This window comes from Enterococcus sp. NPDC086594 (genome assembly GCF_044746145.1).
GTDB classification, from domain to species: Bacteria; Bacillota; Bacilli; order Lactobacillales; family Enterococcaceae; genus Enterococcus_D; species Enterococcus_D entomosocium.
Genome location: NZ_JBIVBP010000009.1, coordinates 57672 through 114865, shown reverse-complemented (window position 1 = coordinate 114865; position 57194 = coordinate 57672). Strand labels below are relative to the sequence as shown.

Annotated in this window: 58 protein-coding genes and 1 riboswitch (2 of these 59 cut by a window edge); of the genes, 13 read left to right on the top strand and 45 right to left on the bottom strand. The window is 45.1% G+C overall.

Annotated elements, in window-relative coordinates; genetic code table 11:
• The 11 genes from dusB to pth all read right to left on the bottom strand — a co-directional run.
• Window positions 1–937 carry the 5' portion of a tRNA dihydrouridine synthase DusB gene (gene dusB, locus ACIPK1_RS13205; RefSeq protein ID WP_005233357.1) on the bottom strand. The gene continues 77 nt to the left of window position 1, outside the view, so the window shows 937 of its 1014 coding nt (coding positions 1–937); it begins with the start codon at window positions 935–937; its stop codon lies beyond the left edge, outside the window.
• Window positions 938–1819 (bottom strand): Hsp33 family molecular chaperone HslO, encoded by an 882-nt coding sequence (gene hslO / locus ACIPK1_RS13200; RefSeq protein ID WP_005233356.1) that lies wholly within the window; start codon window positions 1817–1819, stop codon window positions 938–940.
• Window positions 1820–1961: 142 nt separating this feature from the next.
• Window positions 1962–4070 carry an ATP-dependent zinc metalloprotease FtsH gene (gene ftsH, locus ACIPK1_RS13195; protein ID WP_005233354.1) on the bottom strand — a complete coding sequence of 703 codons (2109 nt, stop codon included), beginning with the start codon at window positions 4068–4070 and terminating at the stop codon, window positions 1962–1964.
• A 73-nt stretch (window positions 4071–4143) separates the two neighbouring features.
• Window positions 4144–4689 carry a hypoxanthine phosphoribosyltransferase gene (gene hpt / locus ACIPK1_RS13190; RefSeq protein ID WP_005230750.1) on the bottom strand — a complete coding sequence of 182 codons (546 nt, stop codon included), beginning with the start codon at window positions 4687–4689 and terminating at the stop codon, window positions 4144–4146.
• 19 nt (window positions 4690–4708) lie between these two features.
• Window positions 4709–6109 (bottom strand): tRNA lysidine(34) synthetase TilS, encoded by a 1401-nt coding sequence (gene tilS, locus ACIPK1_RS13185; protein ID WP_301405439.1) that lies wholly within the window; start codon window positions 6107–6109, stop codon window positions 4709–4711.
• Window positions 6110–6209: 100 nt separating this feature from the next.
• Window positions 6210–6653 carry a S1 domain-containing RNA-binding protein gene (locus ACIPK1_RS13180; protein ID WP_005233352.1) on the bottom strand — a complete coding sequence of 148 codons (444 nt, stop codon included), beginning with the start codon at window positions 6651–6653 and terminating at the stop codon, window positions 6210–6212.
• A 74-nt stretch (window positions 6654–6727) separates the two neighbouring features.
• A complete protein-coding gene (locus tag ACIPK1_RS13175; RefSeq protein WP_005233351.1) occupies window positions 6728–7174 on the bottom strand; it encodes a septum formation initiator family protein in 447 nt (148 codons plus the stop codon).
• A gap of 83 nt (window positions 7175–7257) precedes the next feature.
• Entirely contained in the window at window positions 7258–7524 is a 267-nt protein-coding gene (locus ACIPK1_RS13170; RefSeq protein WP_005230745.1) for an RNA-binding S4 domain-containing protein, read from the bottom strand.
• Complete coding sequence (locus ACIPK1_RS13165) at window positions 7511–9142, bottom strand: polysaccharide biosynthesis protein (RefSeq protein WP_301389083.1); 1632 nt, start codon at window positions 9140–9142, stop codon at window positions 7511–7513. Before ACIPK1_RS13165 ends, ACIPK1_RS13170 begins: the two co-directional genes overlap by 14 nt.
• A gap of 15 nt (window positions 9143–9157) precedes the next feature.
• Window positions 9158–12676, bottom strand: a complete 3519-nt coding sequence (gene mfd / locus ACIPK1_RS13160) for a transcription-repair coupling factor (RefSeq protein ID WP_301389085.1) — start codon at window positions 12674–12676, stop codon at window positions 9158–9160.
• A gap of 11 nt (window positions 12677–12687) precedes the next feature.
• Window positions 12688–13248, bottom strand: a complete 561-nt coding sequence (pth, locus tag ACIPK1_RS13155) for an aminoacyl-tRNA hydrolase (protein ID WP_008380153.1) — start codon at window positions 13246–13248, stop codon at window positions 12688–12690.
• A 355-nt stretch (window positions 13249–13603) separates the two neighbouring features.
• On the opposite strand from pth, the gene ACIPK1_RS13150 reads away from it, so the two are divergent.
• The 3 genes from ACIPK1_RS13150 (at window position 13604) to ACIPK1_RS13140 (ending at window position 16706) form a co-directional block, all read left to right on the top strand.
• Window positions 13604–14587, top strand: a complete 984-nt coding sequence (locus tag ACIPK1_RS13150; RefSeq protein WP_005230720.1) for an L-lactate dehydrogenase — start codon at window positions 13604–13606, stop codon at window positions 14585–14587.
• A 269-nt stretch (window positions 14588–14856) separates the two neighbouring features.
• Window positions 14857–16254 (top strand): L,D-transpeptidase family protein, encoded by a 1398-nt coding sequence (locus ACIPK1_RS13145; RefSeq protein WP_005233342.1) that lies wholly within the window; start codon window positions 14857–14859, stop codon window positions 16252–16254.
• Window positions 16255–16406: 152 nt separating this feature from the next.
• Window positions 16407–16706 carry a hypothetical protein gene (locus ACIPK1_RS13140; protein ID WP_005233340.1) on the top strand — a complete coding sequence of 100 codons (300 nt, stop codon included), beginning with the start codon at window positions 16407–16409 and terminating at the stop codon, window positions 16704–16706.
• Window positions 16707–16770: 64 nt separating this feature from the next.
• On the opposite strand, the gene ACIPK1_RS13135 is transcribed toward ACIPK1_RS13140, so the two are convergent.
• A complete protein-coding gene (locus tag ACIPK1_RS13135; RefSeq protein WP_005233339.1) occupies window positions 16771–17139 on the bottom strand; it encodes a helix-turn-helix domain-containing protein in 369 nt (122 codons plus the stop codon).
• 96 nt (window positions 17140–17235) lie between these two features.
• Here ACIPK1_RS13135 and ACIPK1_RS13130 point away from each other — a divergent pair, with 96 nt between their 5' ends.
• From ACIPK1_RS13130 to ACIPK1_RS13120, 3 genes are all read left to right on the top strand, one after another.
• Window positions 17236–18114, top strand: a complete 879-nt coding sequence (locus ACIPK1_RS13130) for an aldo/keto reductase (RefSeq protein WP_016611992.1) — start codon at window positions 17236–17238, stop codon at window positions 18112–18114.
• 39 nt (window positions 18115–18153) lie between these two features.
• Entirely contained in the window at window positions 18154–18636 is a 483-nt protein-coding gene (locus ACIPK1_RS13125) for a VOC family protein (RefSeq protein WP_005233337.1), read from the top strand.
• Window positions 18637–18797: 161 nt separating this feature from the next.
• Window positions 18798–19127: an SdpI family protein gene (locus tag ACIPK1_RS13120; RefSeq protein ID WP_016620326.1), complete on the top strand. Its 330-nt coding sequence runs from the start codon at window positions 18798–18800 to the stop codon at window positions 19125–19127.
• A gap of 33 nt (window positions 19128–19160) precedes the next feature.
• Here ACIPK1_RS13120 and ACIPK1_RS13115 read toward each other — a convergent pair whose 3' ends face one another.
• From ACIPK1_RS13115 to arcA, 8 genes are all read right to left on the bottom strand, one after another.
• Window positions 19161–19856, bottom strand: a complete 696-nt coding sequence (locus tag ACIPK1_RS13115) for a YoaK family protein (protein WP_016620325.1) — start codon at window positions 19854–19856, stop codon at window positions 19161–19163.
• Between the two features lie 62 nt (window positions 19857–19918).
• Window positions 19919–20434 (bottom strand): VanZ family protein, encoded by a 516-nt coding sequence (locus ACIPK1_RS13110; protein WP_005233334.1) that lies wholly within the window; start codon window positions 20432–20434, stop codon window positions 19919–19921.
• A gap of 214 nt (window positions 20435–20648) precedes the next feature.
• Window positions 20649–21155: an arginine repressor gene (locus tag ACIPK1_RS13105; protein WP_005233333.1), complete on the bottom strand. Its 507-nt coding sequence runs from the start codon at window positions 21153–21155 to the stop codon at window positions 20649–20651.
• A 77-nt stretch (window positions 21156–21232) separates the two neighbouring features.
• Window positions 21233–22684 carry a YfcC family protein gene (locus ACIPK1_RS13100; RefSeq protein WP_008380167.1) on the bottom strand — a complete coding sequence of 484 codons (1452 nt, stop codon included), beginning with the start codon at window positions 22682–22684 and terminating at the stop codon, window positions 21233–21235.
• Window positions 22685–22728: 44 nt separating this feature from the next.
• Complete coding sequence (locus ACIPK1_RS13095; protein WP_005233329.1) at window positions 22729–23418, bottom strand: Crp/Fnr family transcriptional regulator; 690 nt, start codon at window positions 23416–23418, stop codon at window positions 22729–22731.
• Window positions 23419–23460: 42 nt separating this feature from the next.
• On the bottom strand, window positions 23461–24396 hold the full coding sequence (arcC, locus tag ACIPK1_RS13090) for a carbamate kinase (RefSeq protein ID WP_016620322.1): 936 nt from the start codon (window positions 24394–24396) through the stop codon (window positions 23461–23463).
• A gap of 17 nt (window positions 24397–24413) precedes the next feature.
• Window positions 24414–25433, bottom strand: coding sequence for an ornithine carbamoyltransferase (argF, locus tag ACIPK1_RS13085; RefSeq protein WP_008380172.1), 1020 nt, complete (start codon window positions 25431–25433; stop codon window positions 24414–24416).
• Window positions 25434–25452: 19 nt separating this feature from the next.
• The gene (gene arcA, locus ACIPK1_RS13080) at window positions 25453–26676 is read right to left on the bottom strand and encodes an arginine deiminase (protein ID WP_061053384.1); all 1224 of its coding nucleotides are present in this window, start codon (window positions 26674–26676) and stop codon (window positions 25453–25455) included.
• Between the two features lie 391 nt (window positions 26677–27067).
• On the opposite strand from arcA, the gene ACIPK1_RS13075 reads away from it, so the two are divergent.
• Entirely contained in the window at window positions 27068–28873 is a 1806-nt protein-coding gene (locus ACIPK1_RS13075) for a M3 family oligoendopeptidase (protein ID WP_034872886.1), read from the top strand.
• Between the two features lie 47 nt (window positions 28874–28920).
• On the opposite strand, the gene ACIPK1_RS13070 is transcribed toward ACIPK1_RS13075, so the two are convergent.
• From ACIPK1_RS13070 to ACIPK1_RS13055, 4 genes are all read right to left on the bottom strand, one after another.
• Window positions 28921–29388, bottom strand: a complete 468-nt coding sequence (locus ACIPK1_RS13070; RefSeq protein ID WP_005233316.1) for a TspO/MBR family protein — start codon at window positions 29386–29388, stop codon at window positions 28921–28923.
• Window positions 29389–29529: 141 nt separating this feature from the next.
• Window positions 29530–30363 carry a glycosyltransferase family 8 protein gene (locus tag ACIPK1_RS13065; RefSeq protein ID WP_005233315.1) on the bottom strand — a complete coding sequence of 278 codons (834 nt, stop codon included), beginning with the start codon at window positions 30361–30363 and terminating at the stop codon, window positions 29530–29532.
• Between the two features lie 222 nt (window positions 30364–30585).
• Entirely contained in the window at window positions 30586–31107 is a 522-nt protein-coding gene (locus ACIPK1_RS13060) for an NADPH-dependent FMN reductase (RefSeq protein WP_005233313.1), read from the bottom strand.
• Between the two features lie 35 nt (window positions 31108–31142).
• On the bottom strand, window positions 31143–31748 hold the full coding sequence (locus tag ACIPK1_RS13055) for an NADPH-dependent FMN reductase (protein WP_005233311.1): 606 nt from the start codon (window positions 31746–31748) through the stop codon (window positions 31143–31145).
• Window positions 31749–31949: 201 nt separating this feature from the next.
• Between ACIPK1_RS13055 and ACIPK1_RS13050 the strand changes: the two genes are divergently transcribed.
• Both ACIPK1_RS13050 and ACIPK1_RS13045 read left to right on the top strand, forming a co-directional pair.
• Entirely contained in the window at window positions 31950–32795 is an 846-nt protein-coding gene (locus tag ACIPK1_RS13050) for a MarR family transcriptional regulator (protein WP_016612002.1), read from the top strand.
• A 59-nt stretch (window positions 32796–32854) separates the two neighbouring features.
• A complete protein-coding gene (locus ACIPK1_RS13045; RefSeq protein ID WP_008380198.1) occupies window positions 32855–34606 on the top strand; it encodes an ABC transporter ATP-binding protein in 1752 nt (583 codons plus the stop codon).
• Window positions 34607–34660: 54 nt separating this feature from the next.
• On the opposite strand, the gene ACIPK1_RS13040 is transcribed toward ACIPK1_RS13045, so the two are convergent.
• Complete coding sequence (locus ACIPK1_RS13040) at window positions 34661–35026, bottom strand: hypothetical protein (RefSeq protein WP_005233306.1); 366 nt, start codon at window positions 35024–35026, stop codon at window positions 34661–34663.
• Between the two features lie 163 nt (window positions 35027–35189).
• Here ACIPK1_RS13040 and ACIPK1_RS13035 point away from each other — a divergent pair, with 163 nt between their 5' ends.
• Window positions 35190–35522 (top strand): helix-turn-helix domain-containing protein, encoded by a 333-nt coding sequence (locus ACIPK1_RS13035; protein WP_005230670.1) that lies wholly within the window; start codon window positions 35190–35192, stop codon window positions 35520–35522.
• Window positions 35523–35527: 5 nt separating this feature from the next.
• A complete protein-coding gene (locus tag ACIPK1_RS13030) occupies window positions 35528–36004 on the top strand; it encodes an ImmA/IrrE family metallo-endopeptidase (RefSeq protein ID WP_034858679.1) in 477 nt (158 codons plus the stop codon).
• A 69-nt stretch (window positions 36005–36073) separates the two neighbouring features.
• On the opposite strand, the gene ACIPK1_RS13025 is transcribed toward ACIPK1_RS13030, so the two are convergent.
• From ACIPK1_RS13025 to ACIPK1_RS13005, 5 genes are all read right to left on the bottom strand, one after another.
• Window positions 36074–36886, bottom strand: a complete 813-nt coding sequence (locus tag ACIPK1_RS13025) for a metallophosphoesterase (protein ID WP_005233299.1) — start codon at window positions 36884–36886, stop codon at window positions 36074–36076.
• Between the two features lie 4 nt (window positions 36887–36890).
• The gene (phnE, locus tag ACIPK1_RS13020) at window positions 36891–37673 is read right to left on the bottom strand and encodes a phosphonate ABC transporter, permease protein PhnE (RefSeq protein WP_005230666.1); all 783 of its coding nucleotides are present in this window, start codon (window positions 37671–37673) and stop codon (window positions 36891–36893) included.
• Window positions 37670–38449, bottom strand: a complete 780-nt coding sequence (gene phnE / locus ACIPK1_RS13015) for a phosphonate ABC transporter, permease protein PhnE (RefSeq protein WP_008380208.1) — start codon at window positions 38447–38449, stop codon at window positions 37670–37672. Before phnE (ACIPK1_RS13015) ends, phnE (ACIPK1_RS13020) begins: the two co-directional genes overlap by 4 nt.
• Window positions 38421–39212, bottom strand: a complete 792-nt coding sequence (gene phnC, locus ACIPK1_RS13010; RefSeq protein WP_400451090.1) for a phosphonate ABC transporter ATP-binding protein — start codon at window positions 39210–39212, stop codon at window positions 38421–38423. The genes phnE (ACIPK1_RS13015) and phnC overlap by 29 nt, the downstream gene beginning before the upstream one ends.
• Window positions 39213–39372: 160 nt before the next feature.
• On the bottom strand, window positions 39373–40305 hold the full coding sequence (locus ACIPK1_RS13005) for a phosphate/phosphite/phosphonate ABC transporter substrate-binding protein (RefSeq protein ID WP_008380209.1): 933 nt from the start codon (window positions 40303–40305) through the stop codon (window positions 39373–39375).
• 196 nt (window positions 40306–40501) lie between these two features.
• On the opposite strand from ACIPK1_RS13005, the gene ACIPK1_RS13000 reads away from it, so the two are divergent.
• Window positions 40502–41173 (top strand): cyclic nucleotide-binding domain-containing protein, encoded by a 672-nt coding sequence (locus ACIPK1_RS13000; RefSeq protein ID WP_005233292.1) that lies wholly within the window; start codon window positions 40502–40504, stop codon window positions 41171–41173.
• A gap of 187 nt (window positions 41174–41360) precedes the next feature.
• On the opposite strand, the gene ACIPK1_RS12995 is transcribed toward ACIPK1_RS13000, so the two are convergent.
• The 7 genes from ACIPK1_RS12995 to ACIPK1_RS12965 all read right to left on the bottom strand — a co-directional run bounded on the left by ACIPK1_RS12995 (window position 41361) and on the right by ACIPK1_RS12965 (window position 49269).
• The gene (locus ACIPK1_RS12995) at window positions 41361–43232 is read right to left on the bottom strand and encodes a beta-glucoside-specific PTS transporter subunit IIABC (protein ID WP_008380211.1); all 1872 of its coding nucleotides are present in this window, start codon (window positions 43230–43232) and stop codon (window positions 41361–41363) included.
• A gap of 137 nt (window positions 43233–43369) precedes the next feature.
• Entirely contained in the window at window positions 43370–44212 is an 843-nt protein-coding gene (gene licT / locus ACIPK1_RS12990) for a BglG family transcription antiterminator LicT (protein WP_005233287.1), read from the bottom strand.
• A 278-nt stretch (window positions 44213–44490) separates the two neighbouring features.
• On the bottom strand, window positions 44491–45396 hold the full coding sequence (gene rarD / locus ACIPK1_RS12985) for an EamA family transporter RarD (RefSeq protein WP_301389106.1): 906 nt from the start codon (window positions 45394–45396) through the stop codon (window positions 44491–44493).
• Window positions 45397–45552: 156 nt separating this feature from the next.
• Window positions 45553–46989 carry an MDR family MFS transporter gene (locus tag ACIPK1_RS12980; protein WP_301389108.1) on the bottom strand — a complete coding sequence of 479 codons (1437 nt, stop codon included), beginning with the start codon at window positions 46987–46989 and terminating at the stop codon, window positions 45553–45555.
• On the bottom strand, window positions 46986–47426 hold the full coding sequence (locus tag ACIPK1_RS12975; protein WP_301389110.1) for a MarR family winged helix-turn-helix transcriptional regulator: 441 nt from the start codon (window positions 47424–47426) through the stop codon (window positions 46986–46988). Before ACIPK1_RS12975 ends, ACIPK1_RS12980 begins: the two co-directional genes overlap by 4 nt.
• A 149-nt stretch (window positions 47427–47575) precedes the next feature.
• A complete protein-coding gene (locus tag ACIPK1_RS12970; protein ID WP_005230648.1) occupies window positions 47576–48562 on the bottom strand; it encodes a tRNA-dihydrouridine synthase in 987 nt (328 codons plus the stop codon).
• A 146-nt stretch (window positions 48563–48708) separates the two neighbouring features.
• On the bottom strand, window positions 48709–49269 hold the full coding sequence (locus ACIPK1_RS12965) for a TIGR00730 family Rossman fold protein (RefSeq protein WP_008380221.1): 561 nt from the start codon (window positions 49267–49269) through the stop codon (window positions 48709–48711).
• An 86-nt stretch (window positions 49270–49355) separates the two neighbouring features.
• Between ACIPK1_RS12965 and ACIPK1_RS12960 the strand changes: the two genes are divergently transcribed.
• A complete protein-coding gene (locus ACIPK1_RS12960) occupies window positions 49356–49697 on the top strand; it encodes a MazG nucleotide pyrophosphohydrolase domain-containing protein (RefSeq protein ID WP_034872892.1) in 342 nt (113 codons plus the stop codon).
• Window positions 49698–49847: 150 nt separating this feature from the next.
• Here the strand turns inward: ACIPK1_RS12960 and ACIPK1_RS12955 are convergent, their stop codons facing one another.
• From ACIPK1_RS12955 to ACIPK1_RS12920, 8 genes are all read right to left on the bottom strand, one after another.
• Window positions 49848–50861: an ABC transporter substrate-binding protein gene (locus tag ACIPK1_RS12955; RefSeq protein WP_005233274.1), complete on the bottom strand. Its 1014-nt coding sequence runs from the start codon at window positions 50859–50861 to the stop codon at window positions 49848–49850.
• The gene (locus ACIPK1_RS12950) at window positions 50854–51636 is read right to left on the bottom strand and encodes an ABC transporter ATP-binding protein (RefSeq protein ID WP_005233273.1); all 783 of its coding nucleotides are present in this window, start codon (window positions 51634–51636) and stop codon (window positions 50854–50856) included. The genes ACIPK1_RS12955 and ACIPK1_RS12950 overlap by 8 nt, the downstream gene beginning before the upstream one ends.
• Window positions 51637–51640: 4 nt before the next feature.
• Window positions 51641–52714 carry an iron ABC transporter permease gene (locus ACIPK1_RS12945; RefSeq protein WP_005233272.1) on the bottom strand — a complete coding sequence of 358 codons (1074 nt, stop codon included), beginning with the start codon at window positions 52712–52714 and terminating at the stop codon, window positions 51641–51643.
• A gap of 468 nt (window positions 52715–53182) precedes the next feature.
• On the bottom strand, window positions 53183–53656 hold the full coding sequence (gene ribE / locus ACIPK1_RS12940; protein WP_005233264.1) for a 6,7-dimethyl-8-ribityllumazine synthase: 474 nt from the start codon (window positions 53654–53656) through the stop codon (window positions 53183–53185).
• 21 nt (window positions 53657–53677) lie between these two features.
• Window positions 53678–54889 (bottom strand): 3,4-dihydroxy-2-butanone-4-phosphate synthase, encoded by a 1212-nt coding sequence (gene ribB / locus ACIPK1_RS12935; RefSeq protein WP_400451085.1) that lies wholly within the window; start codon window positions 54887–54889, stop codon window positions 53678–53680.
• Window positions 54867–55454 carry a riboflavin synthase gene (locus ACIPK1_RS12930; protein WP_301389117.1) on the bottom strand — a complete coding sequence of 196 codons (588 nt, stop codon included), beginning with the start codon at window positions 55452–55454 and terminating at the stop codon, window positions 54867–54869. The genes ribB and ACIPK1_RS12930 overlap by 23 nt, the downstream gene beginning before the upstream one ends.
• Window positions 55439–56515 carry a bifunctional diaminohydroxyphosphoribosylaminopyrimidine deaminase/5-amino-6-(5-phosphoribosylamino)uracil reductase RibD gene (ribD, locus tag ACIPK1_RS12925; protein ID WP_086316647.1) on the bottom strand — a complete coding sequence of 359 codons (1077 nt, stop codon included), beginning with the start codon at window positions 56513–56515 and terminating at the stop codon, window positions 55439–55441. The genes ACIPK1_RS12930 and ribD overlap by 16 nt, the downstream gene beginning before the upstream one ends.
• A gap of 112 nt (window positions 56516–56627) precedes the next feature.
• A riboswitch (FMN riboswitch) is annotated at window positions 56628–56766 on the bottom strand.
• A gap of 194 nt (window positions 56767–56960) precedes the next feature.
• Window positions 56961–57194, bottom strand: the final stretch of a protein-coding gene (locus ACIPK1_RS12920) for an HAD-IC family P-type ATPase (RefSeq protein ID WP_086316648.1). The gene runs 2415 nt beyond the window's last position; the window shows 234 of its 2649 coding nt (coding positions 2416–2649); its start codon lies beyond the right edge, outside the window — the gene reads right to left on this strand; it ends in the stop codon at window positions 56961–56963.

Here is a 57194-nt window from a genome sequence, read left to right as displayed (position 1 = left end):
TATCTTCTGCTTGATTGATAGCTGCCTTCACTTTGGCTGCCCGTGAAATACCTTTTAAGTAGTACGCAGCATGTTGGCGGAATTCTCGCGAAGCGATTTTTTCCCCTTTTAGATCAGCCAACCGTTCTAAATGAAGTTTCGCTGTCGAAATTTTTTCTCGTGGTGTTGGTTCCGGCAATAACTCGCCTGTCTCCAAGTATTGCTTGGTGCGGTGGATCATCCACGGATTGCCTAAGGCTGCCCGTCCGATCATCACTGCATCAGCGCCGACTTCTTCCAACATTCGTTTCGCATCTTCAGGGGTTCTGACATCGCCGTTGCCCATAAAAGGAATGGTGATACTTTGCTTCACTTGTTTCAAAACGTCCCAATCAGCCGATCCTTCATACATCTGTACACGGGTTCTGCCATGCATACCGATTGCTGCGGCACCCGCTGCTTCCGCGGCTTGGGCATTCTCAACCGCAAAGACGTGTTGCTCATCCCAACCGATCCGCATTTTGACGGTAACGGGCTTGTCGATCGCACTGGAAACAGCATGGACCATTTCATAAACCTTGTCGGGATCTAAAAGCCACTTCGCACCAGCTTCTGCTTTGATGATTTTGTTTACAGGACACCCCATATTGATATCAATGATATCGGCAGTTGTGTTCTCTGCGACAAATTGCGCTGCTTCTACTAAGGATGCTTTATTCCCACCAAAAATCTGAATACTAAGAGGATGCTCGGTCTCGTCAATAAACAGCATCTCAAGGGTCTTCTTGTTACGCAGTTGAATCCCTCGATCACTGATCATCTCACAGACGACTAAACCCGCGCCAAATTCTTTGACTGTCACACGAAACGCAGAATTGGTGATCCCTGCCATTGGCGCAACGACGACGCGGTTAGGAATCTCAACCGAGCCGATCTGCCATGTCTGTCTATCTTTCACTTACGCTTCCGCCTCTTTCTTCAACGCCGCCAATTCCGTTTCATCAAAATGATACTTGTTGCCACAAAACGAGCAGACTGCCTCTGCCCCATGATCTTCATCGATCATTGCTTGGATCTCCTCAGCCCCTAAGGTGATGATCGCTGTCGCAAATTTTTCTTTCGTACAATCACAGTGGAACTGGACGGGCATTTTTTCTAGTACTTCGATCGTCGTGTCTGGTAACAATGTCGCTAAGACCTCTTCTGGTGATTGGCCTTCATCGATCAAGGTTGACACTCGAGGCAATTCTCCCAAACGTTTTTCGATGGCATCAATGATCTCTTCACTGGCACCAGGCATGATCTGTAGCATAAATCCACCGGCTGCCCGAATCGAATCATCGGTTTCTACTAATACACTCAGACCAACAGCAGAAGGAATCTGTTCTGACACTGCTAAATAATAAGTAAAGTCTTCCCCAAGTTCCCCAGAGACGATCGGTGTTTGTCCAGAGAAAGGTTCTTTTAGCCCTAAGTCTTTGATTACGGTAAAAATTCCTTGGTCTCCCACTGCGCCCCGAACATCCAATTTTCCTTGAGGATTCAATGGCAGACTGATCTGTGGATTTTTTATGTATCCTTTTACGTCCCCACGGCCATTGCTGTCTACGACGATTGCCCCAGCAGGACCATTTCCTTGAATTTTGACGGTCAATTTGTCTTCCCCTTTTAAGGTACTGCCTAATAACAAACTTCCCACCATCGCTCGCCCTAAAGCAGCAGATGCCGTATTCCATGTTTCATGGCGTCGTTGTGCTTCGGCGATCGTCTCTGTTGCCGATACGGCGTATGCTCGGACGAAGCCGTCATATGCGAGTGCTTTTACTAAATAATCCTTCATCTTGATTCTCCTTTTTATTCATTAATGAATCATACTAGGAAGCGCCGCTTTTTTCAACTGAATGTGTTTGAATTTAAGAAAAGTCTTCTTAAATAGAAACAAAAAGGCGCCGAGTTTCCTCGGCGCCTTGATACGTCTTGTTTTAGGCGTTATCATCTTTGTTTTCTTGATCAGTCGGTTGGCTTTCGCTATTGCGGCGAACGTCTTCCAATTGTTGATCAAAATCGTTTGATGATGCATCTTCGCTGTGTTTTTCTGCAGCTTGCTTCTCTGCATCTTTTTCTTCCAGCGCACGTTTCGCTTCTTCAAACGTTTGGGCTTTTTCACTAGGATACTCAGAGCTTTCAGTCCCTGCAGGCATTTTGCCTTCTTCAAACAAGGATTTGATTGCTTTAGCATCCAATGTTTCATGTTCAAGTAGTTTTTCAGCGATCAATTTGTGTTGGGCACGATGTTCTTCAATGATTTCATGGGCTTTTTGATGGGCATCCATTAAAATCTTGCGAACTTCTTGATCAATTTCAAAGGCAACTTGTTCAGAGTATGCTTTTGTTTGACCGTAATCGCGACCGACAAAGACTTGATGGTTTCCTTCATATTGAACTGGACCTAATTTATCGCTCATTCCATATTCTGTCACCATGCTTCTTGCAAGCGCAGTTGCTTGTTCAAAGTCATTGGAAGCCCCCGTTGATTGCACACCGAAGATGATTTCTTCAGCCGTACGTCCACCTAGCAAGCCAACGATTTGTTCAAACATATCTTCTTTAGTCATCAAGAATTGATCTTCTTTCGGCAAGGCGATCATGTACCCACCAGCTCGCCCCCGAGGAATGATGGTTACTTTGTGTACCACACGGGCACGACTCAAGACTAAACCAACAATGGTATGTCCTGCTTCATGGTAAGCAACCATTTCACGTTCGCGTTTGTTGATGACACGGTCTTTCTTCGCAGGACCAGCGATCACGCGGTCTTCTGCTTCATCGATATCTGAAGCATCGATTTTTTTCTTGTTACGACGAGCAGCAACTAAGGCGGCTTCGTTCAAGACGTTTTCCAGATCCGCACCGGCAAAGCCCGGTGTTTGTTGGGCAACGACTTTCAAATCAACATCATCTGATAAAGGTTTGTTCCGAGCATGAACACGGAGGATTGCTTCACGGCCTTTCACGTCTGGACGACCAACTAAAATCTGACGGTCAAAACGACCTGGACGCAGCAACGCTGGATCTAGAACATCCGAACGGTTCGTTGCGGCAATGACGATCACGCCTTCATTCCCATCAAAACCATCCATCTCAACCAATAATTGGTTCAATGTTTGTTCCCGCTCATCATGTCCGCCACCCATACCGGCACCACGTTGGCGACCGACGGCATCGATTTCATCGATAAAGATGATGGCTGGTGCATTTTTCTTCGCTGTTTCAAATAAGTCACGTACCCGGCTTGCACCGACACCGACAAACATTTCAACGAAATCTGAACCAGAGATCGAGTAAAACGGTACGCCAGCTTCACCGGCAACGGCTTTGGCTAGCAACGTTTTCCCGGTTCCCGGAGGTCCCTCAAGTAAGACACCTGCTGGGATACGGGCACCTAATTCAACGAAACGTCGAGGATCTTTCAAGAATTCCACGACTTCGACAAGTTCTTGTTTTTCTTCTTCTGCACCGGCTACGTCTGAAAAACGTACGCGGTTGGCTTTTTTGTCCGCTTCTTTGGCTTTTGATTTGCCAAAGTTCATCACACGGCCGCCACCGCCACCGCCGCCGCCTTGTTGGCTCATCATCATATAGAAGAAGAAAATGATGATCACAAGTGGTAAGAAGCTAACCAAAAGCGATAACCAAATACCACTGTTGGATTCTTCTTCGATGGTAGTTTTGACCCCTTGTGCTGAGGCCAGACTGGTGACTTCGCTCAGCGTAGAATCATTTGGTAAAATGATCGTTGAAAAGCGGGTCGAACTCGCCTGTGTATTGCCTAAAACAGACAAGCTGTTGTCATTGCTGACAGTTTGTTCTTCATTGTATTCACCCACGATTCGATAAACACCGTTAGCGGGTTGGACAGTAAATTGTTTGACCTTCCCGTCTTTCAGTTGTTCTGTAAACGTGGAGTACTCGATCGTTGGGGTCTGCTGATTGCCATTTCCAAAAATGAAATAAACGACCATGACCATCGCCAACAAGACAAGTACATAATATAAGGTATTTTTTACCATACCGTTATTTTTCTTATTCATGCGTACCTCCCTGGCTATTTTGTTTTATCAATCCTGACCATTTAATTGTATCACAATTGATTTAGAACAGTCACTAATTTGACTGATAAACACTAGGTTTTAAGACGCCAACGTAAGGTAAGTTTCGATATTGCTCTGCATAGTCCAGTCCATATCCAACAACAAACTCATTTGGCACATCGAAGCCGACGTAATCAGCATCAATCTCAACAACACGGCCTTCCGGCTTATCTAATAACGTCACGATTTTCACTGATTTCGCTTTACGGTATTTGAATAGATCTACCAGATAAGCCAACGTGCGACCGCTGTCAATGATGTCTTCAACGATCAAAAGATCGCGGCCCTCAACATTTGTATCTAAATCTTTAATGATTTTGACTTCTCCAGATGAAATCATGGCATTGCCATAACTTGAGACATCCATGAAGTCTAACTCCAAGTAACAATCCATCTCACGAACGATGTCTGCCATGAAAGGAACGGCACCTTTCAGTACACCTACGACTAGAGGATTTTTATCCGCATAAGCCGCCGTTAATTCTTGACCAAGTTCCACACAACGATTTTTGATTTCGTCACGGGAAATCAAAATTTTCTCAATATCTTTATCTAGCATAAAGTTCTCCTTCCAACTCTTACTTCTGATATTTATAAAGAAGTATGTAGTGTATTTTATCAGTTTCTGGCGCAATACTCAAATAGGAAAATGCATGAGGTAGTAAGGCAATCACCTGTTTATCAAGGTTTGTGACGACCCAACTTTTTTCTCGCTCTTCATTAGGAATTTTTGAATCGATAAAAAAACGACTGATCTTTTTGGTCAGGCCACGCGCCAAGCGGATTCGGTCTCCTGGCTGACGCTTACGTACGATCAGCTCAGAGGAATAGTTTAGCGGTAAATCTTGGGAAAACTCTGACCAATTTGTGATTTTTTTGGGAATATGCTGTTCATTTATCGGAAAATACCCAATCCATTCCTTTTCAGAAAGATAGATCCCCTCCCCTAAAACCAGACGCTGACTGACTTCTGTCAACGGCGTTGCAGGCTTTTGGGAAACAGCTACAGGTTCCAATAATAATTGGTCATAACTGCGCCGCAGCTGCCACTGTTTGTGCAATGCCAATTGCCATTGCCCTTTCTTTTCGTCTAGCAGACGCAATAACTGCGGCAGCTGTTTTTGATTGAGTGGCTGCTTTGTAAAAACTTCTGCTTGCTGCAAAAACCCCGCATAGAAAAAATAGCGCTGCGCCGGTGAAAACTTCGGCAGCTGTTGCAGATCGATCACTAAGCGAGTAGCTTGCTGTTGAACGAACGCAGACAACCATTGCTGCTGCTCTTGCTGGATCAACTGATTGGCGAACTGCATTTCTACAGAAAGCTGTTGAAAATGTGGCAGCAGTTGCGGATTTTCTGCTTTTAATGCCGGCACTACTTGCTGGCGTAGTCGGTTTCGCAAATACAGCGGTTCGTGATTGCTTTCGTCTTCAAAGTAGGGAATCTGCTGTGCTTGCGCATAGTCGTAAATCGCTGTCTTACTGACACTAAGCAACGGCCGCAACAGGACTCCTGTGTGAAAAGTTTGCTGCTGTTGCATCCCGCCAGCCGATTGCAAGCGGCCTTCTCGCATCATCTTCATCAGCATCGTTTCTACTTGGTCATCACTGTGGTGAGCAGTCAGCAAAACATCATAGCCTTCTTGGGACATGACATCGGCAAAAAACGTATAGCGAAAGTCGCGAGCGCTAGCTTCTACGCCGGTTTCTGGCGGATTTTCCCAGCACCGCTCATAAAAAGGAATGCCGCGTTCTTGGCAGTACTGCCGTAAAAAAGCAGCTTCCTCAGCAGATGCTGGACGCAATTGATGGTTTACATGTGCCACACCAAAGACCTGCTCTTTTTGCATTTCGGGAAACAACTGACAAAAGACCTGCAGCAAGACCATGGAGTCGACTCCCGTCGATACCGCCAGCAAAAAGCGGCGTTTTTTTTCAGGATCGATGGCAGTGAGTTGCCCTCGAACGGTTTGAATGACCATCATTTGCCCTCCTTCTCATTTGGTAGACCCACAAGAAAGAAAGCTGAAACAAAACGAACCAACAGTTTTGTTTCAGCTTTTTCCAACTTGCTATTCATGTTTAGTTACGGCGTCCGCCGCGGCCACCGCGTTTTCCTTCTGTATTTCGACGTAATGATGAAAGACGATCATCACTATCTTTTAGAAAAGAACTCATCAATGAATCGAAGTCTTGTTTATTTACATTCGTAGTTTGATTGCGTGAAAAAGATTTTTTCGGATTTGGTCGATTGAATTCTTTTTTCGGGTATTCACGTTTTTCTTCCGGCTTATCTTCTGCTTTGCGGATCGATAGTCCAATTTTTCCATCGTTGCCGATTGCCGTAACAAGTACTGTCACTTCATCCCCAACAGACAACACGTCGTGAATGTCTTTGACGAATCCGTTTGATACTTCACTGATATGCACCAAACCAGTTTTCCCTTCACCAAGATCAATGAACGCACCAAAATTTGTAATACCAGACACTTTGCCCTTTAGTTTCGCTCCAACTTCGATTGACATATAAAAAATGTTCCTCCTAATTTTTACCCATTTAAAATAATTCAAACTACTGCGCTGAGTAGGTATGACATTGCTTAATCTTGTGACTCTGTGGATGATGATTCTTGTTCGCTTTGCGCAGAACGCTCATTAGTGTTTTGAGAATCCGTTCCATCTGGCAAGACAGGATAAATTTTTTCGCCATCTTTTGAGTAGAAGAATCGGCTGCGGGCCAATTTTGCCACATACTCATCGTCTTGCAATAAGGCAACATCTCGCTCCAATGAAGCCACTTTTTGTTCAGCTTCTTTTTGTTCGGCGACTGTTTCCGCCTTGTATTCCTTTAGTTTTTGCAGGCGCATTTGGTCGTTAAACATCTGAATCCCCACGACTGCAAATATCGCTAATGCCGCCACGAAAAACGCCACCAGCCGACGTCGGCGAAACACGACTTGCCGCCGCTCTTTTTCAAACTTGGCAAATTGCTCTTTCGCATAATCGGTCTGCAATAGTTCTATTTTTTTATTTGATTCTTTTGCCACCTGAACTCGCTCCCGTCGCTGTCTTTGTTTTTTACATTATACCAACATCCGCAAAGCTTGTCTAACTGAAAATGCCGTAAAAATCAAGCATTTTCTGAGATTCTTTCCTCTGAAACAATCTCATACATTTTTGCAGCGTCTTCTTTTTTCGTCGATTCATGCAATTCATTGACTTTTACTTCCAAGACCTTATTCCCGAACTGAATACGCATAGTATCGCCTACTTTGACGTCACTGCTTGACTTGGCTAATTTGCCGTTGATCTGAATACGTCCCTTGTCTGCCACTTCTTTGGCAACAGAGCGACGCTTGATGATGCGGGAGATTTTAAGAAATTTATCTAATCTCATGTTTTTCACCTCTTCTTAATAGTTTCTTTCCAAATGGAACTAACAGCCATTCGCGAATCGTTAACAATTTGATTTTGATCGCTGTCCCGATAAAGGCTGCGCCTCCCAGACCGACACCGCCTAGGCAAAAAATCAACGCCTGTAGTCGATGGGTCAAAGGACCGTTCAATAAGATCGCAACGAAGCTATAATATAAGAATAGCACGCTTGCCATGATCCCTAAACAAAGAAATAATTTTTTTCCATAATTTCCTTCATACCAAAAGCGATTGATGCTACTTTGTGCTCGACGCTGTTCGGAAACCACAAAACAGCATAAGGTCGCTCCTAACCCCAACAGCGTACTGATACTTGCTCCTGCAGTCCCATAAGAAGCGGTCAGTGGCCACATCGATAGACATTTGACCAAAAGACCAATCCCCGCAGCGAGCAAGCCGAAGGTATAGGTATTGCGACTTTGTTGAATGCTTTGATAGGCTTGAATCGTCGCCATCAGAGCGATGGAAAAGACAAACAATACCAGCGCAGCATTGCCAGATCCGTCTTTAAATAAGGCAAAGTTGATATAAGGCAGCAAAATCGCTAACCCTACCGCAGAAGCCGAAGCAATCCCGATCGTTAGGCGCAAATACATTTTTGCCGACTTTTCAAACAGCTGCTGATTTTTTACCGTCAAATACTTGGTCAACGTTGGCAAAAACGTCGAGCTTAACGCCATCGCTACCACAAGACCTAGTTGGACGAGGGGTTGTCCGCGATCATAGATCCCTTTCGAAATCCGGGCTGTTTGTGCCGTCAATCCCCCCGCTTCTAGCGCATTGGTCAATAAAAACGAATCCGCTAACTGGAACAAGATCAAATAGCCGCTATAAATCGTCAACAGACCGCCTTCTAAGAAGAACCGTTTTTTCAACGAGGTGGATAACACAGCGGTATTTTCTCCTATACGGGTGACTGGTTTATGCCATAGCGATAGGCGTTTGCCGTTGATTTGTCGGCTATAATAACTTAAAATCCACCACGCCGCAAGGCCCCCGACTAAGGCACCCATCATGGCGATAGTCCCCGTTTGATAAATCGTCCAGCCCAATTGCTGGAAAGCTGCCGCAGCACCTAAAATCACACCAACTCTAAGCAGCTGCTCTACAACTTGAGACACTGCGGTTGGCACCATTTGTAGATTTCCTTGAAACATTCCTCGATAAAAGGTCAAGGGCGGGACAAACAAAAAGGTAAAGGAAACGACTCGAATCAAGCCAGCCAGTTGATGGTCCCCCATCACTTGCGCGATTGGACCGGCAAATAAAAAGGTCACAGCCCATAAGCCAATCGCCGACCAAAGCACATAAGGCGTCAACGCTTGCAGCCGCTCCTTACTTTTCAAAGGATCAGGTTCTTCAGCAACAATGCGGGAGATAAACTGCGGCAAACCTGACAACGCCAAAGTCATTGCCAATCCATAAATCGGATAGACCTGTTGATACACATAAAACCCTTCGTCGCCTACCAGGTTCTGAAAAGGGACCCGATAAACGGCACTTAAGATTTTTGCGATAAAGGAAGCGATCGTTAAAATAAACGCCCCTTCCATCGTACGCTTCAATTGTGATTTCGGCATCCCTCTGGTTCCTTTCTAGCCTTGGCTGGCGTATTTTTGTTCCCGTAACGCTTTGACAAAATCTTGGATTTCTAATAGCCAGGTGCTTTCTTTCATCACTGGCGGAATCTGTAATTTGATGGTCATTTGCTCATGATCGACACCCATCGTGGCTTTTAATTTAGTGGCTTTCAATGCTTCAAACAGCTGCTCCACCGAATAATTTTTCGTGCCGACTTTACTCAAAGTAAACGACACGGTTTGTTGCTGCTTGCGGATAGTTTCTAACAAGGCACGATCGCCGTTCATTTTGATCTCGCCCACCGTTAAGAGGTGCGCCACTTCTACAGGGTATTCTCCGAAACGGTCTAATAAATCATCTTGAAGTTCATCAACTGCTTCTTGTGATTCCAGCTCACGAATTCGTTTATAGATCTCGATTTTTTGCCGTTCGTCTTCAATATACGAAGTCGGTAAGTAGGCATCGATCCCCAGATCGATCTCAACGGTCGTTTTTTCTGTTTGGGTATTTTTCCCTTGTTTACGAGTGACTGCTTCCGACAGCATTTGTGAGTACATGTCAAACCCGACTGCATCGATAAAGCCGTGCTGTTGCGCCCCCAATAGATTTCCTGCCCCACGAATCGAAAGATCTCGCATCGCGATTTTGAATCCTGAACCTAACTCCGTAAAGTCCTTAATGGCTTGCAGCCGTTTTTCACTGACTTCGTTCAACACTTTTTGCTGTTCATACATGAAATACGCATAAGCGACTCGATTGCTCCGACCGACACGGCCACGCAACTGATACAACGTCGAAAGCCCCATGTAATCGGCATTTTCCACAAACAACGTATTGGCATTGGGAATATCCACACCGGTTTCAATGATCGTCGTCGTCACCAACACATCGTATTGCCCTTCAATAAAGTCAAACAGGGTATTTTCCAATTGGATCTCGGTCATTTGCCCGTGGGCATAAGCGATTCGTGCATCTGGCACTAACGCCTGCAGTTCTTCGACTTTTCGCTCGATCGTATCGACACGATTATAGAGATAAAACACTTGGCCCCCGCGTGCCATCTCCCGTTGGATCGCTTCTCGCACCGCTCCTGGATTCATCTCCATCACATAGGTTTGGATCGGGTAACGATTTTCCGGTGGTGTTTCGATCACAGATAGGTCCCGCACGCCCAGCATCGACATATGCAATGTTCTTGGGATCGGCGTTGCCGTCAACGTCAACACATCGACTTGCGAACGCAGTTGTTTCAAGCGCTCTTTGTGTTTGACCCCAAAACGTTGTTCTTCATCGATCACCAACAAGCCCAAATCAGCAAACTCGACATCTTTTGACAATAATCGGTGGGTCCCCACCAAAATATCGACTTGCCCTTTGCGCACTTGCTCGATCGTTTCATTCTGCTGTTTTTTCGTCCGAAAACGACTCAGCACCCCAACATTGACGGGGAATCCTTCAAAACGATCGACCATCGTTTCATAGTGCTGCTGCGCCAAGATCGTTGTCGGCACTAAGAAAGCCACTTGTTTGCTTTCTTTGATCGCTTTAAAAGCAGCCCGCAGCGCCACTTCTGTTTTCCCAAAACCGACATCTCCAACTAACAAACGGTCCATCGGCTTTTCTTTTTCCATATCCCGCTTGATCTCTGCCGTACTGCGCAGCTGATCATCGGTTTCCGAATAAGGAAAGGCATCTTCAAATTCTTTTTGATAGGCATCGTCTGGTTGAAAGGCATAGCCTTTTTCTGATTCGCGTTTGGCATACAATAAAATCAAATCATCTGCGATGTCTTCAATTTTAGCCGTCACTTTGCGCTTGGTCTTCGCCCACTCACTGCCGCCTAATTTATTGATTTTCGGTGTTTTCGATTCGGAAGCCACATATTTTTGAATCAAATTCAATTGGGTGACTGGAATAAAGAGCTTGTCTTCGTTTTGGTACAAGATCGTCATGTAATCTTGATGGACGCCATCGACTTCTAAGGTTTCCATGCCGATGTACTTTCCGATCCCATGATTCGCATGGACGACATAATCGCCGGTTTTTAACTCATTGTAGCTTTTGAGACGTTCCGCATTGGTGACATTTTGCCGGCGGGCTCTTTTTTTGTTCATCTTTTGGAAAATTTCTTTTTCTGTAACCACCACTAGCTTGTCTTGCGGCATTTCAAAGCCGCTTTGCAAACGTTCCACCACGATTTGGGTGCGTCCCGTAAACAGGCGGTCTTGTTGCGTCTGCACGGCATAGATATCATGATCTCGCAGATCTTGCTCTAACTTCTTGGCCCGTTCTTGGTCACTGACCAGAAAAATCACCGTTTGCTGTTGCTTCTCCCAGCGATCGATCTCAACTTTCAAGAGACCCATTTGGCTGAAAAACTGCTGCATCGGCCGGTATTGGAATTGATGGATCGCTTGGAAGCGAATGTTCCCCATTCCTTTTTGGAATAAAGAAAAGAAGCTGGTCACAAAGGTTTCTTTTTGCAGCAGTTGATGGACATCGATCCCGAATTGCTGTTCAGAAAAGACCCGCAGCTCCGCTAATTTTTGGGTATGCCACTCCGCTTCTTCCCGTTCGATCTCACGATTGGTCTCCATGATCCGAGCATAATCATCGATCATCAAAAAGGCGTCTTCAGAAAAATAATCTAAGACACTCGTTTGCTGACGATAAAGCAAATCCGTGTAATAACGGGCACTTTCACCGGGAATCCCCGCTTGCCATTGGGAGGCCAATTGGCCGAAATAGTCTTCTAAAAACGCGCGATCAGTTACTTCTTTGGTGACCGCCAACCGTTTGTTCAATAATTCTTGTAGCTGCTTTTGCCCCGCAGCTAAATCTTCCGCTGAGAAAACCAATTCGGTAGTCGGTAAAATAGCCACTTGCTGCAGCGTTTCCACTGAGCGTTGCGTTTCCACGTTGAAAGAACGCATCGAGTCGATTTCTACATCGAATAACTCGATCCGTACGGGGTATTCGGCATTTAATGGATAAATATCGAGGATGCTCCCACGAATACTGAATTCGCCGGGTTTGCCAATCATTGACTGCCGTTCGTAACCCATCAAGATCAATTGTTGCGGCAAACGCTCTAAATCGATCTCATCGCCGATTTGCCATTGGAATTGGTTGGCTAACCAGGTTTTCTTTTCAGGCAAATACTTTCGCAAAGCCGCCACCGGCAACACATAGATCCCGGTTTTTCCTTGAGAAACAGCATTCAGCGCTGCCACTCGTTCTTCTCGTGCTTCTGGTGAAGAAAAAGCCATTTCGGCTGACAACACTTCGTCCACTGGGAAAACATAGACATCATCCGTCACGTTGCGCAGATCTTCGGCTAGTTGATTCGTATAATACAGATTTGGTGTCACCACGATCACTTGTTTTTGAAATGCCTGATACACACCGGTGATCGCCAATGTTTTTGCCGATCCAGCTAGACCGGTCAGTAATTGCCGGTGGGCCTGTTCACGTAAACCTGCATGCCAAGCCGCCACTGTCGGCACTTTATTTATTAATTCAATTAAATCCATCTCGGCCCTCCTTAGTTAAATCGATTCATTGTGGCAAGAAAGTCGCCGTTGGTCAAGTAATCACTACTTGCCTCGACTGCCTTATCAATACTTTGTAAAACGATGGGCAGATCGTCTTTTGCAAAAGGACTCAGTACATGATTGACCACGGTTTGTCCTGGACGTGGCCGATCGATCCCGATTTTGATGCGGTCAAAGACTGTCGAGTCCAAATGCGCGATCAAACTCTTGATTCCATTGTGTCCCCCCGCACTGCCTTTTTGGCGCAAGCGGATTTTCCCTAATGCTAAATCAAGGTCATCATAGACCACTACTAATTCTTCTTGGTAGATGCCAAAATAGGTCATCAACGGACCTACCGAACGACCGGATTCATTCATGAAGGTTTGCGGTTTGACCAAAAGGATTTTTTCACCCTTCAAGAAAAACTCTGCCACTTCTGCTTCAAAAGCCGACTTTTTAAAGGTTGCTTGGTACTTTTGTGCCAACGCATCCACTACCATAAAGCCAACATTGTGTTTGGTTTTCTCATATTTTTTGCCGGGATTTCCCAAGCCTACAATCATTTTCATTTTTCGATTACGCTCCATTATTTCTAGTTTCAAGCTGATTCTTCATCTATTTTATCGGTTTTCTTATCCAAACACAAAATACTGGGCACACAAATGCGCCCAGTTCTTTTGCTGAAATAATTATAACACGAAATGGACTGTTATGGTGGCGTCCTCTTGCTCAGTTTTTATCTTTCTTAACGAATCTTAATAAAACGTTGATATATCCTCTTTTTGACGTAATAACAAAGAAAGCATTTACAACTGAAACAGCGATATTTTGTGTAATATTGTTGTGCAAATCACATGACAAATATACTTGAAAATGGTAGGATGATAGCGAGTAAAACAATTATGCGGAAGGAATGATACACAGATGACTGCAAAAACGAACAAAAAAGATCACCAAAAGGTAATTCTTGTTGGAGACGGTGCGGTTGGTTCTAGTTACGCGTTTGCGCTGGTGACCCAAAACATTGCGCAAGAAGTCGGAATCATTGATATAAATACAGCAAAAACAGAAGGCGACGCAATTGATTTGTCCCATGCCTTGGCCTTTACTTCCCCTAAAAAAATCTATGCCGCTTCTTATGAAGATGCACATGATGCTGATTTAGTCGTTATTACAGCTGGTGCGCCTCAAAAACCAGGTGAAACCCGCTTAGATTTGGTTCATAAAAACTTGAAAATCAACCGGGAAGTAGTTACCCAAATCGTTGATTCAGGGTTCAACGGAATCTTCTTAGTAGCAGCAAACCCAGTCGATATTTTGACTTATTCGACTTGGAAATTCTCAGGCTTCCCGAAAGAACGCGTCATCGGTTCAGGTACTTCTTTAGACTCTGCACGTTTCCGTCAAGCTTTGGCTGAATTAGTCGATGTTGATGCCCGTAACGTCCATGCCTATATCTTAGGCGAACACGGGGATTCAGAATTCCCTGTTTGGTCTCATGCCAACGTAGCCGGCTTGCAAATCTATGAATGGGTCAAAAACAACCCAGATATCGATGAAGAAGCAATGGTCAACATTTTCTTCAGCGTTCGTGATGCAGCCTACACCATTATCGAGAAAAAAGGTGCGACTTTCTATGGGATCGCGGTAGCCTTAGCACGGATCACTCGTGCGATCTTAGACGATGAAAATGCTGTTTTACCATTGTCTGTGTACATGAACGGCGAATACGGCTTAAACGACTTGTACATCGGTGCGCCTGCAGTTATCAACGCCCAAGGGATTCAAAAAGTGATTGAGATCCCATTGACGGATGGTGAAAAAGACCGGATGGCCGCTTCTGCAAAACAATTAAAAGATATTCTTGATGAAGCTTTTGCGAAACTAGATGCAGAAGACAATCAATAATTTCTTTCACTTCGTTTAGCTAGTCAACTATGCCACTGAACGAACCTTACAGCTCACTCTTTTTCAGAACAATTTGATCAAGATGATTTGCTGCGGTTCGTTCAGTTTTTTTATGCAAAGAAATGCTTTTCTACAGCTTAGCTAAAGATAGTTTAAGAATTTTCTATTTTTCATGGAAGTTTCATTTGCCATATTCGCTTTCTTGGGGGAATATGGTATGATTTAAGCGTTATTATCTATTATGCCATTAGAAAAAAAGGAGTAGTTGAATGACTCGTTCAAACAAACATACTGACGCCAAGAACAATACCAAGAAAATTGTTCTAATCGTTGTGGCTGCTATATTAGTAGTGATCGCTGGCGGCTATACCTACCGAAGTACATATTATGCAAACCGTTTTTTACCAAAGACTGAAATCGATGGGATCGACATCAGCAACAAAACTGTTGCCGAGGCCAATGCCCTGCTGCATGACCGCTACTCGCAAGAAGATTTCACCATCAAAGAAGGCGATAGCGAATGGAAGACAATCAACCTTGCTCAATTTGGGTTACAAACGGATTTCACCAATGAGCTGCAATCGTTAAAAGATGAACAGAACCAGTGGAGTTGGGGAATGGCTTATGTTTCCGCTGCAGAAGAAAAAACACTGGACAATCTCTCGGTGGATCAAGATACGCTAAACAGCGAAACGGACACGATCCAAAAGGAACTAGAAACTTTAAATGAGGATCGTACCAAGTCAGCCGATGCAACATTGGAAAAAGGCGAAGACGGCTTTTCTATCAAACCAGAAGTTGACGGCGATGCCATTGATGTGGACAAAGCAGTAGCAGACTTACAAGAAGCCATCGTCAGTGGCGAAAAGGAATTAAATCTCGTCGATTACGTCACAAAACCAAGTGTGACCGCTGATGATCCTGATCTAACCAAAGAAATGGATTCGTTGAATAAAATCGCCAAAGTAACCGGCAATTATACGATCAACGGAAACACGTTTCAAATTCCAAGAGAATCGATCATGGATTGGCTCTCTTACAAAGATGGCAACACCACGATCGACGAAGACAAAGTAAGAAGCTATGTCGCTTCTATCGGAGAGCAATACAACACCAGCACCAATTCTTCGACCTTCAAGAGTACCAAACAAGGCGAAGTAACGGTTCCAGCCGGCACCCTCAGCTGGACGATCCAAACCGATGCGGAAACAGAAGCATTGATTGAGGCGTTAAAAGCCGGCGAAGACTTCACGCGCACACCGATCGCTCAAGGAAGCACCGATGCTGGCAGCCCGTTATTTGGCAACACGTATATCGAAGTTGATCTGAAAAACCAACACATGTGGTATTACAAAGATGGCGAGCTGGTGCTAGATACGAAAATTATCTCTGGAAAACCAGCCACACCAACGCCAACTGGTGTCTTCTATGTCTGGAACAAAGAAGAAGATGCAACCTTGACCGGTGAAGATTATGCGTCCCCTGTTGATTACTGGATGCCGATCGATTGGACCGGTGTCGGAATCCATGATTCTGATTGGCAAACGGAATACGGTGGTGATCTTTGGAAAACCCGCGGCTCTCACGGCTGTATCAATACTCCGCCAGGCGTGATGAAAGAATTGTACAGCAAAGCCGAAGTCGGGACACCCGTGATCGTGATTTAATGGAAAAAAGAGTCAAACCTTTTTATAGATGAACCAAAAGCCGCAAAAAAATTCTTTTGCGGCTTTTTTGTTGTTTCCAAATGTTCCTGTTTACAAAGCGCCATTTAATTAATATACTTAATTAAGCATATTAATTAAAAAGGAGAATCACTTTGGAAAAAGTTGTCTTTATTGATCGTTCTACTTTAGCTGGAAGTCTGATTAAAATTTTCGCCCGCAACATCCAAATGCTGTCCGAGGATCAAATCAGCGTGACTGTTGTGACACCAGAACGTCTGATGAATTATCGTTTTTCGCAAGAAAAAATCGTTTTGGTCGATCCTTTGCTTTCTTTAACAGATCCGATGATCAAGCAGGCCATCCCGCCGCGAATCAAGCGCCTGTCATTTCCCATCAATCATTACAGCGGCATGAATGCTGAAGCCATTCTAGAATTGATCCAACAAGCATAGCCTAAAAAAGGCCGACGGAAACCAATGGTTTCTGCCGGCCTTTTCTCATGCCACTTGCCCTCTGCTAGACAATCGCCTCTTCTTGTTCTAACAAAGTAACTTGTTCTCCTTTGTCTTGTAGCGCAGCGACGTGCATCGTGCCCCACTGGCAAAGGGTATCCAATAAGCCGCCTAACGTTTCTCCATATTCACTCAAGGAATACTCAACTTTGGGTGGTACTTGATTATAGGATTTGCGGGTAACGATATCAGACTCTTCTAGTTCCCGCAATTGCTGCGTCAACATTTTTTGACTGATGCCAGGAATTTTTCGCCGTAAATCACTAGGACGCAATGCCCCATGGCGTAAATTACAAAGAATGATTGGTTTCCATTTCCCGCCGATGACATCCATCGTTGCTTCTACACCGATATTATAAATTTTTTCTTCCATTTTTTCACCTCATCAAGTCTGTAAACACACAAATGTTACCAAAAGGTGTGTATCAAACAAAAAAGTACGTACTATACAACCTTACCTCCTCATTATATGATGATTACAGAAAAAAATAAAGGAGATGTTTTTATGATCGAAAAATTATCGGATACCGTTACACTGAACAACGGCAGCAAAATCCCCGGTTTGGGGTTAGGTGTCTTTCAAATCCCTGAAGCTGAAACAGCAGAGGTCGTGAAACAGGCCATTATCAATGGGTATCGCCTGATTGATACGGCGGCTATTTACGGCAACGAAACAGGAACAGGGGAAGGAATCAAACAAGGCTTACAAGAAACGGGGTTGGCTCGTGAAGAACTCTTTGTCACTTCCAAACTTTGGAACGATCATTTAACTTATGATGAAACGATCCATGCTTTCAATGAAAGTTTGGCCCGCTTAAACCTCGAGTATCTCGACTTGTACTTGATCCATTGGCCGGGAAACCAGGCATTTCAAGAGTCATGGCGCGCCTTGGAAGACTTGTATGCCGCTGGAAAAATCAAAGCAATCGGGGTCAGCAACTTCCAGATTCATCACTTGGAGCAACTATTGGCCGCTGCTAAGGTCGTTCCTGTCGTCAATCAGATCGAACTGCATCCCAAACTTACGCAGCAAGACCTGCGGGACTTTTGTGCTGAAAAGGGGATTGCGATCCAAGCTTGGTCACCTTTGATGCAAGGCAAACTGCTGAAAGAGGAAACCGTCTTGGCGATCGCCGATGCACAGCAAAAATCAGCGGCACAAGTGCTTTTACGCTGGGCTATCCAACAAGGAATCTTAGTCAATGTCAAATCGACACACCCTGAGCGAATGCGCGCCAATGCAGCGATTTTTGATTTCCATTTATCAGAAGATGAAATGGCTCGCTTGAACGCATTAAATGAGGACCTGCGAGTGGGTCCAGATCCAGACACATTCGATTTTCATTAACCAAACGATATACTAAACAAAACCTTAGGAGGAAGTATAATGACAAACACAAACACAGGCTTTTCAATGGTGAACCACGTGGGAATCACCGTCAGCAATCTCGAACGTTCCATCCAATTTTATGAAGCATTAACTGGAAAGAAAATCGCCAATCAAGATACGATCGGTGGCAAACGAATGGCGCAAACGCAAGGTTTAGAGGATACATTGATCAAATACGCCAATCTTCATTTAGACAATCTCAACATCGACCTTTTAGAATACGTCGAACCAAAATCCAACAAAGCTAGCTATTCCAATGAGCAAATCAGTGCCATGCATCTTTGTTTTGAAGTCGAAAATATTGATGAAGCCGTTGCTCGTCTAAAAGCCATCGGGGTTGAACCTGACGGTACCCCAATCGTTTTTGAAGAACAAGATGGTTTAAAAAGCGGCTTCGGGACAGGTGTTGCCTACTTTACAGATCCAGATGGCACCAATCTTGAACTGATTGCACCAAAAGGACCATTTCAACGCGGATAATTGAAAAAGGGATGGCGACTTATAGCGCCCTCCCTTTTTATTTACGCAAAACTATCTATTTTTTCAATAGTTCCCCTTCATAGAATCCTTTACAGCGAGTACAATAAATAGATAATCCTTTTTATTCGCTGATTTTCCCAACAAACCTCGCTTGAAAGGAAGTGATCTCGATCGATATTGGTCTTTTGTTGTTGATTTTTACGGGTATTTTTTTCATCGTCTTCCGGTTCTTTTACCGAGAAGAACCCAATTATATATTCGGCTTTCGCACCAAGCGCAGTACAGCCAGTGTCAGCAATTGGCGTTTTTCCAAGCAGTGGTTCTCCCTGTTGGCGATGCTCTTTTTAGGTGCGGTCATTTTGCTGCAGCGCAACGAGCTGATTGAAGAGAAATTTTACCAGATAGCCGTCCTTGGCAGCTATCTTCTGGCAGCACTGCTGGTAGAAATAGCGCTGTATCTCAAAGATTCACGCGCGAGCACCAAAAAGTAAGACAAAAAAGACATTCCGGCGAATGTCTTTTTTCTATTCTTTATTTTGACTGTGGATCGTGATTCCCAACACCAGGGCTAAAATTCCTGAAACCACCCAGATGGTCCGGTGGAATAAGAAAATTCCTAGCAAGCTGCTTAAAACCGCCCCAAAAAAGAAACCGCCGATGATCAAGGAAATAGAAATGATCTTGGGTGTCACTGATCGGTCCTGCTTAAACCCGCGCAAATACAAGTAATCAGCCAGCGAACGTAAATTGCCAGTGGTCATCGTGGTGGCATAGGGCATCCCTGCCAAGCGCCGATAAGCGGCATATTGAATCGCTGCAAAAAAAGATAATCCGGAATCAACCAGGACATTGGGTAAAGAACGCGCAAAAAAGCCCAGAACCAAAATACCGATCGCTTCAAAGATCAACGCAGCATTTTGCCAAACGATCCAACCACCAGTCGGAAAATGATGCTGCAGATAATTCGTCACCACGATCCCCACTAAAAACATACAGATTGGTGGCAGATACCGAAAGGCTTGTTCAAACTGCCCCGTTGAAAGATTGATCCCTAACAAAATAACATTCCCCGACTGCATACTTGCAAACACTTCCCCGTGAAACAAGTAGGTATACGCATCTAAAAAACCGCCAGCCATCGCGAGAAGAATCCCCACCGGCAAGCTTTCATGCACGACAAACTCCGATTTGCTTTTGACACTGCTCAAACTTTTTTCCATTGGTTTCGCCTCTTGTTTTTTATACTTTCTGACAGCTTACCGCTTAAAAAGCCGACAACTCGTTATGTTTTGCGGCGTTTAGGTGACTTTTTCGATAACTGACAAATCAACCACCCCAAAAGAACGGCGGTCAGTGCTCCAGCTGAATCCAGCATGACATCTTGAAAAAGCGGCGTCCGTCCTCCCGTCAGCATTTGATGGTATTCATCGATCCCAGCATAGCCGGTAGCTGCTAACCAAGCAAAAAAAGCGGCTAGCCAATACGGCTGTTTTCGAAAAACAAGCGTTAAGAACAGACTGCCCCCTAAGACAAAATAGGTAAAGAAATGCGCGCCTTTACGAATGAAAAATTCCACAAATGAAAAATAGCCTTTTTCCGCAATACTGATCTCCGAACCAGCATAGGAAAAAGAAATCTTCTCTAGCCACTCTTTCAATGGTTCATTTTTTAAGATTCGTGAAAGCAACCCGATTTGTGATTGCTGCTCATAGGTTTGTGAAGAACTGATAAAGAGGATGACCATAACCGCAAGTGCGATACAAAAGTAAAAATTCGGTTCTTTCAGTAATTTTTTCATAGTTTTCACTCCTCATTTTCCTATCTTACCATTTTCATTTGGTGATGCAACTGTTTTTCCAGCAAACCGTGGTGACATTGCACACACAAAAAGAGTGCTTCCGTGAAGATTAGAAGCACTCTTTCTTTTTAAAAATAGCCATCGGTATGAAAAGCCGTCACCCGTTTGGTTGTGAGATTTTGGGGCTTGTGACGTTCAGCTCCTTCAACGATTCTCAAGGCTGTTTTGCGTTTTTTTCTCCAGTAAACAATGACGAACCCATCTCGTAGCCTTCTACATAATGGTTCAACCGATCGACGACCTCTGCTGCCGCTTCTTGTGACGGCGTGATGATCAATAAAATATCAAACCCTGCAATCGTGCCGACAATTTCTGGTAGCTCCATTTCATCAAGATAATTGGCGATCACATCGGCGCCGTTTTCAGCCGTATGAACGACAACTAAAAAGTCAATCTGCGTAATCTTTTTTAGGTACTCATACATCGAAAACGCAATTCTGTCTTCTAGATCCTGCTCTTTGGATTCAAAGATCGAATAATACGGCCGACCGTTTTTAGCATACGTTTTAGCGATGTTCATTTCCCGCATGTCTCTAGAAATCGTGGCTTGGGTAGCTGAAACATTTTCTTTTTTTAATAAATTCATCAATTCTTCTTGAGACTCAATCCGATGTAGGACAAAGAGTTTTTTGATAATTGCTTGTCGCTCTTTTTTTTTCATTTACTTGATCCGCTCCTCTCAAGTCGCCTCGCTTACTGAAATAGTTGATCCGTCTCGTTCACATCTTGAAACGTAGCTTACAAGAACAACATTGAGAAGATTAAAATGGCAAGATTGGAAATTCCAATAACCAGTAACGGTTTGCGCATAAAGCGGGTCCAAGTGGAATAGTTGACCCGAGCCAGCTCCAATCCCCCCATCACGACGCCAGAAGTTGGTGTGATCAAATTCACTAATCCGCAACCAGCAGTAAAGATCATCACCATGACGTTCGGATTGAGTCCGATGCTTTGCGCCAAGGCCCCCATGATCGGGATCGATACATACGCTAGTCCGGAAGTCGATGGAATCAAGAACGATAAGAGCAGATACAAAATGTAGGCGCCAATCACAAACAGGACAGGTGATAGACCTTCTAAAAGATGGGAAGCCCGATCCAAAATAAACAGATCCAAGTACGTCGTTTGCATAATGTAGGAAGCACCCCGTGCCACAACGATGATCAAGACAACGGATAAAATGTCTTTGACCCCATCGATAAAGTTGGTCACGATTTCTTTTTCTGAGAATCCTTGAATCAACGCAATGATGATACTGATGTAGAAGAACCACATGGCCAAATCACCAAAATACCATTCACCGAAGCTATTGCCGGTCAAAAAGGCGGTCCAACCGTCAAACACATGGATATCAAAGTCGCCCCAAGGAATCAAGGAAACCACCATGATCACAAAGGATAAGCCAAAAATCGTCAAAATCAGGCGATGTTTTTGCGTAAACACCAAGGCTTCGTTCGTGTCTTTGACAAAATGTTCTTCCATTTCTTTTTGCTCTTGCAGCGATAAGATCGTGGAGCCTTTGTCGGCTTTGACTTTTTTGGCATAAGACATCACCACAAAGATACAGTATGCGGTCGTGACTAACCAAAGCAATGCCCCGACTACTAAGATCGTGCCATTGTTTGGGGCAATATCGATGCTTCGCAAGGCATCCATCGCAACGCCGGTCGCAAAGGGATTGACGGTGGAGCCAATCACGCCGGCACCAGCACCCAGCATAACGGTTCCTGCTGCGACGATCGTATCAAAACCTGATGCCACCATCGTTATTGCTAATAAGGAATAAAAAGGAATCGTTTCTTCCGCCATTCCATAAGTGGAGCCGCCGATCGAAAACAAGATCATTAAAATCGGAATCAAAATCAACTCATTGCCTTTGAGTTTTTTGACCAAATGCTGAATCCCGGCTTCCAAAGCGCCTGTTCGCGTGACGATATTCAAAAAACCACCCAAACAGAGAATAAACACACAGATCTCGATCGCATCACGAAATCCGTTAAAAGGCGCCATAAAGAAATCAGAAAACTTGGCACCCACCACTTGGCTGACCATCTCTTCTTGGCCTGCTGGTAAAGAAGGCGCAAAAGGCTGCCCTGCTAAGAGCCAGGAAGCGACCGTCAAGGCGATAATGATCAGAAATAAGATACTGAATGATGTCAGCGACTTTTTTTCTTTTTGCTTTTTTTTCATCTGTGTTCCCCCTTTTTTGAATCGATCCTATTTGCTGCCAGCCATTACTTGGCAACATGAGAAAAATAATCTTGGTCATAAATAATGAGTTCTTTGTAGCGATAATAAATCTTTCTTTTATGCACGAGCGCCTTGAGCGTTTGACTGACTGTCTCTCGCGTCGTTCCACTGTACTTGGCTATATCATTGATAAAAACTGGAAAAGGGATGCGAATCTGCTCACCTTGTGTCTGCCCATGCTCGATCATCAAAAGACCAATCGTATTAACGACTCTTGTTTGCGCGCTGGAGGTGACACAATACTCGACACGGCGTCTTTGCTTTTCCAACTGCCGGCTCATTTGCTGATTGAGCCACAGCAACTGACTTGTAGACGAAACGACTAGCGGTTCAAACAGTGACATCGCTGCAAACTGCACGACAATGTCTGTTGCAGCGAATGCCGATACATCATAGTTGTCTCTTTCAAACAAGCCAATCAAAGGAAATAACTGATCTGGCCCAACAAAATCTACATAACAATAGGAATCAGTTCCGTCGGTCTTTTCGATCCGCACAAGTCCTTCTATCACAAGGAATATCCGATCTCTTACGTCGCCTTCATAAAAAAGCACTTGACCTTTTTTGTACGTACGGCAGTAAATATGCTCTTTCAAACGCTGCTGATTTTCTTCTTCCAGCCATTGAAAGCTGTTCGCTCTTGTTGATGGATCTTTTATTTGGTGGTCGATCATTTTTCTCACTCCAATATTTTGGGTCTTGCTTTGCTGCTTCGCTTACTTCCAGGTGATCTGCGTGCCAGCATCATCGATAGCTGCCAGCTTGTCTAAAGAAGTAATCACTGCCCGTTTTTCCGCCCCCATTTTGACAAAGTTCAAAGCGGCTTGTACTTTCGGCAACATACTACCTGGTGAAAAATGGCCTTCATCGACATAGGTTTCCAATTCCGCGGCGGTCACATGATCCAACCACTGCTCACTTTCCTTGCCAAAGTTCAAAGCGATTTTTTCTACGCCCGTTAAAATGATCAGCTGATCCGCATCGACTAATCGAGCCAATTTTTCAGAAGCAAAATCTTTATCGATCACGGCTTCAACACCCAGGCCATTGTCTAGCACGGGAATGCCGCCGCCTCCTGCACAAATGACGATCGTGTTTTGTTCAATCAGCGCTTTGATGCTGGCAACTTCTTGGATCGCTTGTGGTGCAGGACTAGCCACGACTTTCCGCCAGCCACGACCAGCATCTTCCCGGTAGATGGCATCTGAAGCCGCCATGGCTTCTTTGGCAGCCGTTTCCGTTAAGAACGGCCCGATTGGTTTTGTCGGATGGGCAAATGCTGGATCTTGGGCATCGACTGTAATTTCCGTGACCACAGTCACCACCGGCTTCGCTATTTGTGCTGCTTTCAACTGGATTCTCAGCTCATTTTGCAACCAATAGCCAATACTGCCTTGGGTCATGGCGACACAGGTATCTAAAGGCATTGCTGGGTTTTTGCTAGAATCGCTCGCTTGCTGCTGCAAAACCAGGTTTCCCACTTGGGGACCATTCCCATGAGTAATGATCAAATTGACGTCTTTTCGGATCAAGGGAATCAGATAGTCCACGGTCTGTTTGATTCGCTCTTTTTGCCCTTTGGCACTGGCATCTTCTGCTAAGATGGCGTTGCCGCCAAGGGCGACAACGATCGTTGGTTTCTTTTCACTCATCTGCTCACTGCTCCTTCTCACACTCTAGGAATAAATAGATCGCCTAATGTTACTGCCATGATCGCTTTGATCGAGTGCATCCGGTTTTCAGCCTCTTCAAATTGACGACCCCAGTGACTACGGAAAATATCGTCTGTGATCTCCATTTCAGAAATGCCAAATTTTTCTTCGATCATTTTTCCATACGTCGTATTCGTATCATGGAACGCTGGCAAGCAGTGCAGCACGATCAAGCCATCGTCTTGTTTTCCGGTGGCCATCACCATTTCGCGGTTGATCTGGTAATCTTTCAACAGCTTCACCCGCTCTTCGAACTGGTCTTCTTCCCCCATTGACACCCAAACATCGGTATACAAGACGTCTGCATCTTTGACGCCTTTTTGGATATCATCTGTTACCATCAACTGACTGCCAGATTCTTTAGCAAATTTGTTGGCATAGTCTGTCACTTCTTGCGCTGGGAAAAGTTCTTTTGGTGCACAGATACGAACGTTGACCCCTAAAATTGCCCCCGTCACTAACAAACTATTCGCCATATTGTTCCGGCCGTCGCCCACATAAACTAGCGTAATGTTTTCCAAGGTGCCGAAGTTTTCTTTGATGGTCATAAAGTCAGCGATCATTTGGGTTGGATGCCATTCATCGGTTAAGCCATTCCAAACAGGAACACCGGAGAATTTGGCTAAATCTTCAACGACTTGTTGACTGAATCCACGAAACTCAATACCGTCAAACATGCTGCCTAAAACTTTTGCTGTATCTTCGACAGATTCTTTTTTGCCTAGCTGAATATCATTCGCGCCTAAAAATTCTGGATGGGCACCAAGATCGATGGCAGCTGTCGTAAAGGCCGCCCGTGTCCGAGTCGATGTTTTTTCAAACAAAAGGGCAATGTTCTTGCCTTCTAAATAACGATGAGAAATATTTTGTTTTTTCAATTGTTTTAAATAGATTGAAAAATCAATGAGGTATTCTAACTCGGCTTTCGTAAAATCTTTTTCTGCTAAAAAACTTCTTCCTTTAAATACTTGTTCCATCGATGATTCCTCCTCTGATTTAAATATCTTCTCTAACAAATGGCATGCTCATGCAACGAGGACCGCCACGACCACGAACCAATTCACTGCCGGAGATTTTGTGCAATTTGATGCCGGCTTCCGCCAACTTCTGATTGGTGATGGTATTGCGGTCATATACGACGACTTCGCCAGGTGCGATCGTCAAGGTATTGGAACCGTCATTCCATTGTTCCCGAGCTGCTGCAATCAAATCACTGCCGCCGCAACGAATCAATTCAACCGTATTTAGTTCTAGATAGCGACATAAAATATTTTCCAACGTGTCCTTTTCTTCTTTGATCGTCACCCCATCACCTGCTCGTGAGATTGAATAAACCGTCAGCTCTCCTTCGATTTCTGGATGGATCGTAAACTTGTCATGATCGACCATTGTAAATACCGTATCTAAATGCATGAACTTGCGCTCTTGACCAATGTCAAACGCTAGAACATACTCAAAGCTTGGCTCATTTTCGAACACTTTGCGGGCCAGCTGCTCAATCGAAGCGGCATCCGTTCGTTGCGAGATACCAATCGCCAACACATGTTTTGACAGAACTAATTCGTCGCCACCTTCGATGCGGGTTGGTTGGGCGCGATCATAAAGCATATGAGGCGGATTTTGCTGGAACATTGGATGATGAGCAAAAATATATTTGCCGTATAACGTTTCGCGCCGTCTTGTTTCTGAATACATGCGATTCAAGGATACTCCGTTACCAATCGTCGCAAAGGGATCTCGTGTAAAATACAAATTTGGCATTGGATCGATCAGAAATGGGTATTGATCATCCACGGTCCCAGCGAGGCTCTGGGTATTTGGCAGCTCCAGTTCATTTTTGGCTAAACCAGCCATAGTTTTGTCGATCAGTTCCCGATCATTGTCACAAGACATAAAATAATCCGTGACTTCTTTGATGATCTCAGGACTTTGGATTGTAGTTTCCGCTAAATAATCCTTGAGAAATTGCTGTTTGATTTCTGGTGACGTGAGCGATTCAGCAGCTAAATCTTCTAGATACAACACCTCCACATCATTTTGACGTAGGACTTCCGCAAACCGATCATGTTCTGCTCTGGCTTGTTCCAAAAAAGGAATATCATCAAATAGCAGGCGGTTCAAATGATCAGGAACAAGGTTCTCCAATTCCCGACCAGGGCGGTGAAGCATGACTTGCTTCAATCGTCCAATCTCTGAAAAAACATGAATAGCATTTGGCATTTTTCTTCCTCCTTCTTCTGTTTACACCTCTATGCTACCTAATTGTATACGCTTTCGCAGTGGTAAATTTCGTGTTCTTTTCGCAAAGGATTTGGCATTATGCATGAAAAAGCGAATATCGCTCATCAGGCGTTTTTTTACTCGCTGTTTTTTTTCATATGTAATATTTATCCATCGATTTTTTTCTAAGAATTTGATGAGGATGTGATAGTTTTTTTATTTTTGACGTTTTTCCGCCCTATCAATAGATCAAGGAGTTATACATTCCATTTTTTGTTTTTGGTACAGTTTCATCAAGAACCCTTATTTCATAAGGATTCTGATGGTTGCGACCAAATTTCGTTATGCTATACTTAATAAGATCGAAGGAAAAGAAAGGGGTTTGATAGGAATGACCTATTCAATCAATTGGAATCTGGAAACAATCTTTCCGGGAGGCAGCGATTCTGTTCAATTAAAAGAACGCATGAGCCAACTGGAAGAACAAATTGCAAATTACCGAACAACAGTCGATGCATGGTCGCCCAACAGCGAAGACGATGCAGCAAAATTAGAAGAGTTACTTGATTTATCCGCAACTATTAGTCAAGGATTTTCACAATGCGGCAGCTTTATCAATGCCTTGCTTTCAGCGAATGTCAATGACAGCAAAGCCAAAATCCTGACGGGTGACCTCTACGCAAAATTGCCAGCACTGCAAGCAGCACAAACCGTTTTCTCGAAAAAATTGACAGAAATTTCTGAGGATGATTGGACAGCACTAGTTAAAGCGGAAAACTTAGCACCTGTCGCTTTTCGTTTAAGCGAGATTCGCCGCGACGGCAAAGAATTGTTATCCGAAGCAGAAGAGACCATCATCAATACTTTAAATTTAGATGGCTTGAATGCTTGGAGCCAACATTACGATACGATCGTTGCCTCGATCGAAATTCCTTTCCTGCAAGAAGACGGCACGACGATCAAGTTTTCAGCTGGTCAAGCCTTCAATAAAATGATGGGTGATCCTGATCCGGAAGTTCGTGCGCGTTTATTCGACACTTGGGAAAAGACGTGGGCAGAAAAAGAAGACCTCTTTGCGGATACCTTGAACCACTTAGACGGTTTCCGCCTTTCTACCTTCAAACTTCACGGTGTCACTGATTACTTGAAGGAACCATTAGAATACAATCGTCTGCAAAAAGCGACATTGGATGCTATGTGGGGCACGATCCAAAAGAACAAACAGCCGATCGTTGATTTCTTGACCCGCAAAGCGCAGCTTTTCGGCAAAGAAAAAATGGAATGGCAAGACCAAGATGCGCCAATCATCCTTGGCGATATGGAAGAAAGAACCTACACCTTTGATGAAGCAGCTGACTTCATTTTGACCAACTTCCGTAAGTTCAGCCCAAAAATGGCTGACTTTGCCCAAGTCGCTTTTGAAAAAAGCTGGATCGAAGCAGAAGATCGTCCCGGCAAACGTCCTGGCGGCTATTGCACCAGCTTGCCAGAAACCAAAGAATCACGTATTTTCATGACCTACAGCAATTCTGTCAACGAAGTAGCGACGCTTGCCCATGAGCTCGGTCACGCTTTTCACAGCAGCGTTCTTTGGGAGCTGCCAGAATTAAACCGCAACTATGCCATGAACGTTGCCGAAACAGCAAGTACCTTTGCTGAATTGATCGTTGCTGATGCAACCCTCAAAGAAGCAACGACAAAAGAAGAAAAAATCAATCTATTGGATGCTAAAATGCAAAATGCGATCGCGATGTTCATGAACATCCACGCACGTTTTATTTTTGAGAACAGCTTCTATCAAGCTCGTCAAAAGGGCTTGGTTTCAGCGGAACAAATCACGGAAATGATGACTGCGGCGCAAAAAGAAAGCTATGCGGATGGGTTAGCGACTTATCACCCACATTTCTGGGCAGCCAAATTGCACTTCTTTATTGACGATGTGCCGTTCTACAACTTCCCTTATACCTTTGGTTACCTCTTTAGTATGGGGATCTACGCGTATGCCAATGAAAAAGGGTCTAGCTTTGAAGAAGAATACATTGCTTTATTGCAAGATACTGCTTCAATGACGACGGAAGAACTGGCGCAAAAACACCTTGGTGTCGATTTAACGAAACCAGACTTCTGGCAAGCAGGGATCGACATGGTCCTAAAAGATGTTGCCAGCTTTATGGAATTGACTGAAGACTATATCTAAAAGAAAAAACCCTCTTCCAACAAGACGCTTGGAAGAGGGTTTTTCTATCAGGCATTCAATAAAGTTAAGCCAATCGTTAAGTAGCCGGCGTATAAACACCAAATCAAATAAGGAATAAACAAGTACATCGCTTTTTTGTCGATGCGAGCAAAGAGGATCATACAAATAATCACTGATAACACTAACAAGACAATAATGACCGTTCCTGCCCAGTAAGCATTCCAGCCAAAGAAAACGATACTCCAAAAGAAGTTTAATACTTGCTGGATCGCAAAGAAGATGTAGGCATTCTTTTTAAGCGCTGGATTGACTTTGGCGACGATCAACAGATACAACGCCGTTCCCATAAAGGCATACAAAATCGTCCAAACGATCCCAATGATCCCGCCAGGAGGGGCTAAAAAGGGTTTTTCCATTTGCGCATACGTTCCGGCAATGTCCCCTGCAAACAAACTCGATATGATTCCTGTTGCTTCAATGCCGATCACACAGACCAGCCAAATTAAAAATTTCATGTTCTCCACTCCTTCTTTTTTTCATAACTCACTAGTTTCATCGTACCATCGAATCGAAAAAAAGCAGAATAGAACGCTTAAAAAAAGAAACGGCCGTGTGGACGTTTCTTTCAAGGTAATTTTGATTATATTCAATGACAGCTACTTTGATTGTTCCTCTTCAAACTTCCGCCGTTCATTTTCTACATATTTGTATAACGAACCGTAGCGGCTGCGATAGCCTTTCTTCCATGGTTTCTCTTTGCCGCAAAAATGCAGCAAAACGGTATGTTCGATGACCCAATCCAAACTCCATTCCCCTAGGCTGATCGTCTCATACGTACGGTTTTTCCGTACATCATAGTTATAGAGCTGATCAGGAATCGCCAGCACCCGATCACCATATAACCCATTCAAAATATCTTGATCCGGCAAAAAGAGGTTCAAATGATTTTTCTCAATGAAGGCTGCGATTTCTGTTTCTTTGACCTCTTGCCGTAGCTGGTGCACATTCATCAGCAAGACACCTGAATTATAGTAGCCTTCTGACTCATAATTGCGCAAACGGACTTTATTGATGACCGTCGTCACTTCTGTCAGCTTGGAATGACTGGCAGCGGCATACAGAAAATCCCCTAACGTCAGCTCATACAAGGGGCGCAAATCATTGATGCACAAAATATCCGCATCCAGATACAGGATTTTTTCCACCTGCTGCGGCAAGTAATTTTGTGCCAACAATCGATAGTAGATTGATTCTGGGTAGCGGTCACTAACTGGTGCCGTTTTAAAGATCGAACCAGAACCGATGATGACGGGATGATAGGTCATCGCCAATTTTTGACAAAAGACCTCTAGCTCTGCACCTTGCCTCAATTCTTTTTCTTGTAAGACATAGACATCGAAAGATGCTGCTGTCGTATGGCGTTTGATTGAATATAACGTTGTTTTTAATTGTTCACTGAATCGATCATCAATCGCAAAAAGTAGATTCATGCTCTTGTTCACTCCTCTGTTACTGGATGCACTCGTTGGGCAAAAAATCGAACGCAGTTGCCCGCATCTTCTGTTCTTCTAGTATACCCGATTTTTAGTCATTCTTTCAGTGAAATAGCCTTTCCAGTGAAAACCATTCCTTGGAAACGCAAAAAAATGCTGCTCCATTCAATAAATGAAACAGCAAATGATCGATGATAAATGGTGACCTCCTAAAACAGATCAGCGAATCGTGGCAAAAGCTTTTGACCACAACAACAATTCATCCAGCATGTCATTGACACCTGCAGCCATGTGCGCACCGGGTTTGAAGGTACTGAAATTTTCAAAATCTGTGAAGAGATTGAAGGCTGGGTTAGTCCGCACGGTGGCAACTTTTTGTTCAGCTAAAACGTTACGCAATTGTTCAGCGGCACGAATCCCACCGCCAGAACCATAACTGACGATCCCAGCTGCTTTATCAAACCATTCTTCCCGTGCAGAGTCTACGGCATTTTTCAAGGAAGCCGCAAAACCGTGGTTGTATTCTTGTACGATGAAGATATAGCCATCTAATTCAGCGATTTTTTTGTTCCACGCCATGTTTGGCTCAGCCGTTCCCATAAACGGTAAATCAAATGCCTTTACATCAACGATCTCAAACTGATGCTCTGACCGTTGAGTAGCAATTTCTTGAATATATGCTCCGACTTGCGGACTTACGCGTCCTTCTCTTGTACTGCCTAAAATAATACCAAATTTCATGATAGGTTCCTCCTAAGATTGTTTTCGTTTGTTTTTTAACGATTGGCAAATGTGTCTGCCCAGTCCAGTAATTCCGTCAACATATCGTTCATTCCTGCCGTCATATGTTCGCCAGGAGTAAAGGTGGCAAAATTTTCAAAATCAGTAAATAAGTTGAAGGCTGGATTAGTGCGCACCGTGGCTACTTTTTGTTCCGCCAAAATCAAGCGAACTTGCTCAGCGGCCCGAATCCCCCCTGCTGAACCATAGCTGACGATTGCTGCTGCTTTGTTGAACCATTCCTCGCGGGCGCTGTCTAACGCATTTTTCAAGGAAGCCGATAGCCCATGATTGTATTCTTGTACGATGAAGATATAACCGTCTAATTCAGCGATTTTTTCATTCCACGCTTGGTTCGCTTCGCCTGTACCCATAAAGGGCAAGTCGTAGTCTTTGATATCAATGATTTCAAATGAGCGGTCGCTATGTGCTCGTGCTGTTTGTAAAACGTAATTGGCTACTTGCGGACTCACGCGGCCTTCTCTCGTGCTGCCAACGATGATTCCGATTTTTTGCGCTTTTTTCTTTTCCGGAGTGCGATACACCTCTTTAATTACTTCTTTTTCAATTATTTGTTCTTTTTTCCCAAATCCAAAGACCATTCTTTTGTACTCCTTTTATTGTGTTTTCTTTAACGATGGACTCAGCACATCAAACTTACTTTTAGTAAGTCAATCATTTTGCTTACTTTTTGTTAGAAAAAAATCCCAGCTACTTCCTCTTGACATTCGTTCGGCACCGAACTATAATCAACTCATCGATATCATTAGGTACCGAACAATAATTCAAAAGGAGTGTTCTCAATGAGTACAATGACCGATCACTTAATGAAACAGCTTCGTTTTATCAGCGAAGCCAGCAATGCTTTTATGAGTCAAAATAACCAACGCCTTTCTGGACAGCAACGCGTCCTAGCCGTTTTAAATTTAGAAGATGGCTTGGTGCAAAATTACCTCGCAGAAGTTTTAGATTTACGGCCAAGTTCCTTGGCAGAACTATTGAAGAAAATGGAAAGCAGTGGGGATATCCAACGCAAAGAAGATGCAGCCGACAAAAGGATCAAACGAATCTTTCTGACAGAGACTGGACGAAAAAAAGCAGAAAAATTACTGGCACAAAAAGAAGCCGCCAGCAGTCAAACGTTTTTTGCTGGGTTAACAGAGGAAGAACAAACCGAATTTGCCCGTCTGCTTGAAAACATCGCCACTGGGTGGGAAGCTGACTTTCAGCAACAGACGCAACGCTTTATTGACCCGATGGATCGTCTACAAGCTATGCAGGAGATCCGGGAACAGATGATGAAGCAATGGGGTGGAAATTGGCAGGAAATGACGAATGACGATCGCCGAAAAATGAAGCAACAAATGAAAGATACTTGGCAAGATATGGGCGCTGACGAGCGGCGTCAAATGAAAAAGCAGATCAAAGAAGCCATGCGGCAAATGCCATTTCCTGGACACCGCGGCATGTTTGGCAATCGGTCATTTGGGCCATTTGGGCCATTTGATAGTAGCGAGGCGAATGATCCACGGGACACATGGGGAAAAGGCAACTTTTTTGATGCCTACGGGTTTGGACAAGACCGCAAAGCAAGACCTGATTCCGCTTCTAAAGACGAAGCAGCCGAAGATGATTGGCAGGATTTCTAATAGCACCTAATGAAAAAGAAAAAGCTGCAGGACATCTTGCTTGTAGCGGAGGAAAACGAATGGAAACAACGACACCAACAGTGAACAAAAACAAATTTAAAATGAAAGACTTTATCCACCTGATCGTCAGTGTCAATCCCAAGAAAGGCTTGTTTCTTTTAGGGATGCTCTTTAGCCTGATCACGAGTGCCGCCAGTTTGGTCGTGCCGCAGCTGACGAAAACGCTAGTCGATGCCAGCGGCACCCCCACGTTCAGCACCTCCATGCTGGTCGTTTTGATCCTAGCCTTTGTGCTGCAATTAGGCGTAGGCACTTTAGGCGGCTTTCTCTTGCGCTATGTGGGAGAAAGTGCCGTGAAAACATTACGAGAACGTCTTTGGAAACATCTGCTGCATTTGCCAGTCAGCTATTTTGATGACCATAAGTCGGGGGAAAGCAGTTCGCGACTCGTTAATGATACTTCCGTGATCAAAGAACTAGTCACCTCGCAATTTCCCAGCTTTGTCACTGGCTTGATCCAATTGGTTGGTTCGATGATCATCTTGTTTTTGATGGATTGGAAGATGGCGGCGATCATGTTCAGTGCGGTGCCTTTGATCACCTTGATCATGTGGCCGATCGGCAAGATCATGTCGAAACTAGGACGCCAACTACAAGCAGCGACTGCCGATTTCAATGCGGATGCCAGCGAAAAACTCTCAGAGATCCGTTTGATCAAAGCCAGCAACGGAGAAGCTAGTGAACAAGAAAACGGTCGGCGCAACATTGGGGCAATCTTTACCCTCGGGGTCAAGGATGCGAAAGTTAGTGCGATTTTGCAGCCAATCATGACGACGGCAATGCTGGGATTACTCGTAGGAATCCTCGGTTATGGCGCGATCCGTGTCCAAGCCGGCACCTTGACGAGTGGCGCATTGATTGCTTTTCTACTGTATCTCTTTAATATTATTGCGCCTGTGACGACGTTTGCGATGTTCTTTTCACAAGTCCAAAAAGCGATGGGTGCTACGGAACGGATCCAAGAAATTTTGGATACGCCGCTGGAGCCGATCCAGGCAGCACCCAAAGCCGCTATCGACGGCGCAGTCCTACGGGCAGAACAGATCGATTTCAGTTATGATCCCAAACGGCCGATTTTGCAAAACATTTCTTTTGAAGCCAAACCCAACACCGTGATTGCTTTTGCGGGACCAAGCGGCGGCGGAAAATCCACGATCTTCGCTTTACTGGAACGCTTTTATGAACCCACCAGCGGGCGCTTGCTGATTGGTGAACAGCCGATAGCTGACATTGATCTGCAGGACTGGCGGGCACAGATCGGCTATGTTTCCCAAGACAGTGCGGTCTTTGCCGGTACGATTCGGGAAAACTTGCAATACGGATTAAGCCGAACACTGTCAGAGGAGGAATTGTGGCAAGGACTGGCATTGGCTTATGCCGATCAGTTCGTCCAAGAGTTCCCCGAAAAACTAGAAACACAAATCGGCGAACGCGGCGTCAAACTATCTGGCGGGCAAAAACAACGGATCGCCATCGCACGAGCATTCTTGCGAGACCCCAAGCTGCTGATGCTCGATGAAGCGACCGCCAGCCTAGATTCTCAGTCGGAAGAAAAGGTCCAGCGGGCGTTGGATCATCTAATGGAAGGGCGCACGACATTAGTGATCGCCCATCGCTTGTCGACCATCGTGGATGCCGATCAAATCTACTTTATAGAAAAAGGTACCATTACCGGTCAAGGTACCCATGCAGAATTGATCAACAATCACCCGCTTTATGCTGCCTACGTGAATGAACAAATGATCAATTAAAGAATAAAAACTAGAAAAAAAACTGCTTATTGATGGATAAGCAGTTTTTTTCTATTAGCCAACGGCTGAATGTTGCTTCTCTTCACGCGCCACAGGCACTTGATTCCCTCGCTGTAATTCTTTCAGCACCTGGTTTTCTGCCCGCAATAAATCCCTTTCGCTTTGGGCAGTAGCAAGCTTTCCTTGATAGACCAAGACTTCTTCTTGGTAGGTTTTGGCGGTCTTTTGGACTTCTTCTTCTAACTGATCGATTTTATGGGTCAATTCTTGATTGATCTGTTCATATTTTAGGTAAAGCTTTTGGGCATTTTCGATATTCGTTTGTTCCAAATTCGCTTTGCTGGATACTCGGGTAGCCAAATAAGTAAGTACACCAGTAATGAGTGACGGCAAGACAACTGTTACGATCGATGTATCCATGATCCTCCCCCATTCTTTTTGATACGATTCATATCATCTGTTTCCAGTATAAAAGATACGATTCGTATCGTCAACTGATGTGATATTTTTTATATCAAATAATACAAAAATAGATACAAATTATATCCAACGTGCTATACTACAAAAAAGGAGGCGATCACTCATGCTTGGCGAACGGCTAAGAACACTCAGACTACGAACCAACCAAACCCAACAGCAGATCGCAGATCAGCTAGGGATCACCCGCGCAGCGTATTCGCATTTCGAAAATGATCGTAACGAACCCGATGGCGAGACCATCGTCAAACTCGCGGAGATTTTTCAAGTATCCACCGATTTTTTATTAGGCAGACAAGTCCCGGCAGGCTTTACGCCGCCCTCTGCAAAAGTTCAAACCGTTGCGGCCCATATTGATGATGACGTCACCGATGAGCAGATGGAAGATATCCTCAGCTACATTGAATTTATAAAACAGCGGCACGCCCAAAAGGAATGATGGAAATGGATAAAGTAGAAGAACTGATGGCCGCCTACCCAGACTTGCACTTTATTTTCGATAAAAATATGCCTGATGGTCAGCAAGGATTGTACATCGATCACCATATTTACTTGAACCCTGACCAATCACAAGAAGACCTCTTGAGCACCATCGGTGAAGAAATCGGTCATTATTTGACCAGTGCTGGCGACATTACCGCCCAAGACACCAACGAAAAACGCAAACAAGAACGCAAAGCCCGTGACATTGGTTCTGCGATCGTGGTCACGCCCTATGATATCATCGCTTGTTTTGAAGAAGGCTGCAAAACGTTGGCGGCATGCGCTGATTTTTTAGGTGTCCCCCCACAAACCTTCAAAGACGCAGTCACCTATTATGCTCGCCGCTTTGACGGTATCAAAACCGAAGAAAACTATACCTTGTTTTTCCATATCGACGGCACGATTGAAGTTGTCAAAACCTTTGGCAATCAAGGTTAAGCCTTTTTTGCACAAAAACAGACGTTCCTTTCCTGCTGCTAAATTCAGCGTTTACGGAACGTCTGTTTTTTATCCTTGCATGTTGACCCGCATCAATACGCGGTTCGGTCGATAGTTTTCTGAGGATTGATGAACCAGCGCGCCTTCCTCAAAACGATACAAATTGTATCCATAGCGTTCTTCAAAACGGACCATCCCCTCGCCTTCATCTTCCCCGACAAACGACATACTTGCCACAGTATAGTAAGGAATCCCTGCGATCGTTCCCGTAAATGCATGATGGGTATGTCCACTGAGAATACAAGAGATCTGATACTGCTGCAATAATGCCACCAAACGATTGGCACCGGCCCATGCCGGCGTGCTTGCTTGATAAGGCAACAAATGATGGTGCGTCACAAAAACGATCTTTTTCTCTTTGAGCTGCGCCAGCGTGGCTTGCAGCCATTCAAACTGTCGTTCATCTACGATACCGTCGGCATAGCCATAGCAGGAATTATCGAAAGTCACGATCGCCAATGTCTCCGTTTCATAGACTTGATTAAAAGGCGTATCACTGGCCGTTTCAACTGACTTACCTTGCCAGCCTTGGCGAAAATGCCGTTTGATATCGTGATTACCTAGCGTTACCACGATCGGCACTGAGCCAAAGGCTTTTTCTAAATATTGCTTCAAAGAGGCATAATCGGCAGGCGCGCCATCTTCGGTCAAATCGCCACTGATCACCACCAAATCGATCGCCCCTCGCGCCTTGGCATCTTGGATACACTCTTCAAGAGGAATCAAGGGATTTTGCATGGCTGCCAGCATTCCTTGATACCCTTCCTCACAAGGCAGGTAACTTTCTCGAAAATGGATATCTGATATATGCAATATATTCATAGGTTTATCTCAATTTCTTTCTGATGATTCCAGTCAACTGGTCTAATAAGAAGACGGTCACAACGACGCCCAACAAAATAATACTTACCTTGCTCCAGGTTCTGGTTTGAATAGCAAAAATCAATGGTGCACCGATCCCGCCAGCACCGACTAACCCTAACGTTGCCGCACTGCGGACCGCAATTTCAAAATGATTCAATGCAAAGGAACTATAGATGGGTGCTAAGTAAGGGACCCGCACGAAAAACATCGTCTGCCAAAAGTTGGCACCAACTGCTTGCATCTCTTCCGTCAAGCGCTCATCCATGGCTTCCATTTCTTCCGTGAACAGCTTGCCCAGCATACCGATCTGGTGGACACCGATCGCCATAACCCCAGCGAAAGGTCCCGGACCTACCACACGGACAAAAATAATCGCATAAACTAGCTCTGGAAATGCCCGCAAGATATTGCAGATCATTTTGCCGATCTTCGCGACCCACGGCGCAGAAGACCATAGGTTGGCGGCACTCAGCAAGGTCACCGGTATCGCGCAGACTGTTGCGATCATCGTTCCTAGACAGGCGATCCCGATCGTCAGTAACAATAAGCTCCACAGATCCTCCCCGCTACCGTCGTAAAAGAAAGACCAGTCTGGCTGACTCAACCCTTGCAGGACATCTCTTCCCATCGCTAAGGAAAAAGTACTCAATCCGGAATAATCCAGCGTCGCTGCAGATAATGCCAGTAAGATAGCAAAGAGTCCCCATAACAGCCAAGTCGTTTTCTTCACTTCTCTGATCATCATAGGAATGACCTCCTTACCCGCTCACTTAGAAAATCAACGATCGCTACCGTTAGCAAAATCGTCAAGATAATGATCGAGACCCGTTCATAATTCAACAATGCCAATGAGGCGTTCAAGATGACCCCGATCCCGCCGGCACCAACATATCCTAACACCGTCGAAGCTCGAACATTGACTTCAAAGGCATAAAAAGTATAGCTGGCAAACTGGCTGATGACTTGAGGTATGATCGCCCAAACAGTCACTTGAAATTTATTTGCCCCTACCGCCGCCGCTGCTTCGATTGGCGCAAAATCAATGGTTTCGATCGCTTGGAACATCAGCTGTGAAACCATCCCAAAGGTAAAGACCGCGATGGTCAAAACACCAGTGGCTTCACCGATCCCAAAAATCGCTACGAACAATGCCGCCAACAATAAATTGGGGATCGTCCGCACCAGACCTAAGAGAAAACGCATCGGCACAGAGACCCACCGGCTTTCTGTCACGACTGTCGTCGCCAACAGACTCACCGGTATCGCTGCGACTACTCCTAAAACAGTGCCTAAAAAGGACATTTGCAATGTCTTGATCAAGGGCATCATCAGTTGCGGTAAATAACTAAAATCCGGATGCAAAAATCGAGCCATGAAAGCCGTCATCTGGCTTCGATTCGACCACACTTGTGCAAAATCAGCCCCCGTGATCCAGGCACTGCTTTGAAAAAAGAGCAGCAATAAAAGAATCAGCAGCAGGTGTTTGTACCAATTAAAATGAACTGTTTCTTTCAGTTTCATCGATTTCTCCTGCCTTTTCTTCAAAAATTGCTTTCCCATAGATTTGTTCTAAACGCTGATCCATCAAAGCGGCTACGTTGCCGTCAAAAACGATTGCACCTGCTTTTAAGGCAATGATCCTTGTTGCATACTGACGAGCCAAGGGAATCGAATGCAGATTGATGACAATCGTTTTGCCCATTTCTTGATTGATCTTCTTCAAATCCTCCATCACTTTCTCTGTGGTGATGGGATCTAGCGATGCCACGGGTTCATCTGCTAAAATCACTGGTGCTTGTTGGACCAAGGCACGGGCGATGGATACCCGCTGCTGTTGCCCACCACTCAACTGGTCGCTTCTCGTTTGCAGTTTGTCTGACAAGCCGACAGTCGCTAGTGCTTCTTTCGTTCTTTCGTAGTCTTCTTTCGTAAACAACCCTAAAATACTTTTCCATGTCCCGTAATACCCCAAACGACCAGATAGCACATTCTTTTGGACAGTACTACGTTTGACCAAATTGAAGCTTTGGGAGATCAATCCGATTTGTCGGCGAATCAAGCGCAATTCTTTTTTATTGGCTTTCGTGACTGATTTGCCATCTACCCGGATATCTCCTTCAGTGATTGGCACTAAGCGATTGATCGAGCGCAAAAAGGTACTCTTACCAGCACCGCTCAAACCAATGATTGCCACAAATTCTCCTTGTTCAATCGTTACATCTATGTTCTGTAATCCTTTGACCCCATTCGGGTAGACTTTGGATACATTCTCAAAAGTTATCATCTGTCTTCTCCATTATGTAGGGACCGCGGCAAAGTTTCCCCAATCGGTCACGGTCTATCTCACTAAAAAATGCACTGATACTGCGTATTCCACCTATTCCCCTAGTAAATCGCTGCACATCTCCGTGTCCCGTTATCCTTCTACCGCAATCCCTGATTTTTTACTCTGCTGCTCGTTTAGTATAGTCGCGAATGGTATCGTAAGCAGAATCAGCTGCTTCTTCATACCCTTGGTGTCCCCACAAGCTCATTGCTTCGGCGCCTTCTTCATCGTCTGCCATATTCAAGAACACTTCTTTGATCTGCTCTTTTAGTTCAGCATCCATCGTCGGTTGAACGGCAATGGCGTCATTCGGGATGTCCCCTTCGGTTAAGTAAAGAACTTTTAGATCTTCGAATAAATCGTTATCTGGGAAGCTTGAAGCAAAGACATTCCGTGCCCCTTGAAACACAAAGGCGGCATCCATCTGACCATTCAAGACTGCAGTGATCTCACTTGGAATATCGTTCACCGTCGTTAATGTAGCATCCGTCGTTGGATCAACTCCTGCATCTTTCAACTCGGCAACTGGGTAAATATAGCCGCTGGCAGAGTTCGGACTCAATGTAGCGATTTTTTTCCCTTTTAAGTCCGTCAATTCTGTCATATCGCTATCCGCACGTACCAAGATCTCCCCTTTGAAGGTATTGGTTTTTTCCCCTTCTAATGGCAAGCCGGTCTCTGGATCATAGGCACCTAATTGAGAAGTCAAAATCGCTTCTGCTGCATCCATATCTTTGGCTTGAACATAAGCGGCTGGCGGCATGATCCCTAAATCAACTTGTCCAGAAGCCATCGCTTCTACGATCGTCGAATAATCCGTTGCTAACGTTACTTCTACTTCACGGTCTAATTTTTTTGATAAATACTCAGCAAACGGTTTTGCTTTGGCTTGCATCGAGCCGTCATTATTGGTCGGTACGAATTGTACCACCAGCTTTTCTTTTTCGGCTGCGGCACTGCTGTCGCTGCTGCTGCTCCCATTCCCACAGCCGGTCAATGCTGCAACTAACGCAATTCCTAACATTCCTTTAACAATTCGTTTCAATGGCATTTTTTCTCCTCCTAATGGTTTGAAGCTTTCTTACATTCAAATCATACCAAGTATCCCTTCAAAATGAAGTGACACATGTCCTATTTTACCTTATTTTTACATACAATTTACATTAGTTTTTATTTATCGTTCGTGTTGAGTCAAAAGGGGAACTAAGCTATACTTAAAGAAAACCATTCAGGAGTGGCTGATTCCCATGAAAAAAATCGATGATACCGCACGCCTCAGTAATTACATTGACACATACGATCTGCAATCTTATATGGACAATGATTTGTTAGCGATGGCCACTTTGCATTCCTTTGAAAAAGAAGAGCACCTGATTCGAACGGGCACGCCTTCTGAATACTTGTATTTTCTCGTGGAAGGAACCGTGATGGTCTATTCCTTCTCTTCGGATACCCAAACGATTTGTATTGATTACGCCAAGCCGGCTGCACCTTTAGGGGAAGCTTCCTCTTTATGGGAACTCTTGCCGAAAAGCAGTGTTAAAGCCGCTTCTGCTTGCGTCTGCGTCTGCATCCCTTTGAATCGCTACCGCAGCACCTTGCAACAAGACGTCCGCTTTTTGCAAACCATCTGTCAGTTGCTCAGTTCCCGCTTGAATTCGGGGATCAACTTAGCGAATTCATTGACGGAACCTGTAGAGACACGGTTGGCCAAATTTATTCTTGCGCATCAAGAAAACCAACACTTTTCCTTTCAGTTAACCACCTGTGCCGCAATCTTGAATGTCAGCTATCGCCACCTGCTGCGAACCTTTACCAGCTTTCGTGAAGACAAGCTGATCGAAAAACAAAAACAGGGCTATGCAATTCTCGATTTCCCCGCTTTAGAGTCGCTTGCCGAAAATTTAAGCCATGTATAAGGAGCAGCCCATAAGAATGTTCGGATTTTCCCTGAGTACGCGTTCCTGCTGTTGGTCTTGCCCTTAACTAGCGCTGTGACAAGCATTCTCCACCGAAGAAGGCAAGCGAGACCGGCAACTGCGCCTTATTTTCTTACAAAAAACCCGATCCTTGCTGATATTCAGTCGAGGATCGGGTTTCTTTTGCTTATTTTACGATGGCTAAGAAGTCTTCTCCTTGCAAGACATCGGTTTGATTCATATCCATCACATCTAAATATTGCGGCGTATTCGTCACAACGATTGGTGTAATCGTGGATAAGCCGGCAGCTTTGATCGTATCTAGATCAAACTTCACCAACAAATCACCGCGTTTGACTTGATCGTCTTGTTTAACAAAGACCTCAAAGCCTTTGCCATCTAGTTCCACGGTATCCATACCAATATGCATCAAGACTTCTGCTCCATCCGTAGTGGTCAAACCAACAGCATGGCCGGTAGGAAAGAGCGTCGTGATGGTGCCATCTGCCGGCGCATACAAAGCCCCGACGGTCGGTTCGATGGCGATGCCTTTTCCTAATGCACCAGAAGAAAAGACTTGGTCTTTGACTTCTGCTAAGGGAACCACTTTGCCTTCTAACGGACTGCTGAGGATCACTCGTTCTTTAGACGAACTATCTGTGGGTGCTGCTGGCTCTTTTGCTGGTGCTGCACTGGCATCGGTTGCTGGCTGATCTTCAAAACGTAAGAAGAAGGTCAAGACAAACGCGGCGCCAAAAGCGATAGCCGTTCCGATTGAAGCTGCGATCAGACCACTTAGATCTTTCGTATCTTGTGGGATAAAGGAAGGAAGACTTAGTAAGCTGACTAACCCAAAGGTATAGTTTTCGACTTGGCTGAAGCCGATGAAGGCTCCCCCGATGGCACCACTGATACACGCGGCGATAAATGGTTTTTTCAATGGCAAGGTTACCCCATACACCGTCGGTTCTGTGATCCCAAAAATTGAGGTGATCGTTGAAGAAAGGGCCAAGCCTTTCAATTTCACATTTTTTGTCATAAAGAACACTGCTAGCGCTGCACCACCTTGAGAAAGGACAGCTGGCAACAGCATTGGTACCATGGTATCGACACCGGTTTGACTGAGATTCAACATGATGATCGGCACAAAGCCCCAGTGCATGCCAAACATCACAAAGACTTGCCATAAACCACCCATAACAGCACCAGCGATCAGTGGGCTGAAGTGGTAAATGCTGTCGTAAGCACTACCTAACAAGTTTCCTAAAATCGTTCCTAGTGGACCGACGACAATAAAGGTCAATGGCGCCATGATCAAGAAGACCGCTAAAGGTACACAGATGATCTGTAAGAAGCTAGGAATGACTTTTTTAAAGAAACGCTCCACATAGCTTTGTAAAAAGACCGCTAAAATAATCGGAATGACTGAAGACGTATAAGCACTAGCACCAATAATGACCGGTAAGCCTAAGAAACTCAAGGTTTGTCCAGCCAAAGCGGTAATGTCTGGATGAACCAACGCCATCGCTAAGGAAACCGCTAGAAATTCATTGGTGCGAAACTTTTTCGCTGCAGTAAAAGCCAACATCACTGGTAAATAGGTAAACAACCCATCGGCAATCGCATACAATACGGTGTAGACCCCAGAATCAGCTGCTAACCAATTCAAGGTGACTGCCAGCGTCAAGAATCCTTTTAAGACCCCGGCACCTGCCATTGCGCCTAAAAACGGCGTGAAGATCGACGAAATAATATCCACCAGTTGATTCAACAGGTTGCCTTTGTCGCCTTTGCTGTCTGCTTCACCATCGAAGTTCGCTACTCCATTCAATTCACGGTAAACGTCGCTGACATGACTGCCGATCACCACTTGGTATTGTCCGCCGCTTTGAACGACTTGGATCACGTCGTCGTCTTGATTCAAGCGTGCCGTATCCGCTTTGTTCTCATCTTTTAATTTGAAACGCAAGCGGGTCGCACAATGCACCACGCTATTGACATTTTCTTTGCCGCCCACCGCATCGAGGACGCGAACGGCAATTTCTTTATTTGAACTCATTTTTTCAACACTCCTTTTTTAATAAAAAAACCCAGATTGAAAAAACGACCGTCCAACGAGTCTTTTCCTCGCTGACTGTTGTCTTTTCAATCTGGGTATTGCCTGCCTGACAGTAACAATCCGTTAATGATTGAATGTTAATTGGTTTGATCATTGACGACACGTTCGATATGGATCGTTAAGTAGATCATTTCTGATTCACCGATCGATTTGTCGTAGGTTTTGATCAAATATTCGTTGATCCGTTGAACCGTTTGAAACGCTTTAGGGTACTTCGATTGCACAAGGGCAAATAAAAATTCATCTTTTTCCCCCGAAAGTTCATCGCTTAAATAGCGCTGCGCAAAATACTGTAAATGCGTGGTGATCCGTTGATAGTTCAAGGAATCTGGGTTAAAGACTCGTCCATAAAAACGACTGATGATCGCCAATACGTCACGAACGATCTCTACCGCTTGCATCGTGGTTTCCATCGTACCATTTGCTTGTTCGCTATTGACGATATGAAAGGCGATAAAGCCAATTTCCGATTCCGGCAATGAAATCCCGAAGACTTTTTCAAAATAAGCAACGGCATCTGCTGCAACCGCATACTCTTTCGGATAAAATTTGCGGGTCTCAAACAACAATGGATTCGGCAGCTCAATGCCTTCACGTGCCCGAACTAGCGCATAATGGATATGATCGGTCAGTGTCAAATAAATATTTGGCGACAGCTCGATCCCCAATGACGCTTCTGCATCATCCACCACTTGCTTGACGGCTTCGACTTCTTCCACAGGAATGTCTGAAAACAATTGCTGAAACTGATTTGCGGTAAACGTATCCTTTAACACAAATTCTTTTTCGACAAAGGCTTCATCCACTGGATCGCCGACCTTCTTCTTAAACGCAATGCCACGACCCATATAGATCACTTCCTGACCGGCATCATTGGTCGAGATGACGACATTATTATTTAATATTTTCCCAATAACCATCGTTTTCCCTCACTCCAAAATAAAAAAACCTAGAATCTCCCCATTAGCGCGCTACGGTCAATTCTGGTTTTGCCTGCCGAACAGTAACAATCCTTGTAACTGAAAGAATAATAACACACCTCTGTGGCAGATGCAACCCTTTTCAATCAGAATTTCTGCAACGTGCTTTTCCTTTGTTATACCATTGAACAATTCTCCTTGCAACATCCTTCACTATCTAAATTGAGTTGTTTTTTAATAAAAAAAGGAACGGCTCAGCTGCAGCCATTCCTGATGTATCAGAGTTGCTTTCTTTGCTGTCCCATGCGCCGCTCTTTCATAGCCGTGCCTAACGTACCATAGGTGAAGACCGCGATCCCTAGCCAAATAAACGCAAAGGCGGAAAATTGGGCCAGTGAATAGGTTTCGTGAAACAAAAAGATGGCCAACAAAAGCATGATCGTCGGGTTGACGTATTGAATAAACCCAAGCGTAATGTAAGAAACATTTTTCGCGGCTTCCGCAAACAGCAACAGCGGAATAGCCGTCACGATCCCGGCACCCATCAATAAGAGATTGGTTTGCAAGGGATAATTCATAAAGCCGACGCTTGAAAATCCTAAAATATACACGAGCGCAAAGGGAAAAATCACCATCGTCTCGATCGTTAACCCAGTGACGGAACTAATAGGGATTCTTTTTTTGATCAAGCCATACGTACTAAAGGAAAAGGCCATGATCAGTGAGGCATAAGGAATCGTTCCTGTTTGAATCGACAATAAGATTACCCCGATACTTGCCAGCAGACACGCCAGCATGCCAGTACGACTAAGTCGTTCCTTCAAAAAAACGGTTGCTAACAAGACATTGACTAGCGGATTGATGTAATAGCCTAAGCTGGCTTGCATCACGTGGCCCGCACTCACCGCGAAGATAAAAGTGAACCAGTTGATGGAAATCAGCACAGACGCTAAAACGATCAGTCCAGCAAATGCTTTGTTCTTCCACAGCAGACGCGCTTCTTGTAAAAATTGCGTTTTCTTCCCGGAAAGCACGATAAACAACACCATAAAAACAAAGGACCACACGATTCGGTAGCACATCGTGGCTAACGGGGAAACCCCAACGATTATTTTCCAATATAGTGTGACCAAGCCCCATAATACATAGGCAGACAACCCAAAATAAACGCCTTTATTCTTCATTTTATCCCTGATTTTTTTCCATGAAAGCAAGTCTTTCCTGAAAAAAAATACTCCTCCTAAACCATAAGTTATCTTATTATATCGAATTTTTTGGTTTTTCATAGAGTTTCATGAAATAAATCAAGAAAAGCACCCTTCAAAGAAAGGTGCCCCTCTTTATTCCAGCGGTTCTTCCGCACCTTCCAGCCACACGGCTTCTGGTTTCTGATCTCGAATCAAAAATAGCCCCGTTGCAAACAGCAGACCAGAAGCGATCGTCATCAATAAGAAAGAAACATTCATCCCATGAAGCAGTGCACTCGTCCCCGTTAAGGTCGTGCTGTTTTGCGCCACACTATTCATGATCCCGACAAATAATGCTGTACCGATAGCGCCTGCCACCGTTCGCAAAGAAGTCAATAATGCTGTTCCATGCGCCGTCAACTGCGGCGGAATATTTTTATTTCCCCACGTCACGAAGGGCATCAACAAACAGCCTGTGGCGGCACAGCGCAGCATGTTCAAAACCACTGCTACCCAAATACCCGTGTGCATATGGATAAAATACATGCCGATGTTGCTCAAGACCAGTGAGCCGCCGCCAAAAAGCGTCAACAGACGGATGCCGACTTTGTCATAGATTCGCCCAGCCACGGGACTTAAGAAAGCCGAGACCAGAGAGCCTGGCAAAACGACTAATCCCGAGATCGTCGCTGATTTGCCTAAAATCGACTGCACGTATAGCGGCATCAGCATCGCCGAACCCATCAAGACCAAGTAAAGCATGATACTGCCAAAGACACTGATGGCATACTCTTTTGTTTTTAAGACCCGCAGATCCAAAAATGGAGTTTCCGCTCTTAACTGACGGAAGACAAAGAAGATCCCTGCTACCAAACCGAGCCCTAAGGTTCCTAAAACGGGTAAGCTGAAAAAGCCATAGCTGCCGATATTGCCAAAGCCTAAAGTAATCCCACCAAAGGCGAAGGCACTCAAAACAAAAGAGGTCTGATCAAATTTGCTGTTGCTTACTGGCAACACATCATCAAAAACCTTTATGGCCCAAATCAATGAGATCAAAACAATCACGGCAACGATATAAAAAATTGCATGCCAGTTCAACCGGTCCACGATCAGCCCGGCGATCGTCGGTGCGATCACGGGTGCCGCGGTGATTGAGAGTCCATACCAGCCCATCACGACACCGATGCGATTGATCGGATAGATCGATAAGAGGATCACTTGTGCCATCGCGGTCAAGATTCCATTGCCTACGGCCTGCAAAATACGAGCAAGCATCATGACTAGAAAATTGGGTGCTGTGGCACAAAGCAGCAAACCCACCAGAGCGATTCCTAATGCAGCGAGATAGAGCTTCTTGGTTGGCACACGATTCATAAGATATGCCGTCAAGGGCATAACGATCGCCATTGCCAAAGAATACCCGCTAGTCAGCCATTGGCCCGTAGTGACGGAAATCTGCAAGTCATTGACGATGGCGGGTAAAGCCGTCGTCAATGCGGTCGCCAACATGGATACGGCAATACATGTAATCATTAAATTAATAAAAATCAGCGTCCGCTGACGTTCCGTTCGTTGGACTGTTTCACTCAATCAATGTCCGCCTCCTTCTCAAGATAAAACTGTTCGATTTTTGCTAAGGCTTGACCAAAGGCTTGTTTTTCTTCTGCCGTCAAATAGGTCAACATTTCTTGGTGCGCCTTGCTGCGTTTTTCTTTCATTCGCTGTGCCTCTTCCTTGCCTGCTTCTGTCAGCGAAATCAAATGGCTGCGTTTATCTTTCGGATCGACTTCTTTTTGGATCAGCCCTTTTTCAGCCAGTTTCTTTAGTAGTTCGCCAGTGGATGTCGAACGAATCGCTAAATACGCGGCGAGATCTTTTTGGGTCAACGTGCCTTTTTCGTCCAATACCAGCAAACAATTGAACTGCCCCCGTCCCGGCATAAAGCGTCCATACTTTTGTTCCGCATACCGCCGATTTAATTTATACACTTCAAACAATCGTTCCACGATTTCTTGTTCGGAAACCATCGACCTTCAGCTCCTTTCGCCTCTTCACTATTTAGATAGGTACCTAGTTAAAAGTCCGCTCTCCATTTTACATAGGTACCTATCTATTGTCAAGTAAGGATTGACAATAGAGCGGGTACAGCAACCAAAAACAAAAAAAGCATTGAAACTTACGCTTCAATACTTTCCTCGTGGTTCTTTTTCTCCGCAAACTCTGCCAGCAGTTGCCGAACTTCATCCGTTGATTTGGTATTCATCAATTTTGCTCGCAAATCACTGGCTCCTGGGAAGCCTTTGACATAGATTTTAAAGAAACGATGCAATCCTGCGATCGAGCGTGGCACCATTTTGGCGTAATGATCCTGTAAGTCTAATTGCAGCTGTAGCAAGCCTAATAGCTCTTCTGAGGTATGCTCTTTCGGTTCTTTTTCAAAGGCATAGGGATTCTTGAAAATACCCCGACCGATCATGATTCCGTCTACGCCATATTTTTCTGCTAGCTCTAAACCTTTGGTACGATCAGGGATATCGCCGTTGATCGTCAGCTTCGTTTGTGGGGCGATTCTATCCCGCAAGGCAACCACTTCAGGAATCAATTCCCAATGGGCATCGACCTTGCTCATTTCTTTACGGGTTCGCAAATGGATCGAAAGGTTGGCAATATCCTGTTGTAGGACATGGGTCAACCAGGCTTCCATTTCCCCTAGTTCGGTATAGCCCAAACGCGTCTTGACGCTGACCGGCAAGCCGCCAGCTTTGGCTGCTTGGATCAGCTCAGCAGCAACTTCTGGTCGCAAGATTAAGCCGCTGCCTTTGCCTCGTCCGGCAACGTTTGGCACTGGACAGCCCATATTTAAGTCAATCCCTTTAAAGCCCATCTCGGCTAATCCGATACTCATTTCACGGAAATACTCTGGCTTGTCTCCCCAAATGTGGGCTACCATCGGTTGCTCATCTTCGGTGAAGACTAAACGTCCCCGCACACTGTCGCGTCCTTCTGGATGACAGTAACTATCGGAGTTGGTAAATTCCGTAAAGAAAACATCTGGTGCGCCGGCAGCTTGAACGACATGCCGAAAAACGACATCGGTGACATCTTCCATTGGTGCTAGAATAAAAAAAGGCTTCGGCAATTCAGCCCAAAAATTTGTTGTCATGATTTACGCTCCATTTCTTTGTCCAAGGATCTTATTTTATGACCCCACTTGCAAAACAAACCCCATTATACTAAGAATGCGTCAAAGAAGCAAAAGAGCAAGACGACACCCGCCGGTGCTTCGCCTTGCTCTTTTGCAACAGACGCTTAATACTGCCGAATAACTGGTGGTTCGTAAGCTTGAATAAAGACTTCCAGCTCCTGGGTTGTTTGCGCAAAACCGATTTTTTCGCGATCGGCCTGCGTCAAGAACTCATTTTCCACCATGTTGTCATACAAGGCTCTCGTTGCGCGGTAAAAGTTGTTCACATCATAAAAAGCACAAGGATTCGGGTTTTGACCGATTCTTGACCACGAGATCATCTCCGTGATTTCTTCCAGCGTCCCGGGACCACCTGGCAGTGCGACAAACGCCTGCGACAATTCGAACATTTTTCGTTTTCTTTCTGACATCGTCTCGACGACATGGAGTTCGGTCAATCCAGGATGTGCTAGTTCCCGATCTTTTAAAAAGGTTGGGATCACCCCGATCACCTGACCGCCATTTTCTAAGACAGCATCTGCCAGCACGCCCATCAAGCCCGCTTTTCCGCCGCCATAGACCAGCGTATTTTGCCGTGAAGCGATCCACTGCCCCAATTCTTGGGCGGCTGTTGCAAAACTAGGTTCATTACCGACACTGGCACCACAATAGACTGCAATTTTCATAAAACTCTCCATCATCCTTCTCAATCATTTTGAAATAGTATATCATGATTCTGATAAAGGTTCTGGGAAAGGATGGAAAAAAAATTATGAACATTGAGGAATATCAACGATTTATCAGTGACTTCTACAAAGCCCGCAACTGGTATCAATATGATCCGTTTATTCGGGCGAATTTTTTAGCAGAAGAAGTCGGGGAAGTGAGCCGTGCCATTCGGACATTGGAGATTGGCCGTGACCGTCCCGATGAACAAGAAGGCTTGCCGGAAGAAAAACTGGCAAATCTGACGGAAGAATTGGGCGATGTACTGGATAACTTATTTATTCTCGCCGATAAATACGATATTTCTCTGGAAACAATCATGCAAAAACACAAAGAAAAGCTTTTGTCTCGCTATCAAATGAACCAAGAGACAGAAAAAAACAGCTAACGGGCTACTTGTTGCGTAACGGGCAGCGGCAAAGGTTGCTTTTCCCAAATACAAAAAACCAACGTTTCTGTGGTCAATCGGCCAGTGAAACGTTGATTTTCTTCTATTATATAAAAAGTTGGTTCTCCTTTTTATGGGAATAGGAGGTGTTTATTGTGCCATTTGCTCTACCAGTTCTTCCAAACCAGTCAAGGCTTGGTAGCCGTAGCCAAAGAGATAATTGTAGTCCATGCTGTAGACTTGTTTGTTTTTGATGGCTTTCATGCTAGAGAGTTTGTCGTTTTTGTATAAGCCTTCAATGATTTCTTGGCCGGAAACACTGCCTTCGATCGTTGACCAGTCGCCGACGATCAAGACATCGGGATCCGTTTCGATCAAAGTTTCGACACTGACTTCCCCTGAATAGTCTTGAAACACATTGTTCAGTTTGATCATATCAAAGTTGCTATTGAAAAAAGACTCATCTTGAGCGGCATAGACACTGACAACACTAGGATCAGACATAAAGAGATGGGCAAAGGTTTGCTCTTCTTTGTCTGCTACTTTTTCTTCCAAGGCACTCTGACGATCCTTTAATTCTTTTTCAAAAGCAGCGGCTGCCTCAGGGACATTGAAGAGCTTACCAAGGTTTTCAATGTCTTGATAAACAGAATCAAACGTCGCCCCAGTGACAGAGGTTTCTTGGACATAAGTCGGAATGCCCATCTCGTTCAAGGAATCAACGGTGCCGACGCCCCAATCTTGGTTATCGAAAAGTCCCCCGCGGCCAAAAATCAAATCTGGATCCACACTTAAGGCTGTTTCTTTACTGATATAGTCGCTGCCCAGGTCGTTGAGTTCTGCGTAATCAGCAGCAACTTCCTCATCAGCGGCACCAAAGGTTGCACCGACACCCGCAATCTGATCCTTGAGGCCGAGATGCAGCAGCAATTCCGCTGCTGGTCGTGTGTTGGCAACGACTTTTTTTGGTGCCTCATTAAAGGTTTGATCCTTGGCGGTCCATTGCGTGCCGCCTTCTGCTTTGGTGTAGTTGCTGATGGTTAAGGGATACGTACTTTCTGCCTGTGAGGAAGAAGCCGAAGTTCCTTCATCCTTCGTATTGCCGCAAGCGCTTAATGTAAAGACTGCCAATCCTACCCCAATCATTTTTCCCCATTTATTCATCTGTTTGCTCCTTTTCAAAATAATAATGAAACCCTAATCCGCTTGTGATCGGATGATGGTAAATACTGCATTTCACGCCATAGATTTCTTCGATCAGTTCTTCTGTCAGCAGCGTTTCTGGTTCGCCATACCCTACGACCCGACCATCTTTTAAGGCATAGATAATGTCGCAATAGTTGGCTGCTTGTTCCAAATTATGCAGCGCCGCCAACAAGCCAATCTTCAGATGCTTGACGGTCTCTAAGATTTCCAGCTGGTAACGGATATCCAAATGATTGGTCGGCTCATCGAGAATCATAAATTTCGGTTCTTGGGTGATGGCACGAGCAAGGACGACCCGCTGTTTTTCGCCTCCTGATAATGAGAGGTAGCTGCGTTTTCTGTAGGCACTTAGCCCTGTTTTGGCTAAGGCTTCGGTGACCAGTTCATGGTCGGCTTTGGTGTCTTGTTCCAACAACCCCTTGTGGGGCGTGCGGCCTAAAAGCACCATCTGTTCTACTGTTAAATCAAAGCTCAACTCATTGAATTGACTGACGACGCTGACTTGCTGGGCGACTTTTTTTTCGGAACTTTTCAAAATATTCGTCTCACCCAGATAAATTTCGCCGCTGTCTGGTTTCAACGTTTTGTAGATGGCTTTTAACAACGTGGACTTCCCACTGCCATTAGACCCAATCAAACCGACAAATTGCCCTTGTGCGGTTTGGACGGAGATGTCTTTTAGAATCTGCTGATCCCCGATCGTCAGATTGAGCTTTTCAACTGCCAATTTCATCTCGTCACCCCCCAAAGTTGTATTGTCGTTTGACAATGATATAGATAAAGATCGGTGCGCCAATCAGCGCTGTAATGATCCCGATCGGCAGTTCGACTCCTTGCAGGGTCGAGCGGGCGATCACATCCGCCCAAATCAAAAACAACGCGCCTGTCAAAGCGGTCAAAGGCATCAACAGGCGATGATCCGAGCCGCTGACTCCACGTACGATATGAGGAATGATCAAGCCGACAAAGCCGATCATCCCAGAATTCGCAACGATGATACTAGTTAATAGCGCTGCTAGCAGCATGTAAAAACGCCGATAGAAGGTCAGCTTGACCCCTAAGGTGGAAGCAACTTCATCCCCCAGCAAAAGCGTATTCAAAACACGGTATTGCGTCAGGAAGAACAGCGTGATCAAAGAAACCAGAACCACGATAAAGCCCAATTTGTTCCAAGAAGCCGAGGCTAGGCTGCCCATCGACCAAAACGCTACGGTCTTCATCCCTTCTGCATTGCTAGCCAGATAGATGATCAAGTTTGAAACAGAGCTACATAAGGCACTGACGATCGTCCCCGACAGCACAAGTTTTGTGGAAGTCATTTTCCCACCGATACTGGCAAGCAGCAGCACCAAAATAGTCGCAATCCCCGCTCCTGCAAAGGCGCCAAACGATAAGCCCAGCTGCAAGACTAGCGCCGAGCCGCCAAAACCGACTAAGATGGCAAAGGTCGCCCCTAAGGATGCGCCGGAAGAGATCCCTAGGATATATGGATCTGCCAGCGGATTTTGGACCACTGCCTGCATCACTGCCCCGCTGATCGCTAACCCCATCCCCACAAAAATAGAAAGCAAGACCCGCGGTGCCCGAACAAACCAGACGATATTGATGTTTGCGTCTGAAATGCCTGAAAGATCACCAACCAACCCGTGGCTGATTTTATAGAAGAGAATTTGGTAAACTTCGCCAAGGGTGATATTGGCTTGTCCGTTTGCCAAAGCAACTCCTGCAGATAAGAGAATGGCGACAACTAAAACACAGCAAATGATTGTCGACACCATCCAACGATTTGATTTAATCAACCCTACCGACATGTGATTCTCCTTTATTCAGCACGAACTCCTCTGATTTCACAGCAAAAACAACCTGAGTGTTGCCTCGCCGCCATCATAAAAGAAGCATCTGTGCGTTTTTTCGCTTATAAAAGTTCTTCTCATGAAAAGCGCCAAAGCCATGTGCTACTTTGACATCTATTTGCAAATGAGAATCACTCTCAATGAATAGAGTCATTATAAGGAACCTTTTGTGAAATGTAAATAATTTTCTGAAAATTTCCTTAAATAAGAGTTATTCTAATGTTCGTGATTGATTGGGCATTTTCCTTTCCATTGACCTATCGAAAACACGGTACCCGTGAAGAAGCAAATTCTTCGGCAAAATAATCCAGTTTTTTTAATGATGAAAAAAGACAGACTTCATTTCGTACGAAGTCTGTCTCCAGTCTGAAGCCTATGCTTAGGCAGGCTTGTTCTTGCTAGCTTCCCTTTGTTAGCACGTGAAACCTATGCGTTGCCAAGGATTTGCTGATTCAACGAAATCATCTCCAAAAGACCTTGAGCGGCTTCACTGCCTTTATTGCCGGCTTTGGTTCCCGCTCGTTCAACGGCTTGTTCAATCGTTTCAGTCGTCAATACACCAAACATGATCGGAATGTCGGCATTCAGACCAATTTGGGCTACGCCTTTCGCCACTTCGTTTGAGATCAATTCATAGTGGGTCGTTGCTCCGCGAATCAAGGCACCTAATGTCACGATCCCATCGTATTGTTTGTGGTCAACGATTTTTTTGGTAATATACGGAATCTCATAAGCACCTGGTACCCAATACACATCGATGTTTTCTGCTTTGACTCCATGACGCACCAAATTGTCTTTGGCGCCTTCCACTAACTTGGAAGTGATAAACTCGTTGAATCGTGAAACCACGATCCCTACTTTGACTGCCTCTCCCTGAAACGTTCCTTCAAATACTGTCATCGCTCATTCTCCTTTGGTTGATTAAATAGATAGGTAATGGTGAAACTTTTCTTTCTTCGTTTTCAAATAGCTGCTGTTTTCTTTATGCACAGGCATCTCCAGCGGTACCCGTGCTACTACCTTGATCCCTAAGCTTTCTAATTCCTTCACCTTGTCAGGGTTGTTGGTCATCAGTTGAATCTCCTGCACTTCTAAGGAACGTAAAACATCGGCAGCAAACGTGTAATGACGGGCATCTGCTGCAAACCCTAATGCAATATTTGCTTCATACGTATCCATGCCTTGTTCCTGCAGCTGGTAGGCACGGAGCTTGTTCCGCAAGCCAATACCGCGGCCTTCTTGGCGTAGATACAAAATCGCACCACGGCCTTTTGCCTCGATCTGCCGCATCGCTTCTTGCAGCTGTTCGCCACAATCACAGCGATGAGAGCCGAAGACGTCGCCTGTTAAACACTCTGAATGGATCCGTAGTAACAGCGGCTCGGTAGTATGTTGAATCTCGCCTTTGGCTAGTAAAAGGTGTTCATTGCCGAATTCATCTTCAAATAAGGTCAATTGGAACGCCCCATAAGCCGTTGGCAGATCCACCGTGATAGGTGCAGTTCCTCGTAGATATTCCGCCAACTCATCAATGGTCAAAAACGGCAGCTGCCATTTTTCTGCTAATTTTTTCAATTCTGGGACCCGAGCCATCGTGCCATCTTCATTTAAAATCTCACAAATGTAGGCTGCTTCCACGCTGCCAGCAAGCTTTGCTAAATCCACAGCCGCTTCTGTATGTCCTCTGCGTTCCAACACGCCGCCAGGTTGAGCGGTCAATGGGAAGATATGGCCAGGGCGATAAAAATCCGCAGCCTGTGACGCAGGATCAGCCAACTTTTCAATCGTCACTGCCCGGTCTTTCGCAGAAATTCCTGTACTCGTCGTCACGTGATCGACACTGATGGTAAACGCGGTGCCAAAGGCATCCGTATTATTGGCGGTCATCTCAGGCAATGCCAGCTTTTCAGCGATCGCTTGTGAGATGGGTGCACAGATCAAGCCGCGGCCATAAGTCGCCATAAAATTGACAGATTCTGGCGTTGCGTATTCAGCGATCCCAATCAAATCTCCTTCTGATTCCCGATTTTCATCATCGGCGACAATCACTAAGCCGCCCTTTTTTAACCATTCCACTGCTTGTTCTACTTTATGCATCGTCTGCCTTCTTTCATTTTCGTTGGTATTTGACATATTTCCCGATCATATCCGTCTCGATATTGACCCACTCCCCTTGTTTCAACTGCCCCAGCGTCGTCTGGTCTTTGGAATGGGGGATCAAGCTAACGGAAAATGCCTGTGCCGTCGTCTGGGTAACCGTCAAACTGACGCCATTGATCGCAATCGACCCTTGCGGAATGATTTCCCCTTGCACACTGACAGGATAAGCAAACGTCAAGATCAAGGCATTTTCCAACTGCTTTTTCTGGATCAAACGGGTCGTTACATCAATGTGGCCAGCGACAAAGTGGCCTTCAAAGCGCTGCGTTGCTGCCATCGCTCGCTCCAAATTGACTTCGGCACCTACCGAGAGTTGTTTAAAGGTCGTTCGTTGAAAGGTTTCCGGCATGATATCCACCGTAAACGTCGTCGTTTGTTTGGCGATCGCCGTCAAACACGTACCATTGATCGCCATACTGTCTCCAATCTGGTAATCCGCCAGCAAGCCTTCCGACGCACTGCAGGTTAGCTGGATCGTGCGGCTTTGCTTGCGGATCTCTTTGATGCGGCCTTTTTCCTGAATCAATCCTGTGAACATTCCTCTTGTCTCCTTCCTCGGATGCAAACATCTTCCCCAACTGCTGTCACCGTCACCTCTGTTAGCTGCTGCAGCTGTTTCGGGGTACGTTCACTAGTAAAACTTGCGAGACTATTGCCCCCAAGAAACTTTGGCGCCACATAGGTAATGCTTTCTTGCCACAGTCCGCTGGCTAAAAAGGCATCATGGATCGCAGCGCCTCCCTCCACGTAAAGCGATTGGACCTGTCGTGTGGCAAGCTCCTTCAACAATGCAGCGATCGTCAACTCTTCCAGCTGGATCACTGAGACATGCGCTGGCAAATCACTGACAGCTGCCTGCTGCGTAAAAATCCACACAGGTGCCGAATCGTCGGCAAACAGTGCCAATTGGGGTTGCGACAGCGTTCGTCCCCGACGGTCTACCACGATGCGAATCGGCGGAAAGCTGGTTTCAATCGTGGTCAATAAGGTGGGATCATCTGTCAACACCGTCTGACTGCCCACTAAGATCCCTTGGTAGTCCCCACGTTCTTGATGAACGTTTTGCCAAACCGCTGAACCAGTGATCGCATTGCGGGTCTGCGCATCATGAGCGATCCGACCATCTAAAGTGATCGCTTGCTTCAATGCCACGTAAGGTAGCTGATGCTGATGGTAAAAATTATAGTGTGGATTCAAACGGCGCACTTCTGTTTCTTCGATACCCACCAACACTTCGATGCCCTGATTTTCTAAAAAGCGCTTGCCTTGTCCAGCCACGATCGGGTTAGGGTCTAACTGGCCGACGACTACTTTTTTGATGCCGCTGTCGATGATCAGCTGGGTGCAAGGCGGCTGTTTTCCTTGATGGTTGCAAGGTTCTAACGTCACGTATAAAGTCGAATTGATTAGGTCTTCGGAGGAATGGCATTGTTCGATGGCGTTTCGTTCCGCATGGGGCTGCCCATAGACTAAGTGAGCCCCTTTGGCAATGACCCGTTGCTCTTTGACGATCACAGCGCCCACTAGCGGATTGGTAAAGGTTTGGTAACGCCCTTTTTTGGCTTCTGCGATCGCCAAACGCATGTATTCGTTATGCATCTTCCTTCCTCCTTTCAATAAAAAAATGCCTCGTGAGAATCTCACGAGGCATAGACAAACAAGACCGGCAAAAAATCAATTTTAGACGCACTGCGCCCCTTGAAATTTTGTGGTTTTTCTTCTCCCATCCAGACTTTCACTGTCGGTGCCAGATTCACACTGGCTCCACCGCATAGCTATGCGGGTCACGGACTTCAAGCATTGTACTTGTCACCGTCGGTCGGGAATTACACCCTGCCCCGAAGAATACTATTCAATTCATGTGCATTTTAGCCCGACCATTTTTGTTTGTCAATAGGCCTGATTACAAGCCAATAGGAATTCCTCTTGGCTTTTTCTTTTGGCAATCCCAAAGAAGCGACAGCAGAAATCCCTTGTCGTTCCGCCATTTTCCTAAGCTGCAGCAAGGCGATTTTGCCTGTAAAAAAATACGAGAAAACCTAGGTTAAATATTTTTTCTCGAACGAAGCCATTTATCGAACTCCGTCACGAGTAAGACGACCATCCCAGAAGCTGCTGAGATGACCCAGCCGATCAAGGACATGTCCTCCGTATGAAAGGCGCTTTGCATAAATGGAACATAGGTCAATAACAGTTGCAGAACCAGCATTACACCAATGATCACGAACGCTTTTGGATTGGTGAAGGAAGCTTTAGAAAACGCTGGTGCACTGGTACG

Bases quoted from the DNA above. Each gene is read 5' to 3' on its own strand.
- hslO (WP_005233356.1), bottom strand. From the start codon at position 1,819: ATGAAGGATTATTTAGTAAAAGCACTCGCATATGACGGCTTCGTCCGA.
- ftsH (WP_005233354.1), bottom strand. From the start codon at position 4,070: ATGAATAAGAAAAATAACGGTATGGTAAAAAATACCTTATATTATGTA.
- hpt (WP_005230750.1), bottom strand. From the start codon at position 4,689: ATGCTAGATAAAGATATTGAGAAAATTTTGATTTCCCGTGACGAAATC.
- tilS (WP_301405439.1), bottom strand. From the start codon at position 6,109: ATGGTCATTCAAACCGTTCGAGGGCAACTCACTGCCATCGATCCTGAA.
- ACIPK1_RS13180 (WP_005233352.1), bottom strand. From the start codon at position 6,653: ATGTCAATCGAAGTTGGAGCGAAACTAAAGGGCAAAGTGTCTGGTATT.
- ACIPK1_RS13170 (WP_005230745.1), bottom strand. From the start codon at position 7,524: ATGAGATTAGATAAATTTCTTAAAATCTCCCGCATCATCAAGCGTCGC.
- ACIPK1_RS13165 (WP_301389083.1), bottom strand. From the start codon at position 9,142: ATGCCGAAATCACAATTGAAGCGTACGATGGAAGGGGCGTTTATTTTA.
- mfd (WP_301389085.1), bottom strand. From the start codon at position 12,676: ATGGATTTAATTGAATTAATAAATAAAGTGCCGACAGTGGCGGCTTGG.
- pth (WP_008380153.1), bottom strand. From the start codon at position 13,248: ATGAAAATGATTGTAGGCTTGGGAAATCCCGGCAAAAAATATGAGAAA.
- ACIPK1_RS13150 (WP_005230720.1), top strand. From the start codon at position 13,604: ATGACTGCAAAAACGAACAAAAAAGATCACCAAAAGGTAATTCTTGTT.
- ACIPK1_RS13145 (WP_005233342.1), top strand. From the start codon at position 14,857: ATGACTCGTTCAAACAAACATACTGACGCCAAGAACAATACCAAGAAA.
- ACIPK1_RS13135 (WP_005233339.1), bottom strand. From the start codon at position 17,139: ATGGAAGAAAAAATTTATAATATCGGTGTAGAAGCAACGATGGATGTC.
- ACIPK1_RS13130 (WP_016611992.1), top strand. From the start codon at position 17,236: ATGATGATTACAGAAAAAAATAAAGGAGATGTTTTTATGATCGAAAAA.
- ACIPK1_RS13125 (WP_005233337.1), top strand. From the start codon at position 18,154: ATGACAAACACAAACACAGGCTTTTCAATGGTGAACCACGTGGGAATC.
- ACIPK1_RS13115 (WP_016620325.1), bottom strand. From the start codon at position 19,856: ATGGAAAAAAGTTTGAGCAGTGTCAAAAGCAAATCGGAGTTTGTCGTG.
- ACIPK1_RS13110 (WP_005233334.1), bottom strand. From the start codon at position 20,434: ATGAAAAAATTACTGAAAGAACCGAATTTTTACTTTTGTATCGCACTT.
- ACIPK1_RS13105 (WP_005233333.1), bottom strand. From the start codon at position 21,155: ATGAAAAAAAAAGAGCGACAAGCAATTATCAAAAAACTCTTTGTCCTA.
- ACIPK1_RS13100 (WP_008380167.1), bottom strand. From the start codon at position 22,684: ATGAAAAAAAAGCAAAAAGAAAAAAAGTCGCTGACATCATTCAGTATC.
- ACIPK1_RS13095 (WP_005233329.1), bottom strand. From the start codon at position 23,418: ATGATCGACCACCAAATAAAAGATCCATCAACAAGAGCGAACAGCTTT.
- arcC (WP_016620322.1), bottom strand. From the start codon at position 24,396: ATGAGTGAAAAGAAACCAACGATCGTTGTCGCCCTTGGCGGCAACGCC.
- argF (WP_008380172.1), bottom strand. From the start codon at position 25,433: ATGGAACAAGTATTTAAAGGAAGAAGTTTTTTAGCAGAAAAAGATTTT.
- arcA (WP_061053384.1), bottom strand. From the start codon at position 26,676: ATGCCAAATGCTATTCATGTTTTTTCAGAGATTGGACGATTGAAGCAA.
- ACIPK1_RS13075 (WP_034872886.1), top strand. From the start codon at position 27,068: ATGACCTATTCAATCAATTGGAATCTGGAAACAATCTTTCCGGGAGGC.
- ACIPK1_RS13070 (WP_005233316.1), bottom strand. From the start codon at position 29,388: ATGAAATTTTTAATTTGGCTGGTCTGTGTGATCGGCATTGAAGCAACA.
- ACIPK1_RS13065 (WP_005233315.1), bottom strand. From the start codon at position 30,363: ATGAATCTACTTTTTGCGATTGATGATCGATTCAGTGAACAATTAAAA.
- ACIPK1_RS13060 (WP_005233313.1), bottom strand. From the start codon at position 31,107: ATGAAATTTGGTATTATTTTAGGCAGTACAAGAGAAGGACGCGTAAGT.
- ACIPK1_RS13055 (WP_005233311.1), bottom strand. From the start codon at position 31,748: ATGGTCTTTGGATTTGGGAAAAAAGAACAAATAATTGAAAAAGAAGTA.
- ACIPK1_RS13050 (WP_016612002.1), top strand. From the start codon at position 31,950: ATGAGTACAATGACCGATCACTTAATGAAACAGCTTCGTTTTATCAGC.
- ACIPK1_RS13045 (WP_008380198.1), top strand. From the start codon at position 32,855: ATGGAAACAACGACACCAACAGTGAACAAAAACAAATTTAAAATGAAA.
- ACIPK1_RS13040 (WP_005233306.1), bottom strand. From the start codon at position 35,026: ATGGATACATCGATCGTAACAGTTGTCTTGCCGTCACTCATTACTGGT.
- ACIPK1_RS13035 (WP_005230670.1), top strand. From the start codon at position 35,190: ATGCTTGGCGAACGGCTAAGAACACTCAGACTACGAACCAACCAAACC.
- ACIPK1_RS13030 (WP_034858679.1), top strand. From the start codon at position 35,528: ATGGATAAAGTAGAAGAACTGATGGCCGCCTACCCAGACTTGCACTTT.
- ACIPK1_RS13025 (WP_005233299.1), bottom strand. From the start codon at position 36,886: ATGAATATATTGCATATATCAGATATCCATTTTCGAGAAAGTTACCTG.
- phnE (WP_005230666.1), bottom strand. From the start codon at position 37,673: ATGATGATCAGAGAAGTGAAGAAAACGACTTGGCTGTTATGGGGACTC.
- phnE (WP_008380208.1), bottom strand. From the start codon at position 38,449: ATGAAACTGAAAGAAACAGTTCATTTTAATTGGTACAAACACCTGCTG.
- phnC (WP_400451090.1), bottom strand. From the start codon at position 39,212: ATGATAACTTTTGAGAATGTATCCAAAGTCTACCCGAATGGGGTCAAA.
- ACIPK1_RS13005 (WP_008380209.1), bottom strand. From the start codon at position 40,305: ATGCCATTGAAACGAATTGTTAAAGGAATGTTAGGAATTGCGTTAGTT.
- ACIPK1_RS13000 (WP_005233292.1), top strand. From the start codon at position 40,502: ATGAAAAAAATCGATGATACCGCACGCCTCAGTAATTACATTGACACA.
- ACIPK1_RS12995 (WP_008380211.1), bottom strand. From the start codon at position 43,232: ATGAGTTCAAATAAAGAAATTGCCGTTCGCGTCCTCGATGCGGTGGGC.
- licT (WP_005233287.1), bottom strand. From the start codon at position 44,212: ATGGTTATTGGGAAAATATTAAATAATAATGTCGTCATCTCGACCAAT.
- rarD (WP_301389106.1), bottom strand. From the start codon at position 45,396: ATGAAGAATAAAGGCGTTTATTTTGGGTTGTCTGCCTATGTATTATGG.
- ACIPK1_RS12975 (WP_301389110.1), bottom strand. From the start codon at position 47,426: ATGGTTTCCGAACAAGAAATCGTGGAACGATTGTTTGAAGTGTATAAA.
- ACIPK1_RS12970 (WP_005230648.1), bottom strand. From the start codon at position 48,562: ATGACAACAAATTTTTGGGCTGAATTGCCGAAGCCTTTTTTTATTCTA.
- ACIPK1_RS12965 (WP_008380221.1), bottom strand. From the start codon at position 49,269: ATGAAAATTGCAGTCTATTGTGGTGCCAGTGTCGGTAATGAACCTAGT.
- ACIPK1_RS12960 (WP_034872892.1), top strand. From the start codon at position 49,356: ATGAACATTGAGGAATATCAACGATTTATCAGTGACTTCTACAAAGCC.
- ACIPK1_RS12955 (WP_005233274.1), bottom strand. From the start codon at position 50,861: ATGAATAAATGGGGAAAAATGATTGGGGTAGGATTGGCAGTCTTTACA.
- ACIPK1_RS12950 (WP_005233273.1), bottom strand. From the start codon at position 51,636: ATGAAATTGGCAGTTGAAAAGCTCAATCTGACGATCGGGGATCAGCAG.
- ACIPK1_RS12945 (WP_005233272.1), bottom strand. From the start codon at position 52,714: ATGTCGGTAGGGTTGATTAAATCAAATCGTTGGATGGTGTCGACAATC.
- ribE (WP_005233264.1), bottom strand. From the start codon at position 53,656: ATGACAGTATTTGAAGGAACGTTTCAGGGAGAGGCAGTCAAAGTAGGG.
- ribB (WP_400451085.1), bottom strand. From the start codon at position 54,889: ATGTCAAATACCAACGAAAATGAAAGAAGGCAGACGATGCATAAAGTA.
- ACIPK1_RS12930 (WP_301389117.1), bottom strand. From the start codon at position 55,454: ATGTTCACAGGATTGATTCAGGAAAAAGGCCGCATCAAAGAGATCCGC.
- ribD (WP_086316647.1), bottom strand. From the start codon at position 56,515: ATGCATAACGAATACATGCGTTTGGCGATCGCAGAAGCCAAAAAAGGG.